The organism is Ruegeria sp. CDSB022 (assembly GCF_059611145.1).
Window position 1 is genome coordinate 1 of the sequence record NZ_JBXWOZ010000016.1, and the last position, 57671, is coordinate 57671.

A 57671-nucleotide genomic window follows, 5' to 3' on the forward strand; every position below is an offset into this window, starting at 1 on the left:
AAACCATCATCTCAATGGATCACAGGCCAATGATGCACTAACAATCAAATTGAACCAGTCAGATGAGGCTGCTCAACGGGATCACTCAAATTCTTTGCGGAGTTGCACTACCGTTTTTTGGGTATTCCCAAGTTAGCAACTGAACATTTTGGTGAATCGAACTGTGACAATTATAAGTTTCGACTTTGCACCCCGTACTGCGCCTTCAGTTGCTGAACCGATCCGCAATACACGTCCAAATCAACCTCTGGGGCAATACCGGACACTCGCTCGTTCGTAGAATGCTGCCAAAACTCCCATTGCGGCGCATTGGGTGCGGGTCTGGCTGCGTATTCTGCCAGCCAGACCGGGTAGTTCCCGAAACCCGAGGTCAGCTCGGTCTCCCAGGTGTTCAGATTGGCATATACCATCGGCACCGTTCCGAAAGCCCTCTGAACGCTGGTAAGCCATTCCAGCGCGAGGCTTCGATAGGCGGCCCCCTGTGCCGTCGGGACGCCTTCAAGATCGAGTGTAAATGGCAGGTGCAGAAGGCCGGATTTTCCAACCGGGCCTTTCGAATGAACAGCCTGCACTGCATCGACAAAATTCGTGACCTGTGGCTTGGCCGGGTGGCTGACGTGAAGCAGGTGATAGGCGCCGCACAGGATACCCACCTCATTCGCGCCCAGTACATTTGGCTGAAAATAGGTATCCTTGATGCTGACGCTTTCGGTCGCCTTTATCAGCGCAAAAGAAACACCCGAGGCTGCGACTTGCGGCCAGTTGATATCCCGCTGATGATCACTGACATCTATTCCTTTTGCCTGCGCCTTATCTGGCGCCGCCTTGAGAATCTGTCCTGATGGTTTGCGAAACGACCTTACAATTTTGCCCAGCCTACATGCCATCAGATCGGCCTTTTCTATCTGTCATAACACCGCATCCGACCGACATTTGATAAGCCAATAGACCGAGATGTTGATTGCGCGGGTCTCGGTCTCGCTGGTCAGGGCCGACCCTTTAACGACGTTGCCCGAATTGGATTGGGGTGTGGGGGCGATAACCGGTTCCGGGCCTAACACTCCGTTTGATACCGTGCTGTCGCTTTGTTCCAGCACATGTTGGTGTTGCTGGAGCGCAGACAGTTGCAGCGACCCTACCCTGTCATATTTCTGGTTCTTTTTGTCGGTTCGGTACCTCTGGTCCTGATCCTTATCGACTTTCCCGCCGGGGTCGACGCCGCGCAGAAAATAGCCCTGGTAATCAGGCAGTCGAAACTCTCCGTCCTTGCCTTTACCAAACAGATATCCGATGGCGGCAAACAATTCCGGATAAGCGGAAATCAACAGAGGTGAGCCGTCGCAAACCTTCCAGCCATAATGTTGCAGATCAGTGGTCCCGCCCGCCAGCTTTTTGGATTGTCCCAGAAGCTCCCCGGAAAAAGCGATCACCGCGCCAACCGGCATTCCCAATACCCGGCCCGGAGACGGGCCCCAGCCTTGTTGTGGTTCAAGCGGTCCGCCGGGGGCGTTTGGTCGGGGCGGGGTCGGAAAGCCTGGCGGTCTCATTCTGAATCCGTCTGACCTGGCAGATCACTATCCGCACTCAGCATGCACATATGCGTGGGCACCTGAACCGTCCAGGATTGCGCATTGCCTTCATCGTCTTGTGTATGTTCCGATTTAATCCGGGCCACAATTTCGGCGTCTTCGGGCAGGCAAGGGGCAAGATGATCTGCATCCGGCCAGATCCGGCCGGTGCGCAGGAAATACAGGAAACTGCGCGCGTGCTTTCTGTCGACCGGCGCCAGAATGCGCACACGGTCAGCGCGCAGAAAATCCCGGAACCGCAGGTCGGGTACGGTCTCGCGCAGGGCAAGATCCGCGGGGTCGCCTGTCAGATCGCTGACTTCGTCCTCGATATCCATGAATGTGGCGATGTCGGACCACCCGACCGTTTGTTGCAAATAGTGCCTGATACGCGGCTTGGCATAATCCGGGGCCACGGCATCCTTCTCGGACCCGCTGAGGGTCAAGATTTGCTCCTGGGCCGCGGACAGGATTTCCGTCGTCATCGCCTTGTTCAGGAACGCAGGGTTCTGAGCCTCAATCGCAGCCACCTGTTGTTCCAGTTTGCGACGGTAACCCTCTAGCTGCCGCGCATACGCTTCCTTGATCAGCCTATAGGTTTCGAATTGCCAATCGGAATAAGTCTGCGCCGACCGTTGGCACGTCACTTCAAGAGTTGCCGCAAAGAAACCGGTCAATTCGGTTTGCAAATGCATTGGTGCAGGATCGGGAACCGGCATATCCGGCGGAGAGTTGGGCTCGGACGATTGTGTGGCTGCGGTTTGCTTGAGGCTGCACAGAATGGTGAACCCAAGCGGATGGCCTTCATCCGCCGGAGAGGTTCCGGTTCCGAACCCTTTATCCAGCTGGGCGCTCAGCACCTGCGCGCCCGAGGCTTGGCTGACAGGCAGGCGCAGTGGCTGCGGTGACTTGTCCGCATGGCCGTTTGAACCGGGCGGGGCGGATTTGTCCCCCGCTTGCTGCGGTTGCAGGGCGACCGAGCCCACGATGACATGGGTTTCTGCGGGAGTTCCGACACTCATCACCGTTGCTGTTGCTTTGATGGGCTCAAAGCCTCTGGGGATCAGGACGGCGCCTTCGGCCACTGGCGTATGGCTTTGCACCGTTTGGCTGACCACAAGCTTGAATGGCGGGGCCATACGGGTCTCTTCCACGCCAAATTCCTGAAACGCATCGAGATAAAATATCTTGCCATCGTCTGTCTTGCCAGTCTCATCGGTCAAATCCTGAAATCCGCTTATCCCAAACTCGCCTGGAGATTTCGGTGGGCGCAGATCAAGCTGCCAGGACCGGCGAATATGCCGGACAAGGTTCTCACCCGGGCTGGGGACCATGATCTCAAAAATCAAAACCTCGCCCAGACTTTTCGTGCGCAAGCGAAAGCTTCTGTTCACCCAACGATAGATGCCGCGGATATCCGTGCCGTTCCGCCGATTGTCAAAGCGCGTCACATCCGAGTATTCGGTTTCTTCAACTTCGGATAACTCGCGCGTATGGCGCATTTCGCGTGACAGGTTTCGCACCGTTTTCTCGACGATGTCGCGGGCAAATTTCAGGTCGTTTTTCGCGAAGCCTCCGGCTGGCTGCTCTTGCACCCACCAATTCCCAGTAACACTCATCTTATTGCCATCTGTCGGCATTCCGTACTGGGTGTCGTAAGAGTTGACATGCGTGGTCGAGACATGGTCGGCCAACGTCTTTTGCACCTGATTGATCAGGTCCGAAACCGAGGTATCCTCGTCCCGCCGGGCAATTTTGGTGGTCACATCGGAATGTGCCTCATGGCTTTCGCGGCGCTGCAATCTCCGGTTTCGCGTCTCGCGCATTTCACCGCGCAGGACATTTTCGATACGCTGCACGTCGCCCAATTCATACCCAAGCGGCTGATACCGGATCGAACGGGCAAGCCCGTATGAATAGGCGCGCACCCAGCCGGGCTTTGTCAATTTCAGAGGGATCTGATGATCTGTATCCTTTGCTGCAACCGGCGCAGGTTTTTTCGGCTCGAATATGGAGCCAGGCAAAACCAGCGTCGCATGCATCCAAGCTTTGATCTGTCGTCCGGTGACCGGATCGGTCATCAAGCTGGCCTGCCCTCCTTCGGTTGCAGCCAGCGCACGGGTCAGAACGTGATGGGTAGTCAACACCTGAATCAGAACTGCAAGTTCGTCTTTTTGCCAGCCAGCCAAAAGGTTCAGCGCAACGATGCTTTCCCAGATGCGGGCCAGTTCCTTTTGCGCATCCGGTGCATTTGCCAGAACCTTGAATGCTGCCCATCCGCCCAGACGGGCCTTGATCAGATCTGTGATCTGGGCCAGCGAAAATTCCGGCAGCTCTCTCAGAGCCGGCCACAGTTCAGGGTAAGAACTGAATGGCGGGCCAAGCGTTTCAATCGAGGAGATGAACCCTTTGGGTTTGCCCGGTTCGGCCGCAGGCTGAGCCTTGCCGGATTGCCCCGCAACCGATGCCGGATGGGGCGAACTATTCCCACCTGGTGTATTGTCGGTGTTCGAGCTTGGATCCACGTAAGTAACCGCCAAAGCCTCCTGCCCTGACCTGTCCCCGGATTTTGAAACAAGGCTTTGCAGGAACACGCTGTTCGCCAGGATCTTTTGCGGAACCTCCATGAAACCCGCATCCAGCGCGCCCGGCGCTATCGACGGCCAATGTTTCATATAGATGAAGGGGAACAGCTCATCCCAGCGCAGGTTAGCGCCCTGAGTGACCGGGCTCAGCCCGTCAGAATCCGGGTCATCGCTAAATGGATTATCACCATCACCGCCGTGAGTGTGGTTTGGCTGATCTGGGTCATGCCCGTCATGTCCACCTGAACCGTTTTGCCCGGTGCCAGAGTTCCCACCATCATCGGCCCCGCCCCCTGCTCCGGAATCGGGCGATGGAATATGGCTTGGCTTGCCAAATTCAGACATAAAACCCTGAAAGCGCCAGACACGACCGGTCTCGGGTTCTTGCAGAGCCAAAGCCCCAAGGACCTGCTGAGACAACGGCGTACTCAATCCGCTTTGCCAGGTCAGGGTACCGGTCAACCGCTCACCGGTTTCGAACAGCACATTCAGCGGCGTTCTTTCCTTATACCTCAGAACAGGGCCGCGCACTGCCTTGCCCGGTGTCTTGGTGAAAAAGAACTGGACGGTCACGAATTCCGGGGGATCGGCACCATGCGGATGGGTTTCGAAATTGGCCACCAACTGGTTACGCAGATCCTCGAACGGCGCATCCATCCAAATGAGTTTGGGGTCCTGGCTGGTCATGCCCGTTAAGCGTCTTCCACCGCCAACACGACCTCAAGCTCGCTGATCGCCTGCAGTGAACCCTTAGTCAGCTTGCTGGATTTCAGGCCACTGATTTCCAGACGCTCGATATCCAGTTGCCAGACATCAACACCGGTATGGATATTGTCAAAAGGCGCGTGCGGAAAGAATGCCTCGATCTCGGTGTATTCATACAGGTTGTCCTGAATCACGGCCAACATCGCCGCGCGAGCCTCGGCCAACACCTCAACCATATAGTCGCGAATGCGGTCCAGATCCGCGTCGGACACTTCGGCGAAATAAACTGCGGATCGCGTGCCATCTTCATCGAAACGGGTCACGACTTCGGTCGCCGGGGCGAGCAATATCTCATGCTCGCCCTCGATTGACACAGGCCCCTTGTCTGCCGCTTCTGGGGGAAGGAACTCGATCAGCGCACCGCAACAATCAATCAGAATTTGCTGGCCGGCTTCGGCAATGAAATTATCATCCTCCCAAAGCTCAATCGCGATTTCAGGATCAACCTGAGCGTATGGCAGAGCATAGCGCCCGCCGCCATGCAGTTTCTGACCTTCGGGGAAAATTTGCCCCCCATTTCCGCGCTGGAAAAAGGTCAGGATAGGTCGACGAAACATCAGAAACCGACCAGAGCGGGTATGTACGAGTGCATAAACCTGAAAGGCCATGTGTCTTCTCCTCCGATATGTTAATTCGGGCTGTTGGTGACTTAGTCCAAACCCAATACGCGACGGACGCGGCTCAGCTCGCGGTCATGAACAGTCAGGGCATCCAGAAACAGAGAGACCGCAACCCGGTTATCCGCAGAATAATGCCCGCCCAGAACATGCTCCAGCGCAGCCGGGCAGTGGTCATAGGCATCCGCGATATTGTCGACGCTCAGCGCGCGCATCCCAGTACGCAGAACCTTGTCGCAATAGGCAGCAAAGCTGGCGTTCAGGTCGTTGATCACGATCCGCTCGGCTTTAGGTGAGGTCGACGGCTTGTAGGGCTCGTAAAGTGGCACCCAGCTTTCGGCGCGCCCCAGATGGGTCGAGGTGGGCGGATAGCCATTGGCGGTCATGAACATCGTACAGCCAAAACACGAGGCCAGCTTGGTGGTACAGTCACCAACCGTAATTTCATAAGGCGTGCAATGCGGGCCCAGATGATAGGCCTTGTAGATCGCCTGGATCATACCGTGGGTATAGCCCTTAACGCCTTCGTCCCCGCTTTCATCGACGAAATTCATACCCTGATCAAAGCGCATAATATTGGTGATCTGGTCCGACCGGTTTGTCGCCCCGTGATCGGGTTCCCCTTCCTTCGGAGCATCCTGCGCCAGATCGCCGCCAATGATGCCCCAACCAACGCAGTCATGGTCATGGGTATCGCGACGAACGCGCGGGTTCCACAGGGCAGAATCCTCGGGCGGCAACCACCGAGGGTACCATCCCTCGAAAATATTGTCGTCATGATCGCCCGCATCCAGATCAGGGATATGGAACCGCGCGCTTGGCATCGGACCGACCGGATCGGTGTCGCCTTCGACATTTCCGTTATCGACAAACCCGGTATAGGCCCCCAGCCCGATATACTGATAAGCGGGGTCGCGATCCCTTTGCTTGATCTCATCATATAGCACCTGCCCCTTGTCACTGAGGTGGTGTTCGGGGTGGCGGATATCGCCCTCGGTCGGAGGCTCATGCCCGGCCAAACCATAAACCCCAACGATCACAGCGCCGGTTTTATGATCGACGGCCGTCCCTGCCCTAACAGAATGACCCTGCATGTCGATTTCCAAAGCGGCCAGCTGTCCGATTTTCTGGGCGGCTTGCTGAAGCTGATCCCATTCGCGGGACCATTTGTCGGACCTGGGCATCTCGTCAGAAGGTTCCATTGAAAACTGCACATCGACATTGGCTCGGATCTGTTCGATCGAATGACCTACGATGGCGGCGGCAACGATATAGTCCGCTTCAAGCTTGGGATCAGCACCGCCGTTGGTCAGGATTCCGGATGTACGTCTGTAAGCCATCAATTCACTCCTCCAAAGTTTCGCCCGCTTGGGGCGTCATGAATATTGAATGTCGTAACCAACAAAATTGATCGGATCGGAATTCGGACCCGGCGTGCCGCCGTACATGGCGACGCGCATTGCCTGGACCTGGTGCAGATCAAAACTGGCCACACCCGGACCAATTTCCCGGCGGTCGATCCGAAAACCCTGCCGCGTTGTCATATCGGCCGCAAAGTTCAGCCGGTCCGGAGCCCGGAGCACGCATTCTCCCTGCAAAGGCAGGCGGGTTTCGGTCAGGGGAAAGCCGCAGCGCACGACCTGCACCTTGTGCAACCGATGCCCTTTTGGAACCGTGATGGTCAGGTCAATCCCGTCGCCTTTGCGCCGGGGTTCGATCGTTGCCTCGCCACAGACAACTTTGCGATCCACCAGAACATCGGGCGAGATATTGCCCTCGCAGGTGACGAACCTGACCGACAGGGTCAGATCAATCTGAAAGCTTCGGTACCAGCGATACGGGCATTGCAGAACAACCTGCCAGGTTAATGGCCTGATGTGCTGGTCGTGATCCAAACAGTCCCAGAACAGGCCAACCCTGCGCACATTGGGGTTTAATGATCGGTTCTCAAATACGAGTTGGGTTGTCATCGCGCCACCCTGACGAATCTGTGTTATGAACTCGACGGCGGCGGCGACAGCCTCATGATAAAACCAAGCTGTTGAAACCCCGGCTCCAGGCCGGATTTCAGACGCAACCTCAAGAACTTTCCATCCGGCTCGCCACTGATTTTGACGTGGCCGACCACTGTGAAATCTGTTTTTCCCTTATCGCCCTTGGACGTTGACGCTTTGGTATCACTGCTGGACTTGGGTTTGGCCGGTTTGGGAACTTCAACCCAGCCATCACTGACCGCAAGAGCCTGAATTTTGGATGAAACCCCGTCCTTAGAATATGTGTAGTCAGTGAAGGTGACGGTTACGTCCTCAAATTTCCCGGCATCGTCCACCTTGTACTGGACCGAAATCTGAAGCCCGTTATAGGGGGGCTTGTTGCGCCCGGTCTTATGGAAATCGCCAGATTGCCAAACCTGTTTAATGGGCTTCAAACTGTCTTTCTTGTCCGCGTCATCCTTGGGTTTCGAATCCGGCTTTTTGGGATTCGCGGGCTTTACCGGCGTCGGGGTATCAGCGGCAGCCTTCTGATCGCTGTCTTCGTCGCCCTCAGACCGTTTTCGTTTTAGGGCGATTGTTGTGTCGGCAGTTTTGGTCATGACACACCTCCTCTTTCCATAGCTCCGTCAAGCGGTGTGCATCCTGCGGCTAGTAATCCGCCGCAGGGCGCGTTTACGCATTGATGTTTGCCAGCTGGAAATCAAAGGGGGTAGAGTTTTTGCCAGGCCCGCCGCCCGACATCACGATATCAGCGCTTTGGATGCCGAACAGATTGATCTCGGTGTTGATCTGACTGATGATCGCCGAGTCCATGACCTGGCCCTCTTCGATCTGCGACACCACGCCGATATAGATGGTCGGGTGGAACTGAAAGACGCCCTTCTGCCCCGGCGCAAGGTTGGTCTTGGCGGCCAGAAGTTTGCCTTCGCGATAGATATTCGCGTTGATCGATCCCATGGTCAGGTTGTTGCGCAGCTCGACCTCATTCGGCGACGTTGCCGGGGTCTTGGCCAGGCGCAAGATATCCCCGCTGGTGTCTTTGACCATTTCGTAGGCCTGACCGTCATAGGCCGTCATCTGCGGCGTATAGTTCCCATAGCTGTCCGAGGCCGAAACCTGAAACTTCAGCGGGTATTTGAAGGGGTGATAATCCAGACGCCCCAGGTTTTTGATGACTTTCCACGCGATAGCGAGTTCGCCGAAATCTTCGGCCACGTTTTGCTGGAAAATAACGATCGATGAATTATTGGCATCATCCGAGTGATTGACCAATCTGAGTTGAATATTTTCGGTAACCAATTTCAGATTCCTTCCATTAGCGGTTCTTGTCGAGAACGACGAAATCGTGAATCAATGCTAGCTGAGAACTCTGTAATTCGATCTTTGCAGGAATCATCATTTCCTTTGATCTTTGCACTGTTAGACCCCTGCCCGCGGTAACCGGTGCACACTTTGGCCAGCCTCGCGCGCGCAGGAGCATGCTCATCCAGGACGTGTTTTGGGTGATGCTTAGTTCATCGAATTGCGATAGCGCCGATACTCTGACGGCGAGACGTCGAATTCCCGTTTGAACGCGGTCGAAAAGTTATTCGCATCCTCGTAGCCAACCTTGAAGGCGATGTCCTGAATGCTGTGCTGCCCCTCAAGAACCAGGGCCGCTGCATAGTTCAACCTGTAGCGCCGAAACCAAGCCATGGGGCCAACGCCGAACTCTTCCTTGAACCGCTTGGACAAGGTGTTCCGGTTTGACCCGACCACTTGCGCCAAGGCGTCAATGCCGCCTGTAAATTCGGGCTCGGTAGAAAGGAAATTACAAGCAGCATTGACCAACGTATCTTTTGAAAAGTACTCGGCAGAGACATTCTGTTTCATCAATGCTCGCGCCGCACTGAATCTGTGCTGGATTTCGCTGGTGACAAATGGATAGGCAATATAGTCGCTGTATCCTTGCGAATATACTTCGGCACGCGCCGTCGACAAACCCAGGTTGATCAGTGCAAAACTGTGCTGGCGCTTATGCGACCCGGCAGGTTTTGGGGCATTGGCCGGCACAAAACGCTTCAGGCACTGACGTACAACGATTGCTTTTTCATGGCGAGAAATGCCTGTGCTTTCTGCATCGTTCGACACGCGGTATCCCATAGACCTTTCAACTATGCTGCGAAATTCGGACAAAAGGCGCGGTGTAAACTCCAAGCAGATCACTCGGTCACGATCATAAGGACTATGCATAAAATTCCCCATCCAAAAAACTTCTGAAAATTTTGTAGGGCGCCACGCAGAGTGCGACCTCTGCTGATCTGAAAAATCAACTTGAGTCGCTGAGCCGCCACCACAACTTTCGATTGAGTACAAAAGGTCTGGGAACTTCTGTTAACTTATTCACATATTGCATTATTAGACCAATCCAATACGGCATTAACCATAAATGAGTGGCAAATTGCAAAGGGTTCTCCTTGCCAGCCAGACCAAGCTATGCCTTCTTCTGCCAACGCAATGGGAGACATGGCAGATGAGCGAAGCGGTCAAGCTGACACTGGATGAGATACGAAACCTAAGCCTGACCATTCTGTCCGGATCCGGATACGGGCCGGACCATGCAGCGGCCATCGCGGATATGCTGGTCACCTGTCAAATTGATGATTGCCAGTCGCACGGCCTGTTCCGACTGTTCATGTGCAATGACACCATGAAGGCAGGCAAGATTGACGGAAATGTCGCGCCAGCCATTACCCAATCGGATAACGCCATCGTTCGGGTCGATGCTCGCGGAGGTATGTCCCTGCTGGCATTTCATGAGGCACTTCCAATTCTGATCGAGAAAACCCGAACCCTTGGTATTGCAGCCATGGCCATCAATCGCTGTTTTCATTTCTCTGCGCTCTGGCCCGAAGTGGAGCGGCTATCTGCTGCCGGCCTTGCGGCGATGGCGATGGTACCAAGCCATTCCTGGGTTGCCCCAGCCGGCGGCACCCGCGGTTCGTTGGGCACCAACCCGCTGGCATTCAGCTGGCCGCGACAGGGCAAGGATCCCTTCACCTTTGACTTCGCAACAAGCGCCTTTGCCCGTGGCGAAATCGAACTCTATCGCCGCGCAGGCAAGCCCCTACCCGATGGCGTAGCAATCGATAAGGACGGCAACCCAACCAACGACCCGCAGGCTGCGATGGAGGGTGCGATGTTGACCTTCGGCAGCTACAAGGGTTCGGCCCTGTCCATCATGATCGAACTCTTGGCCGGTCCGCTGATCGACGACCTGACCAGCCTGGAAAGCATGGAGTTTGCCGGCAACTCAGGCGGCGCCCCCTATCATGGTGAAATCCTTCTGGCCTTCGATCCGGGGCATTTCAGCGGTGGCCGAATAGACCCGAACGATGCAAGGGCAGAACGCCTGTTCGCTGACATCACCGATCAGGGCGCGCGCCTACCATCACAACGCCGGTTTGCCGCCCGGGCCCGTAACACGGAACGCGGATATGTAGAGATTGCCAAAACCCTCTATGACGATCTGCAAGAGTTGGCCCAACAGATTTAGCCCCCTTCCCCTCAGCAAAGCAGCTGGCTAAGAAGTCTCTCCGAACGACTGTCAGGAGGCCCCATTGGACCGCATCGCCCGCACCATCGCCACCGAGATCAACGCCCGACCCGATCAGGTAGGGGCCGCAGTAAAATTGCTGGACGAAGGCGCGACTGTGCCCTTTGTTGCGCGCTACCGCAAAGAAGCGACAGGCGGTTTGGACGATACCCAACTGCGCACCCTGTCAGAACGCCTGACCTATCTGCGCGAATTGGACGCCCGGCGCACAACCATCCTGAATTCGATCAAGGATCAAGGCAAGCTGACAGATGATCTTGCAAAATCCATTGCGCTGGCTGACACCAAAGCACAGCTGGAAGACATCTACCTTCCCTACAAACCCAAGCGGCGCACCAAGGCAATGATCGCACGCGAGAACGGGTTGGAACCTCTGGCTGACGCAATTCTTGCAGACCGGTCTGTCGATCCCGATACCCTTGCCCAATCCTACCTGTCCGAGGCTGTTCCGACCAGCAAGGATGCCCTGAACGGTGCCCGCGACATTGTCACCGAACGACTAACCGAAAACGCCACCCTGTTAGGCGAACTGCGCAGCTTCATGCAGCGCGAGGCGCTGCTGACCTCGAAGGTGATTGATGGCAAACAACAGGATGGCGCGAAATTCAGCGACTATTTCGACCATTCCGAGCTGTGGGCCAAAACGCCGTCTCATCGGGCTTTGGCGATGCTTCGCGCGTCAAAAGAGGGCATCGTGACATTGGACATCGCGCCGGACCCCGAGACCGGCGCTGCTCGGGCGGAAGCGATCGTCGCATCACATCTGCTAACCCGCACGGATTCAACTGCCGATACTTGGTTACGCAAGGTGGCCGGTTGGACCTGGAGGGTAAAGCTCTCGCTGACGATGATGGTTGACCTGATGGCCGACCTCCGCAGCCGTGCCCAGGACGAGGCGATTTCTGTTTTCTCTCGCAATCTCAAAGATTTACTTTTCTCTGCGCCAGCTGGCGCCCGCCCAACCTTGGGGCTGGACCCTGGAATACGAACAGGTGTCAAAGCAGCGGTTGTCGATGCAACTGGCAAAGTGGTTGCAACTGAAACAATTTACCCGTTCCAACCCAAGAATGACCTTCGAGGCGCACAGGCCACAATCCTGCGCCTGATCGCCCAGCACGGCATTGAGCTTGTTGCAATCGGCAACGGAACAGCCAGCCGCGAAACCGAAAAGCTGGTCGGCGACACGCTCAGAGATTTGCCCAAAACCGTCACTCCTCCCACCAAAGTCGTGGTCTCGGAAGCCGGAGCATCGGTCTATTCCGCATCCGAACTGGCCGCCCGAGAGTTCCCGGATCTGGACGTTTCCCTTCGCGGAGCGGTTTCAATCGCCCGTCGCTTGCAAGACCCTCTGGCCGAGCTGGTGAAGATCGAACCAAAATCCATTGGGGTCGGGCAATATCAGCACGATGTCGATCAATTTAAGCTTTCGCAATCACTGGCATCTGTCATCGAAGACGTTGTGAACGCCGTTGGGGTTGATCTGAATACTGCTTCTGCCCCATTGCTGTCGCATGTGTCCGGGTTAGGCCCGGGGCTGGCAGAATCCATCGTGTTGCACCGCGACATGAATGGTGCCTTTCAATCTCGTGCAGAGCTACTGAAGGTTGCGCGCCTTGGCCCCCGCGCATTCGAACAATGCGCAGGCTTTCTGCGGATACGCGATGGGGCCGAGCCCCTTGATGCGTCCTCGGTCCACCCCGAAGCTTATTCCGTGGCCCGGCGCGTTGTTGCCGCATGTGGGCGGGACATTCGGCAAATCATGGGGAATGAAGGGGCCCTGAACGGCCTGCGCGCCGAACAGTTTGTTAACGACAGTTTTGGCCTGCCCACGGTTCAGGACATATTCTCCGAGCTTGAAAAACCCGGTCGTGATCCCCGGCCAGATTTCAAAACAGCCTCGTTCGCTGATGGCGTGGAAGAGATCAGTGATTTGAAACCTGGAATGACCCTGGAGGGCACAGTAACCAATGTCGCGGCATTCGGCGCTTTTGTTGATATCGGTGTTCATCAGGACGGGTTGGTGCATATCAGCCAACTGGCAGATCGGTTTGTCAAAGATCCCCATGATGTCGTCAAAACCGGCCAGGTAGTTAAGGTACGGGTCGTCGAGGTGGATGCGCCGCGAAAACGCATCGGTCTGACGATGCGCAAGGATGGTGGCATTGAAACCCGGCAAAAGCGCGTTCAAAGCAGCGACCAATCGCGGCAAAGCCATACAAAACAAAAAGAAACACAACGCGCAAAAAACGGCAATAATGCGCAGCAGGGGGCACTTGCAGATGCGCTGAAATCTGCGTTCAAGAAACAATAATCTGCTAAAGGGTATGCACCCCCCTGCCCTTACCGCGATCAGTCGAAAGCGTCTGGCTCTAGCTCTTGCCAGAATTCGAAGATTGCGGTTGCGTTCAGCCCCGAGCGCCACGCATGCGCTCGGAAATGCTCGCGGTCCAGGTCGTTGTCTAGACCGGCAAGAAACAGTCTTTTATCTGCGTCCCTCTGTGTCGGGTTTCGCCGCGAAACCAGCTCTTCTACGATCGAGAGTTTCCGCGCCCGCTCCTCCCGCTCGGCTACCCGTTCGGCATAGGCTTTGTCTTCAACCGCCACTTGGGCCTGCCTCGCCTGCGCTTCTTCCAGTGCTTCGGGGCTGGGCTTCGCTGGCTGTTCCGGTTCAGGTGGCTGATAGTCATCGCGCAATGCAGCCGACAGATAGCCCAATGTGGATTTCACTCCGCCCTTTTGCCTTACGTAATCAAGTTTCTGCGCGACGTAGTCTTCACCATGTTCGGAAATCCACTGTCGGGCCAAACGATCCGAGACCCCTTGATCACGTAGCTTCGTGTACACCTGCATATTCCGAGCACCGTCACTGTCATCAATTTCGAACATCGCCTTTTGCGGGTTTCCCTTAATCCGAAAGCGAATATCGGTGACCGTCCGGCCTTTCTTTTGGAACTCGGGTTCGATCAGAATGTCCGAGCTTTTGTTCACCTCGGCAACCGCCGGTTTGATGATCTTGGCGTTGAGATGTTTGAAGCTGGTATAATAGTCGCTGCCATCTACCCCCATGAGCTTTCGAAAAACGTCCAAGGCCAACCAACCTGTCGACCCGATGCGCACAAAGCGATAGCAGTTTTCATACAGTGCCAATCCGTGCCCAGAACTAAAGTTGCGCTGAATCTGAACGTTGATCAGCGCATAGATTTTGGGATCATACAGCTTCTGCGCCAGCGCCGGTGAGTAGGCGTATTCACAAACACCATTCTTGAGCTTGGCAAAACTCAGCAGAGAGGAAACACCCCATTCCTGACGCCCCTGCTCATCCAACATGTCCCATTCAGCGACAGTCTCGGCCAGGGCGCGCAGGCTTGCACGCAAGGTATCAAAATCGTTCGAGTTATAGCCAACCATCATCGCCAGAGTTCGTGCATCGATGGTATGGGTCTGTGCAGATGTCAGCGCATCATAGGCATTGAGAAGCAGGACATTCGACAGCTTTCGCTGAAGCAATGTCAACTTACCGCTGATGTGAATCGCGGCGACGTTCTTTTTCACCGTTTCCCTTCGCAAGGCTCCGGATAGGTGATCCATGTCTATTTGTGTTTCCGGCATGATTCTGCCTGACTGCTCTTTTTTGTATTTCTGCCATGAAAGGTACCTATCAATCAACTTCTATTAGGTGCCCAAATACAGGATCAGGCTCATCCCGAAAACGGGTACCCTAAACAGATATACCTAAACTTATCCCCAGACCTATCATCGCGAGCCCGTCATAAGAACGACTCAGACAGGATCGAACGTACTGGAAACGGCTTTGTAAGTGTCTAATAGCGTCGAAGATCCACGTCCCTGCGAATCGGTGCCCTTGTTCCTGTCGAATGGTTCCTTTGGTCCCGTATCTGGGCACCTTTGATCCCGGAATCGGATACCCCAGGAACTGTAAATGGGTCCCTAATGTGGTCTAACTTGTTGTTATAATTATCATATTCTTAATCTAAATCTCTTAAAGACTCTATAAAAAATAAACTCTTTGTTGGCGTGTTCTATCATTTTTCTAGAGTTTCGTGGCGAAACCCAGCCTTGCGCGCAAAAACTGTGGAAAACTTCCGATAGCAGGATAGCTTTAGAAGATAATGTTCGCTACATTCCTAAATATACGCCGCTAAGGCGAACATCCTCTGAGGCAACGACAGTGAACAAATCAAACCAACCTCCGCTACCGCCATATCTGAATCTTGATCCCGCAACAGCGGCCGGGAAGTTACCTGATCCTATAGGCACCTCTCGATTCGCAAAAGCAGCGGCATTCTGCGCCAAAGGCCGTGAGGATCTTGCCCGCCGAGGTTATGCCCCTGATGGGGAAAAGCGGCTACGTAGGTTTTCAATCTGGGAAATAACTAAGTACCTAATTCCGGTTGCACCTGCGCATCTCCGCCGTGTCCTCAAAGCAAATCCTGATCTTCCTCAAGGCGAAGGAGAAGCTGGTTCAAAATGGTTCACTTTGGAAGAGGTCCTGAGCTTGCGCCAGCATTTTGCGGCTGAAGGCGTCAGCACGAAGGAGTATCTTCCCTACCGGCCTGAAGGGCTTCCGGCAAAGGTTGTTTCCGTTGCAAATTTCAAAGGCGGTGTTGGAAAAACCTCGACCGCCGCCCATCTGGCCATGTCCGCCGCCTTGGACGGGTACAAAGTTCTGGTAATCGACCTCGACAGCCAAGGATCCATGACGTCGATCCTTGGCGGGTCCGTCGCAGATGAATGGCAAACTGTGTTCCCCTTGATCGCAAAGGACTATGCTAGGGCGGTACACGAGGAAAACCGCGTGCGCAATGCGGCAGGTCAACCTGAAATTCCATTGGATGAGACCTTGCAAGAAGCGCTTAAAACGACCCCTGGCGATGTAATTCAGAACACCCATTGGCCAAATATTGATCTGATAGGCGCGCAGTTGAACCTTTACTGGGCCGAGTTCCAGATCCCAGTGTGGAGGATGGGGCTGAGAAGTTGGCCTTTGTGGGACGGCCTGACCAATTTCCTCGAGGATGAAGGTATCCTCAACGATTATGACATCGTCTTTCTCGATACGCCTCCTGCACTTGGGTACCTTACGATCAATGCACTGGCTGCTGCAGATATCCTTCTGGTTCCGCTTGGAGCTTCGTTTCTGGAGTTTGATTCAACGGGTCGGTTCTTTGACATGCTCTATACGACCTTCGCCAGTATCGAGGATGGTGAAAACACGGCACAACGCGCAGCTGGCTTGCCTGAGCTCAAGTTCGAATGGGATGTTGTACGCGCAATCATCACCCGGTTTGATGCCAGTCAGCAAACAGACATGGCGAACGTAATTCAGGCCTATTTCGGGGATTTCATGAATGCCTACCGGCAGGACTATACTGCTTTGGTCGGGCAGGCTGGTGAGCAGGTGAATGGGATCTACGAAGCCGACTACCGTGATTTTAACCGCGACACATATGTTCGGGGTCGGGAAACATTTGACCGGACTTACGCAGAATTCAAAGAGGTTCTGATCGGTTGCTGGTGGCGCGACGCTCAGATGGGAGGAGAAGCAGATGGCTAAACGCAGAAGACTGACCGCACCGGATACAACAGAGCTCGAACAGCTTGAAGCGGGTTTCGCCGCGAAACCGTCGATCAGCCCGTTTGAAGTAAGCTCGTCAGCACCTCCAATAGCTCAGGTTGCGGCGGAGGCCGCCACTTTGGGTGGCATGGCGTCCGTGACAGACAGGGTCGCTTTGGCCCAGGACCAAGGTGATGCAGCTCGATGGCGCGATGCACAGACCGCCGGTTTGATTGCGGAAAAAATACCGCTGGATCAGATTGATCCTGATTTTATCCGCCGTGACCGGATGGTTGAAGACGAAGAAGCCATGGCGGAACTGTTGGAATCGTTGCGCGTTCACGGCTTGAGAACGCCAATCGAGGTGAGCCGGGTCGGTGACAGTTTTGGCCTGATCTCGGGCTATCGGCGCCTGGAGGCCTTCAAGCGGCTGTCCCAAAGTGATGCTCGGTTCACCAAGATTCCTGCATTTGTTCGTGAGGCTGGAACAGGGCAGGGCGCTTACGTCTCGATGGTGGAAGAGAATGAGTTGCGCTCAAACCTCAGCCCTTATGAACGCGGGCGCGTCGCGGTTCTGGCGGCAGGGCAGGGGGTTTTTGCTTCAACCGAGGCCGCTGTCGATGTGCTTTTTGCCGCAGCGTCCAAAGCCAAACGGTCCAAGGTCCGTAGCTTTGCTATGGTGCATGAAGCGTTGGGGGATTTGCTGCAGCATCCCGTGTCGTTGTCAGAAAAGGCCGGGCTCAAGCTTGCATCGGCATTGCGGGACGGGGCACAAACCAGATTGCGTCAGGCATTGGCTGGCGCCGGCCCGTTGGATTGCAAATCCGAATGGGGTCTGCTTGAAGCTGCGATCAAGGGCGTGCCGGACGCGGAAAAAGCTAAATCGCGCGGCGGGCGCCCGCAGCAGGTGCAACGATTGACACCGGTTGTCCTTCCCACAGGCGGCACAATTCAGGCCGAGGTGACATCTGGGGAACTCCGCCTCAGGATACGCGGGCGGGAAATTTCAGTTGATGAGGCTCAAAAACTGATCGACCAGATTGGCAACCATCTGGGCTAGCCCTTTGACGAGACCGGGATAGATCGATCTCGTCGCCAAACAAATCAAAGAGCTGACTGGATTGGTTCGCAGAGGCGAGTTCTACTACTGTCAAGGTAATGATCAAAATGTGGAATAAATGATCATTGTGAATTCAAGATCCTTTGGAGGTGCTCGCTAGGGATGTGTCGCAAACTTTTGCAACGACCATAGGCAGTCAACTACCGGAGGTTCTGCCGCAAACTTTTTAGATGGCAAAGCATCAGTGGATTTGGCGAGCAGTTTATCCCGCCAGTTGGATGAACTGCTGAAACGGACGGAGTCCGGGCGTGAATTGACCTTTGCGGATCATGTTGACCAGTTCTATGCCTGGCAGGACAGATGCGGCTGAAGCGAAGGATTTGAATCCCAGCATGGGTCTGATCCTTCGTTTGATAAATCGGTGATCCTGTTCAATGATGTTGTTGAGGTATTTCCGCCTGACCATATCGATTGGGATCGGACAACCAAAGCTCTTGAGCATCTTGTTGATCGCTTTGATGCCAGCTGTATTGGCACCACTTTTGTCGATGACGATCTTGCGTGGCAATCCGTTCACCTCAAGCGCGGGGGCGAAGAACTTCGTCGCAGCGGCTTTATTCCGGCGCTCAGACAACATGAAATCCAGTGTCTTGCCGTGTTTGTCGATCGCTCGGTAAAGATAAACCCATTCGCCTTTCACTTTCACATAGGTTTCATCCATGCGCCACGAACGGTCTGTGGGACGCTTTCTGTACCGCGCTGCTTCAGCAATGAGGCCTGCGTATCGACTAACCCAGCGGTTCAGCGTTGCGTGATCCAGATCAACGCCACGTTCCGCCATGATTTCTTCCAAATCCCGGTATGAAACAACGTAGCGCAGGTAGAAGAAGACCGCGTGCAAGATGACGTCTTTCGAAAATGTGCGCCCTTAAATGAGATCGTCACGGCCTGCTCCTGTCATGTTCTAGTGCGCGCTACCAGAAATGCACTCGACCTGACAGGTAAGGACAAAGTTTGCGACGGAACCATTGCCGCCTGTAAGAACGCAGGCGCCGCTTGAGTGCTGGTGCGCGCGTGAACTTACTCCGAGGGCATTGGACGGCATCGAGGAATCCACATCCAGTGTGACTGGCCCATATGCTGCGCCTCTCATGTGGGGGCATCCGAACGAACAAGTGTAGAGCCAGGCTTTCAATAGACCAGACAACGCAAATTTGCTTCGCGAACCTGAAACAGAGCCTCCCGTGTTGCGGGGGAGATGGGTGCGCGAAAAAACCAAAGATTGGAAAGAACCAAGAAACACGCAGAAAGCGATGCCATCCTGGAAGTTCACAGACTGGCGTTTGGAGAAACAAAGGGCGAAGTAACCGCTCAACTCGCCAAGGACTTCCTCAGCCACCCGGACACGATCTCGATCAGTGTCAAACGGGACGGGCAGATTGCAGGCAACTTGCTGTTTACGCCGTTCGTCTTCCAGGACCATCCGGACACAAAATGCTACCTGCTCGCACCTTGCGGCGTGTCGCCGGTGTATCAAGGCCATGGAGTCGGCAAGGAGCTGATGGAAACCAGTATCGAACACCTGAAGTCCATTGGAACGGATGCTGTGTTCGTGCTGGGCGTCCCCGACTTCTACCCCCGGTATGGTCTTGCCCCAACTGACAAACAGACGCCTTATCCTGATCTGTTGACGGCGCATGAAGCAAGGATGGCCCTTGAGCTGACAGCCGGAACGGTCGAGTGCTTGAACGGCACGACGATGGCGATCCCTCAGTTCATGCAAGCGCATTGGTGGGACACCTCAGGGCGCGAGTGACGCAAATACCGAGAACCAGACATTGGGCATTGATTGTTTAATGTCTGGTTTGTCCCGTATAGCAGACATCGGCGCTCCTCATTGTGAACTCTCGAATGTCTGCTGAGAGCCCATAGCGTGAATACGATTTTCACGCTGCGCGTGCTCGCAACGCCAATTTCACTCCGTCGTCTTTGTGTCCCATGCTGGGCATCCAGCATTCGACTTGGACACCTGCCTCAAAACGACTCAGCGGATCACGTGGACAGAACAATTGGCGTGGTGAACGACCCGGTTCGCAGTCGACCCAATAAAAATGTTCTCGATCCCCGGCTTGTGTGAGGCCAGCACGATGCAATCGATGCCATTTTCATTTGCGAAATCAACGATCGCTCGGCCAGCGCTCCCCGAGATAAGCCGCGGTTTCGCCCCCGGTAGCTCTGCAGCGTTCCGATGTAAGCCCTCCTGAAGCTCTTTTCGCGTGTTTGCCAGAACTTCCTCAGGTATCTGGGATGCCACATATGCAGGGATCGGCTCCTGCACATGGAGCACTGTGAATTCCGCATCGGCACTCGCCAGCAAACGAGCAGCTTCAAATGAGGCCTGTGTATCGTGATCGTTGTCCAGCGCGACTGGAATCAGAATGTTCTTATACATGTTAGTCACCTTCGATTGCTCCAGCTACGATCATTCCGGCCTCCGCGGTGATACGGCACTCTAAACCGGTTCGGATTTCGAAGACTTACCCGCTTTCTTTGCTGTGCTTGCAACATCATCTATTGTTTTTTCCACAGCTTCGGCTTCGGTTTCCGCTGCAAATGCTGCACATCGGGCAACTGTTTCGAACCATTCCTGAGCGTCAGCCACGAGGCGTTCGGCTGAATGCTTCTGCCACTCTGCTATGGATTGCAGTGCTTTCGCCGGATCAGTCGGGTCTGCAGCAGACGCCGAGCGCGCAGCTTCTAGCGCGGTTCGAACAGCCTCGTGGCGCCTCTCAAACCAATGTTGAGCAAAGGCCTCTGCCTCTTTCAGTGATTTCTCCTGCGTGTCCCAGAATTGCTCAAGCTGTGCGCCTAAAAACGGATTGGCCGTAGTAGTCGGCTGCATCTGCTTGAAAACATCAACAAGTGGGTTGGAGTAACTTGATTTTGGCTTCTCTTCAGGCATCGGAGATTCCTCCTCATCTTCCCAATGCTGAATGTTACCAAATCCCGTAGAAAATAACCTTAATGTAGATCAACCGGCGTCAACAAACGTGGGCAGTGGTCCTCTACAATCTAATGGCAGCATTTGTACCAACCTACTCGATTTGTATGGACTCAAGATAATAAATCACATTTGCCAACGGCACACCTGCGAACATTGGCTGGCCGTCAGGCATGGTCAGCGCAACTTTTTGGTCCGAATCCAAAGCTGGTCCAAAAATGGGCATTTCTCCGCCATGCGCGAGCAATGGTGCGCGACCATCAATTTGACGCGCCACCTCCTCAATCGGAAAAACACCGTCGTTTTGGGCCGCAAGCCTGGTCAGATCAGGCGTCCTTATTGCCAGCATCTCCGCCATTGGACCATCTCCAGTGGCCTCGAAACCATGGCATTGCCAGCAATAGGTTCTGTAGAGATTGTGCCCGTTTTGAAGGTCAATATCCTGCGCCAGTGCAGCACTTGCAGCAAATATTGACAAAAGAAGTCCGCGATAAACTGGCATTTGTTCCTCCTCGAACGTCAGCATTTCGCGTTTAGACTACGCGGTATTGAGCGAACGCTTCATTGATCTCGCTCATATTCAGCCTTTGAGTACCAGCTGGGAAAAACTGCGACGAAAGTAAGTACACTGCAGTCGGTTCCGCTTGGCTGGTCGGTTCTTGGCGACCAATGACATAGATCAATTCAAAAAGGTACATTACATAGTAAAGCATGAATGTTTCAGCGGGATTGCCGTTCATCGGCTGCATCCAAATCAAACATGGTGATAAGCGGAATTGCAAAAGCGTGGAAATTCCACCGCAGGGGCTCGGAATGAATGGTGGCGAGCCCCTCGTTAGTGACTGGTGTACTTAACCGCGCTGTAGCTCGGTACACAGGCGTTTGTTCATTGAGGAGTGAAGCCAATGCATACGGCCGATCCACCGACACCTAAACTCCGACGCGCGCTTACTGCCCCGTTGCTTACGCTTTACGGACTAGGTGTCACCGTTGGTGCGGGAATCTATGTGCTTGTCGGTGCCACCGCCGAGGTCGCTGGTCCTTACGCCGCTGTTTCGTTTCTCATTGCAGCGCTCGTCGTTTCGCTGACGGCTTTGTCGTACGCCGAACTCGCAACCCGTTATCCCGTAAGCGCGGGAGAAGCGGCATACGTCGAAGCTGGGTTTCAAAGAAACTGGATTGCCGTGTTGGTGGGTCTCGCCGTCGCTGCTTCGGGAGTGATATCGGCTTCGGCCGTTGCGATTGGAGCGGCCTCCTATCTTCACACCCTGACCAACCTTGGCACCACGTTGCTTACGATCGGCATCGTGTCGGTTATGGGACTGATTGCACTCTGGGGCATCGCGCAATCAGTATTTGTGGCGGCAGTGATCACGATCATCGAGATTTCGGGGCTTCTGTTTGTGATTGGCTGGGGCATGTCCGTGCAGGATCCGCAAGGCTATGCGTTCAGCGAGACGATTCCAGGTTTTGAGATCAACGCTTGGCGGGGCATTTTTGCGGCGTCGCTTCTGGCTTTCTTTGCCTTTGTTGGATTCGAGGACATGGCAAACGTCGCCGAAGAAGTAAAAGACCCAGTTCGCACAATTCCTAAGGCAATTCTGCTGACGCTCGTTCTGGCGACGGGTCTGTATCTGGCGACCTCAATTACGGTCCTGCTTGTTGTTCCTATCGATACCTTGTCGACGTCGACTGCCCCGCTTGCTTTGGTTTTTTCAAATGCACCCGAAGTAATCAAACAGGGGTTTGCCGCAGTCGCAGTCGTTGCAACAGTCAATGGCGTCCTGATCCAGATGATAATGGCGTCGCGGGTAATCTACGGTCTTGCCGACCGGGATCATCTGCCGAAAATACTGGCGAGTGTCCCGCAGGTAACCCAGACACCAGTCGTCGCAACCCTGCTGGTTGTGGCGCTAATCCTTCTACTGACCCAAACACTGCCGATCGGCACCCTAGCAGAACGCACATCTCAGATCGTCTTGGGGGTGTTTGTGCTAGTCAATTTCTCGCTGATCTTTTTGAAGTTGAAACCGGATTCAACCCGACAACATTTCCACGTACCTCTTGTCGTGCCAATCCTTGGTGTTCTGACCAGCACCCTGCTTTTTGGCGCCGGGTTTCTTTGAGAGAAAATCCGACGGCGTTAGGTCGCCAGAACGGGATCCGAATGACATATGAACACTGATCGACCTACACTTGGAAGGCGGCTCTCTGACTGGTGGCACCGGACATTCGTTGATCTGGTCGCGCAATTACAATGGTCCTACATGCCACCGTTAATGGTGTACTTCGCGGCCGGAGTTTCGGGACTGACATCCGTCGTTGGCGCGTTTTTCCTCAAGGACTATCTGAATCTATCTGCTGCTTTCGTGGCGGGCTTGGCATTTTGGGCCGGATTGCCCTGGATTTTGAAAATGCCGCTTGGGCATCTGGTGGATCTGTTCTGGCGTTGGAAATCGCTGCTGATATTGGTTGGCGCGTCTCTTATCACGGCCTCGTTGCTTATCATGTATGGACTTGTGTCCGCGCCTGCCCAGATGGCCGGGGTCATGCTGCCTGAGCATTGGTATGTCGTTGCCTTGATCCTGGCACCTTCTGGTTATGCCATTCAGGACGTCGTGGCAGATGCCATGACGGTCGAAGCGGTACCACAAACCAACCAAGATGGGTTCGCGTTTACGCATGAAGAAGTTCGTGCCCGCCACACTACCATGCAGACCCTGGGCAGGATTGCGATCATTTCCGGGTTTGCGGGAGTCGCAGCGGTTAACATCTGGATTTTTTCGGGTGCGGAGGATCTGGAGAAAAGCGATCGTTTGGTTCTCTACGGTCAGGTCTATCTCGTCGCTCTGGTTGTCCCCTTACTGTCGATCAGCGGAGTGGTTCTTCATGCTCTGATACAGCGTCGCCTCGTTAGTCTTGGGCACCTTCCACACAAACCGGATCAAGCCACCGAAGTAAGGTGGCCAATACTGCTGGGAGGTCTCGCGTTTGTTGTACTCAGCGTTGTGTTGGGAACCGCAAATTTCGCCTTTGCGCAAGAGACTGTTTTTGCGGTTTCGCTCACGGTCATTCTCTATCTCATGTCACGGCTGCTAAGGGAACTGGAGTCGAAACAGGCCAAGGTTCTGATCGGGACGGCGACAATCATTTTCGTTTTTCGCGCGGTCCCGTTGCCTGGTCCGGGATTGACCTGGTTCGAAATCGACGAGCTTGGGTTCGACGAACAGTTTCTGGCAATTCTGGCGCTCCTGACCTCACTACTAGCGCTGCTTGGCCTGATCATCCTCAGACCGTTTATGGCCAGTCGTTCCATCGCGCAGGTGGTGGTACTGCTCACCATTGCCGCCGGAGTGCTGGCCCTGCCTAACCTTGCTTTGTACTACGGAGTGCATGAATGGACGGCCGCGCACACAGGCGGGGTTGTGGATGCAAGATTCATCGCCATACTCGACACAGCCGTCGAGTCACCGCTGGGTCAGATCGCGATGGTCCCGATGCTGGCCTGGATCGCACGTAACGCCCCGACACATCTCAAAGCGACCTTTTTTGCTGTCATGGCGTCTTTCACCAACATGGCATTGTCGGCAAGTAGCTTGGGCACGAAATACCTAAACCAGGTATTTGTCGTGACTCGTGTCGTGACCGAACCCAGAACCGGTTCAGTTGCATCCATCGCTGACTATAGCCACTTGGGGAATTTGCTGATTACCGTGGGCCTGATCTCTGTCATAGTCCCACTGATTATGGTTTTTCTTGTGCAAAATTCACCATATCGGACAGGCGAATGAATACGCGGATCAATCGCTTTCATTGAGAAGTGTCTTGAGGTGCGACACCGGAACGCCAATATTCGAACCACCAAACTCGGGTAAGATCGCGGCGTTGATCGCAACCACCTTACCGTTTCGGTTCAACGCAGGTCCCCCGCTTCCTCCAGTTGTGGTCTCTGCATCATAAACAATGGCGCCAGGACTGGTCTGGGCTACGATTCCCCGGCTGGCCAGGGGGCGGATTTTATTTTGTTCCGAAAGATGGGTGGCAATTGTCCAGAAATCCACGGCGCCTTTATTCTCTAGTGTTTTCAGAAAGCCCGGACCGGCCTGCGCGATAAGAGCCTTCAGGCCGGTTGGATATCCAAGCAGGAAAACTTCCTCTCCCGCTCGCGGTGGCTCATCTGCAAGTAACAGTCCAAGACCCCGAACGCGTGTGGCGTCGATAGAGAGAAGCGCCAGATCTGCGGTTTCGCTTGCTTTATGCAAGACAGCCTTAATTGGTACAGTTTGATCAGGCAAATAGACCAGCAAACTCAGCATCTCGGCCTCCAGCGCTGCGGCCTGAAGGGCTTGCGCACGGTCGCCAGTGGTCCAGGGCAAGGCGACATGACGGTTGGTCACCAACAGAGGCGGGTCCTGTAGAAGAAACCCGGTTCCGGTAAACTGAAACTCAGCAGGCTCGCCCATCGCATCTGGTTCGAGCCACGGTTGTCCAAATGGCGTTTGCAGTTTCTCTCCATCGGGGCCAACCACATGCCGCAGCAATTTCCCGCTTTTGATCTGCCGCAATCCATAGGCGCCCTGGACGAACGCGACGGAACGCGTAGAGGCTGTGATAATCCGCGTTGATGCGCCTGCGCGTTCCTCCAGCGTGCCAAGACGCTGCTCAGTGGACAGCACCTGACTCTCGAAAGCGTCTTTGAGTGCACCCAAATCCTCTGGCGTCAACGAGTCTTCCCGGGTCTGTGCCAGCATAACGGCAACTGCTTCGATCTTACGGGATTCTCGTTCCAGGCTGTCCGCCAGCTTCCTGTCGTTCTGAAACAGTAAATACCCAAATACGGCGATCAGAAGGATTGCGCCAATAACGGTGATCCTGAAGAGAATTGTGGTTTGTGATGTTAGCCGACGCCCACTTTCGCGCAGTGCACCGGAAATTTTTCTTGGAAAGGGTTGACGGCTTGTTCTCGCATATGCGTACGCGTCGCTTAGGATATCCTCGACCGTGCGATGTGCAGGGAATGAGTGGTCGCACACCCTGTAGCGGGACATCGGGCCTTTTTCGCCGAATTCGATCATGTCGCCGTGCCTGAGGTCAGCCGAAGCGACCTTGTGACCGTTGACCCAGATATTCCGATCAGACAACGCGTTTAACGTGTAACCGTCATTTGACCACTGAAGAGTCGCAATGTCTTCGTCATAAGCTGGCACATCTTCTTTCGGTCTCAGCCTCAAGGTACGGTCCGGACTGACCGAGGCCGACACAGCGTTGTCGGCAAGCCAGACTACGGTCCCGCGGGACGGGCCGGTCAAGCTCTCCAGGAATGCACGGACATTACCTGTATCAACTCCTGTGTCGCCTTGGTCCGGTGTCCGCATGGCCCATCTCTGTTTAATAGCGCTATACCCACTCTATCATGGGCAACCTCGAAACTTCCACGTTTGGCAATAAAGCACACATTCAGAGTATGCCCGGGAGCGGTTCTCCGGCGGTTAATTGTTACCGTCGAGTTAATTGCAAATAGGTGATGCTATCAGGAGAGGTCCAATCACCGACCGACCGGCCTTCTGTACATGTTGACCCGATCATGGTGAACGTGCGTGCGCTTCAAATTTGCTTACTTGGATGTGACCTTGATCTTACGCAAGCGGGTGTTCTGTCAGCCGCCTAGTTTGGCTCAGGTGCAAAAACTTATTTATGTCTCTTGTGCAACCGAGCGTCTAAAAAGCAGCAGACTTGTTGCCAGAAGGATCGCGCCCAAGCACGCCATCCATACAAACTCTGCCCAGACCGTCTCGATCCCGGCACCTTTGAAAATGATGGACTGACTGGCTGACATGTAGTGGCGGGATGGGAGGATAGATGTTCCAATCTGAAGCCAGCCGGGCTGCCCTTCGATTGGCGTCTCTCCTCCTGACAGCATCAACATTGGAAGCACCGTCAGCATAACCAAAAGTGCGAATTGAGCCATTGAGCGCGCAATCGTCGCAAGAAACACCCCAAGCGCCGTCGCCGTGAAGAGAAAGAGAGCTGTGCCAATCAAAAACAACACCTTCGATCCCGCGATGCTGATCCCCAGGAAGTCTTGCATAACAAAGGTCAGCGATAGGGCGGTCGCTACCAGAACCACCGCCGCGTTTGCCCAGATCTTGGCGACCGCAATGTCAAATGGGGTAAGCGGCATCGCCAGCAGGTGTTCGATTGTTCCATGCTCGCGCTCACGGATCATGGCAGCACCGGTAAGGATTGTGGTCAGCCACATGATCTGGCCGATCAACGCGACGATACCGGCGAAACGAACAGTGTCGCGATTTGGATTAAATGCGCTGCGCACAATGATATCGATGGGCGGCGGGTATAACAATTCTGCACCGATGGCAAAGCGCCGGATCTCGGCACTCAAGATATTGATGATGTAGTTCGCTCCAATTCCGGCCTGCTCCATCGCTGTCGCATCGATCAAAACCTGAATTTCTGGCGCGCGCCCGGCTCGAACATCTTTCTCGAACCCTGGTGGCACTGCGACTACAAACAGGAAACGCCCTGCATCCATCTTTTCGGCCCCGGTGCCCGGTGCGATCTGGACAACGGGTTGGAATTCAGGCGGAAAAAACGCTGAGGCAAGCGAGCGTGAAAGAGGCGAGCCATCCTCGTCGGCAAATGCAATGGATGCATTGTTGACCGAGTTTGAAACGCCCGTAGCCTCCATTACGGGCGCCAGCGTGAATGACCAGACAAGCAGCGCCATCATCACCCAGTCGCGCCGAAGGCTCATCATTTCTTTCAAACCAAGCCAGAATATGCGGGACAATCGTTGCATTCACTTCTCCTGCGCTCGGAGTAACAGTGCAGCGATCAAGGTTAGCGCGGGCCCGAAACAGGCTAGGGCCAGAAGGTCGGGGGCAAGTGCATCCCAGCTAAGACCTTTGGTGAACGCGCCGACGTTTAGATGCAGGAAATAGGATGAAGGCCAAAGCGATCCAATCGTCTGGGCGCCGCCTTCCAACGTCGAGATCGGTTGTAGCAGCCCGGAGAATTGAATGGTCGGCACCACCGACGCGATAGCGGTGGCAAAAGTTGCGGCCACCTGGCTCGACGTTATGGTCGCAATAAGCAGTCCATAAGATGTGGTTGCCCAAACATATAGGAAAGCACCAATTGCGAGAGGCACCGGATTTCCTTTTAGGGGCACGCCAAAAATAAAGATCGTCATCGCTGCCAAAAGTAGGAAATTGACGAACGCTATCGCGATGTAGGGGATCTGTTTGCCAACCAGAAATTCGAGCCGCGTCGTTGGCGTTGCGTAGAAATTGGTGATCGTGCCCAACTCTTTCTCCCGCGCGACACTAACTGCCATCAAAACGGCCGGCAGCATTATCAACAGGATCGCAGGCATGGCAGGGGCCATTGCAGCGATACTTTCAAAGCTTTGATTGTATCGGAAGCGCGGTTCGATGCGGGCGATTTCGACCGACTGCTCGCCACTTTGGCGGGCCATTACTTCCAGAAACGTACTGTGAAGCCCGGCCACATAGCCCTCTATTGTCTCACCCTTGAACGGTATCGCACCGTCCACAATTGCCAAGACTTCAGTTGGCTCGCCGGCGCGCAGATTGCGACCAAAATCGGGTGGGAGTTCGACAACCAGCGAGATGTCTCCTTTGGCCAACAGCTCGCGGCCGTCTTCAAAACTGGCCAGTGGCGCCGTGGGGTTGAAATAGCGCGAACCAGAAATCTCGGCGATATAGGTACGACTCTCAGGCGTTTGAGACAGGTCGAGTACCGCGAAATCCAGGTCTTCTATGTCCAGAGTGATCCCATAGCAAAAGACCAACATCAGGATCACCGAGCCAAGGAAAGCAAAAGCCAAACGGACGCGATCGCGCAGAACCTCGGTTGTCTCGCGCCGTGCATAGGCCAGTATGCGCCCGATACTTCCGGCAGCGCCCGGGTTGACAGCATCAACCGAAACATTGGGTGCTGCTACCGGCGCGGGCGGCTCGACCGCCTCCAGGACAGCGATGAACGCACTTTCCAGACTGTCCGACTGCGCCGTTGCGATCAACTCATCTGGTGTACCTTCAGCTAATACCCGGCCTGCATGCATGAAAGAAACGCGATCACAGCGCTCCGCTTCGGTCATGAAATGTGTCGAGACGAAAATCGTTACATCATCGTCTCGCGACAGCTCGATTAACAGCGCCCAAAACGAGTCGCGCGCCTCGGGGTCCACGCCCGAGGTTGGTTCATCCAGGATCAACACCCGAGGCCGGTGGATCACGGCGACGGCAAGGGAAAGACGCTGCTTGATACCCAGCGGAAGCGCCGACGCCAGCGTGCCCATATGTGCCTTCAGGCCGAAACGTTCGGCCAATTCATCGATGCGTTCCACACGATCCTTGATCGCAAAGATGCGGGCGTGCAACTGGAGGTTTTGTTGAACGGTCAGCTCGCCATAAAGCGAGAATGCCTGGCTCATATACCCGATCTCGCGGCGCATCCTTAGATCGCGCGCATCCACCGGTCTGCCGAACAGCAGCGCCTCTCCCTCACTTGCTGGCAGAAGACCTGTCAGCATTTTCATGGTGGTTGACTTGCCGCAGCCGTTTGATCCGAGGAAGCCAAAGATTTCGCCTCGGTGGATCGAGAATTCGACGTTGTCGACGGCAGTAAAATCGCCAAAGCGCCGGGTCAACCCACGCGCCGTGATCACCGGGTCTGCACCTTGATGATGCATAGGTACCTTGTTCGACACAAACCGGGGTTCCCCTCGTGCCTGTAGTTGCCTGTAAGATGTTTCAAGATCCCGGGCTTTACCCTTCAGCTTGGCAGGGGGGCCGTGAAATATCACCCGACCGGCATCCATCGCTACGATAAAATCGAATTGTTCGGCTTCCTCCATATAGGCCGTTGAAACCAGAATGGAGAGACCGGGCGTTTCTTCTCGGACCGCGTCTATCAGCGCCCAGAATTGGCGCCGCGACAGGGGATCAATTCCGGTCGTCGGTTCGTCCAGTACCAGAAACTTAGGGTCGTGGATCAGCGCACAACACAGTCCAAGTTTCTGCTTCATTCCGCCCGAAAGTTTGCCCATAAGCCGGTCCGAAAAGGGCGCAAGTCCGGTCGCTGACAGCAAGGCCGCGATCCTGATTTCACGTTCCTGTTGCCCCTGTCCGAAAAGACGTGAAAAGAACTCGAGATTCTCACGCACAGACAGTTCCGCGTATAAGTTGCGGCCCAACCCCTGCGGCATAAATGCGATCGCCGGGCACACGCGGTGACGGTGCGCGCGGTCACCTATCGATCCCCCGAGAACATCAATTTCCCCGGACTGAAGTTGCTTTGCGCCGGTAATCAATCCCAGCAGCGTTGACTTGCCAACCCCGTCCGGCCCGATCAATCCGATAAGCTGGCCAGTTGGCAGAACCAGCGAAAGGTTATCCAACGCAACATGCTGTCGGTACGTGTGTGTGACACCGTTGATGCAGAAACCAGATGAGCCCCCCTCGGCGCTCATTCGAACAGCTCGGGTGGAATTCGTCTATCCAGATCGTCTGGCCACGCGCCATCGGAAGTAAGTCGGATCGCTGCAATGCCGCGAAGGCCGGTCTTCACATGCTCAATCCGCGCCGTAACCAAATCCCTGGGAATGCGAACCCGAACGCGAAAAACCAGCTGCTCCCGTTCGCTCAAAGTTTCTACCTGCTTGGGAGTGAATTGAGCTTCGGGAGAGACGAAGGTTACGGTTGCTGGGATGGCAAATTCCGGCAACGCATCAAGCACGATGCGCGCCTCGGCACCGATGGGCAATAGTCCCGCTTCGCGTGCAGGCAGGAAGACCTCCATATAGACGTTTTCCAAACTGAGTAACGTCAAGATCGGTTCGCCCGCTCCAACGACCTCGCCGGGCTCGGCCAGTCGATACAGAATACGCCCCGGCATGGGAGCGATGAGAGAACCATCCTCTATTTGTGCCGCAATCCGGCGCACCTCGGCCTCTGCGGCGGCAATCTGGCTATCCGCCGTTGCAACCCGGGCCTTGGCCGCGCCCAGCACGGCATCCGCAACCTGAAACGCGGTTTCACGATCCTCAAAGACAGTCATCGAGATATTCTGACCGGCCAGCAACGCCTTGGCCCGGTCAAGCTCCTGCGAAGCGCGACGCTGCTGGCTTTCTCGCTGGATGACCACGGCTTCGGCTTCGGCCTTGGTTTGGCGCGCCAGCGCAACCTCGGCACTGGCACGGTCAAGGGCTGCAGATAATTCATCTGTATCCATTTCAACCAGCAGTTCACCCGAAGCAACCAGGCTGCCCTCTGCTGCCATGACCCGAGCAACGCGCCCGGCAAAGGTTGGAGCGATTTCTACTTGTTCAGCCTCGATCCGCCCATTGCCCTGTACAAACCCAGCCGGCAATTCATCACTGTCTTCTGCGACGAAAAAATAAACAGCTGCACCTGCAAGTAGGAGCGCTATGGCGATCAGAATTGCGCGTACGTTCTTTCTCATGGCCCCGCGCACATTAGTTAATTTTCTATTCTAATTTAGCTCGCTCTCGACGTGATGCCTTGAGTTGGATCAAACAGGTTCTATCTGATGAAAGTCCAAGTGCTTTTCGGGTACGAAATTGAGGCACAGGTCTGGTGGTTGGCCCACATCCATGGCCCAATGAGGCTTTCGGGGTGTGACTCTCTATGACAGCTGCGCCGAATTGGTCGCAATGATGCGCAAGGGCAAGCATCCCGTAGTCGAAATAAATGCCCAGTTGTCCATCTGTCGTGTCAAAGCTTTTACGAGTCACGCTTCCAACGTGTAGATAAGACCAACACTGCGTCAGCGTTGCTGGCTGTCGTTCCTACTTCGGCAACATGAAGAACTCTTCAAGTACAATTTTCCCATCTGCTACCGAATAAACTGCGATCTCGCTCAAGGTCATGTGTTGCCCTGTAGCCTTCTGCGTTACGTTGACCTTATATCGTACACCGAAGCGGTTTGGGGGATGAACATAGGGGCCATCCACGTCGAATTCGACGATTTCATGAGCTGCCAGCCAGTCCTCTCTTTTTCCCTTTATAGCATCCCGGCCCTTGGTGATGCGAAACTGTCGAACCGGAGGTACAACCGCCTCAATAGATTGAGCGTTTTCGGCATACATTTCACCAACGTTTGCAAGACCTCTGCGATCACGCATTGCCTGAACGAATGTTCGTCCAATCTCGACTAATTCTTCCATGATAGCCCCCCAATTTCAGCCTCAACTGTATCACATCGTACCTTTGCCAATCTTGACAGGGATCAATAAAATTAGATGTTCGCGAAGGATTCAGATCAGGATCGAGAGGACGACTTGCACAGTGGAAATGAGCGGCCCAATTTCCGGCGTCGTCTTCAGCCAGTGCGCTATTAGACAACGCCTTCAGAACCAACTGTTTCCGATCATTTCTCTCCGGCGGGTGCTGAAATCGAAGAAACAGATCTTACCGTTTGGGTCCGCCAAGATAAGCAAACCAATAGGCCAAGGCAACTCCTCCCGCCCCGCCGACAATGTTACCCAGAGTGACCCATAGCAGATTGGCCGCCGCTGCGAAAACCGGCACGGTTGCTCCCGCTGCCCAGCCCTGCGGGAAGAAATACATGTTCGCAATCGAATGCTCGAGCCCCAGCAGCACAAATGCAGAGACGGGCCACAAGACCGCTAGAATTTTTCCAGCGACGCTGCGGGCGGCGAAGGACAGCCATACGGCAAGGCAGACCAGCCCGTTGCACAATGCGCCGCGGGCGAAAGCCTCCATCGGTTCCAACCCCGCTTTGGCATCGGCTACCCTTATGGCAGTGCTACCCATCGGCCCCTCAAGCAAGCCGGTCAGGGCGAAGGCCAATGCAAGCCCAACGGCACCCACGAAGTTACCAACGTAGACGATGCCCCAGCTTCGGAACAGCAGCCGCAACGGTATCTTGCGATCGACCGCTGCTATCACCATCAGAACATTGCCGGTGAATAATTCTGCACCACCTGCGATCACCAGGATAAGGCCCAGGGAAAACACTGCTCCTCCCAGAACGCGGATCGGCCCCGAAGCGCTGTCTGCCCCTGTGACCGCCATCGTATAGGCCGCTGCGCCAAACCCTATGAATGCTCCAGCCAGCATCGCAAGAACGAACATGGGTGCTAGTGGCAGCTTTGCCTTTGCGACCCCGGCAGTCTCAACTAACGTTGCAATTTCAGCGGGTTTATGAGCATCGAACAGGGCCGGGGGGTTCATGTGGCGCTCCAGAGTTTGCACGAGTTTACGTAGCAGGTAGTTTAAGCCTGTCTTCTGACCTTGAACTAACGCGCAAATAAAACCGGAAGCCTACCTGTTCCCTCTGAGTTCGGATAGTTCCACCTAACACAGTTTGGCGCGCGGTCATGGCCATAGGTACCCATGAGGTCCACTTCAGCTTCCGCTTTTGCGAGATCTCAACGCAGAACTTTTCGATCCTCATCGTTTAGCGCCGATTGGGGCCAAGTTTGAAATTCAGGCAACGGTTAAAACAGCACAAGTGGCATTCCGACTGATGCCTAGAGAGGTGCTCCCTTGAATTAGGCTACCAATGCTTCCCAATCCACGGCGACCCGTCACAATCAGGTCAGCTTTGCATTGCTCGGCACATGCGATGATCTGGTCGACGGGGTCTCCGCGTTGGGTATGCGTTTGCGAAACCGTCTGATTGTACTCTTCGACAATCTCTCTACCAGCGGAAATAATCTTGTTTGCTGCCTGCTGCACCTCTTCGTCTGAAGGCATTGTCGTGACGGCGTGATAGCCAGCCAATGCGCCCATTGCGAACGCCACGGTTTGGGGCTGAGGTGTATGAACAAGGTGAATTTGGGAGCCATATTTGCTTGAAATATCACAGGCAACGCGCAGAGCTGCTTCTGACGCCTCAGATCCATCCAAGCCAACTACGATCTTTTTGAACATGTTGCACTCCCTCCTTAGTGAGGGGTTAGTATGGGCGAGCTTGAAGTAGTTAACTTTGACTCAAATCAACACTTTTCACTGCAGGTTCGAGCGTAGTCGTCCGTCTATTTCTAGAAGATACACGGTAACTGAACCAATTTTAAAGAATGTTAGGAGCTGCAAACGGGTCATCCCAAAGGGGCAACAGCGCATAATTATTGCGAAAAACCTCGCGCAGACGCTGCATTTTTTCAAAGGGTATCAAGTTAAGACCAATGATAAAGATCAAGGGAAATGGCGAGAAGAATTGCTATTAGGGACGTGCGTTTCAGTTCGTTTGGTAGATTGCCCACGACACGAGATTCAATCTTATTTCTGAGGAAAACAACGATGCCTTCCTCTCCGCCTTGGGTTCGCCCAGTTACGATAGCCGCAATACTCTTTGGTCTCCTTACCATTTTCTCGGGAGGAACAGCCCTGTTTGGGGGTGCTGCTGCCAGAGCTGCAGTCGGAGCTGCAGTTCCATTCGTGCTTTGGTTCAATTTTCTGGCTGGATTTATCTATTTGCTAGGCGCTTTCGCGATCTATAAATCCACAATCTGGGCACAACGAATTGCCTGGTTGCTTGGCTTATCTACACTATTGGTGTTCGTTGTTCTGATACTAGCGGCACTTAGTGGAACGCCTTTTGAATGGCGAACGGTCGGCGCAATGACCATACGTAGTGCGTTCTGGTTAACTGTAGCTTTCGCGCTTTCCAAAACCGCATAAGCCGGCCAATGGGTGCCTCACCCGCGCCCAAATAACTGGCAAGACAGGCACTTTTGATTGGGATCAAGGGCCGAAGCGAGCTGTTTCGACATAGTTGGTGCGTTTTTCGAACCGATTTGCAGGAGGATCGGAATGACTGTGCTGATTGCCTACGGTACCCTAGAAGGCCAAACGGCTAAGATTGCGCATTTTATCAACGATGTGGTCAGAGAAACTAGCTACGAAACGAAGCTGATCAACGCCAGCGGTCACCCCCGCTGTCTGTCTCAGTGGCAGCTTGAATAGCACCTTGGTCGACAGGCAGAATTGGATCGCCGCATTCGAAAAGACCGGCTGTGACAAGGCCGACCTTCGTGCGCCGCGAGCCAGGTCATGTCCTTGTCCAGCCAGACAAGAAGTGACCCGCGCTCCTTAGGCGCAGCATTGTAGTCGGACCAATTCGTGACGCGTTAACGGGCGGAAGATGGCTTACTCATCCACACCGTTTAACCTTATGGATTCGCGTTGTGAATCCCTCGCTGCGAGAGATATGCAACAACGCCCGTGTTCGTGAGAACATAGCGGTCTAACTATCAGAAGGTCATTTAAGATGAGATTGATACTCGCGAGTTTGCTTCCGTTTGTGGTGTTCTTCACGATCCAACGCCCTTTTCAGGGCTTTTTCTGCCTGCTCTGCGTATTCCCAGTGAATTGCCGCGTGAATCCCAATAAAGCTGCCGCCCAATCTTGTTGACAACGTTCATCCAGAACGATGGCCTCCAATCGACGTGCCACAGGCTACTTGGCAGTAAGGCCACACGGCAGACCTTCGCCGCGCTTGCATCAACAAGCCCTACAAACGGCGGCAATAGCACCGGAAGCGGACTTTTAATCCAAGATGCAGTGGTGTGGAGCTTTGGACAGTGGCCATGCGGGACAAAGCCGCCATCGGGAAATAAAATCAAAATGGAAGCATTTCCTTATACGGCGGTCAATGCCCCCTCCCAATTTGTCCACTCATACGCAACAACATTAACCGAACGTGAACAATGTATTCTCAGAGTGTTCAACCGTTATCGTTCATACTTCCTTACTCAGGGCCGATCAATGCGTGCCCGGATGCACTGAAGGGGAACAGCATGATCAATACTGCCAATGAGGGTGCGCCTAGCATTCCTACAGCAATGCAATCCTCGCGCACCGTCTCAGGCGGTGAATTGTCAAGCATCACGAATTCGAGCAACGGTCGCTTCCCTCCTATCGAAAATGCACTGTCTGAACTATTCAACAAAGAGCGGCTAAAAGAGGCGAAACGAGGCGTCTGATCTCTCAACAGAACGTCTGCGTATATCCCAAGTCACGTGGTGTTGTCTGGGATGTAGTGAAACCCGCTCCGGATCGGAGCGGGTTTTTTTATTTGTGATGTTGTTATGCCTGCTGGCTCGGGTCTATTTGACCTGGTGATTGATTGGACAATCAGCAATCAGCTATCAAGACCAAGCAGAGTTTTTACGGCAGCTTCGACCTCATCCGTCACAGGCTTGTTGGCGGCAGCCTCCAACGCTTCACGCTCGGTCTGCGGTTGATTTTCTACAGCCTCAGTCAGCGCATCGACTTCTGCCACAGTATCGTTGTAGTCGACCGCAGCCTGCCGTTCAGCGCCTAGGTCTTCGGCCGTATCGAGGGCTCCCTGAAGTTCGTCATTGGCGTCCTTAAGCTCTGCTTCTATATCCGGATCTGTGCCCCCGGCATCGGCAAGAGCGTCCTCAAGCTCGTTCACGCGATCCTGCTTCTCCTGAACATCTGTCAGAGCCGCATCAAGGTCCTCTTCGATCTCAGAGACCGGGCGGTCCGGCGGGGTCATGCCATCCAGCTGTGCCTGTGTTTCCGCAAGCTCCTCACGCAATTCATCTCCGGCCAGAACCGCGTCACGAAATGCGGCGATGCGGCCTACACGGGAATTAGGAGAGGCGTTCTTGAGAGCATTCTCATTAGCGTTGGCGGCGTTCAGAGCGCCTAGTTCAGATGGGTGCACGCCCAGCAGATCCGCCATCTTGTACCCTTTCGGTTTCGGGGCGGGGCGAATTGCTTTGGTCACCTGATCCACTGGTTGACTTTTGCGTACGGTCTTTACGGCTGCGGTTTTGGCTTTGGTCTTTTTGCCCCCAAACAGGTCTTTCAAGGAAAACTTGTTTTTTCCCGATGACTTAGACTTACCAGCGTTGGAAGATTTCCGGTTAGATTTTCCGGCCGCTTTATCACTATCGCTAATGGACGCACCAGATCCGCCATTACCGTTTCCACCACCATTGCCGTTTCCACCGCCATTGCCATTGCCGCCGCCGTTTCCGTTACCGCCGCCGTTGCCCCCTTTGGCATAAGCAGCATCAGGAAACGCGACAGCTCCGACAATCGCGGTCGAGCCCAGCAGGGCGATGGCAATAGCAGAGGCTTTTAGCAGGTTGATCGGTTTGGTGTTCATAATGGTCCTCGTTCGTCAGGTGCGATTCTCGTCTGTCACGGTAATCAGCGGCGAGCAGACGCAAAAACTGGGTGTCGAAAACAGAGTCCGACACCCCTGATCTAAACCCATCATCGTTGAACCCACGCGTAACTGGCTGTTCACCGTAGGTTCACATAGAAATCGGTAGATTGAGCCGGCGTTTTCGCAGTAATGAGTGACAAGGATGAAAAAGCTTATTGCCATTGCCTGTCTACTTGCCTTTCTCCACCCCGGAGAGGGACAGGCTTCTGCACGTGAGTTGACGCAATCCGAGTTGCGCAAGGCGACAACCTCAGGCAGTGCCATTCGTTTGAAAAAAGTAATCAAAGGCGTTGAAAAGGCTTTTGGTGGAACGCCAGTTGACGCGCGCGCCTTTCAGGCTGACAGGCTATATTACCGTATTCTCGTCAAGAAACCGGATGGTAGAATCGTCAGTGTCATCGTCAACGCTCAGACGGGTGTTGTTGTCTCCAACCGATCCGTCGTTGGCCGCCAGATTTCTGAAGCTGCCCGCGCTGCGCCGGGTAATTCCGGCAAGGGCACTTCGCAGGGGAAATCTGCAAACAAAGGCAATAGCGGCGGTAACTCCGGTGGCAATGGTGGCGGTAATTCCGGTGGTAACGGTGGTGGTAATTCCGGTGGCAACGGCGGCGGTAACGGCGGTGGTAACTCCGGTGGTAATGGCGGAGGTAACGGCGGGGGCAAAAAGTAATGGTTATACTTCCATTCGCTCGCCTATAGTCCCTAAGTATGAGAGTATTGCTGGCAGAAGACGAACCGCACCTCTGCGAACAGATCAAAAAACTCCTGAACGCAGAAGGCCGCGTTGTGGATGTCGCCAATAGTGGGCTCGACGCCCTGCATCTGGGTGCGACCGAACCATATGACATGATCATCCTTGACCTCGGCCTTCCAGAGCGCGACGGCATTTCGATTCTGCGCGAATGGCGCAACGAGGGTGTCAAAACACCGGTGCTGATTCTGACTGCCCGCGATGGCTGGAGCGAAAGGGTCGACGGCCTGGATGCGGGCGCAGATGACTATATGACCAAACCGTTCCACATGCCCGAACTGGCCGCGCGTGTTCGCGCCATCCTGCGACGGCAAAGTGGACAGCTGAATCCCGTGATTGAAATGGGAAACGTCATTCTGGATACCCGTAACGGCCGGGTGACAGCCGATGGCGTGCCGGTTGACCTGACTGCTCAAGAAATCGCGGTGCTGACTTATCTGGCGCATAATTCTGGTCGGATGATTTCACGATCAGAACTTTCAGAGCATATTTATGAATACGATGGAGACCGGGATTCGAACACCATCGCCGTATTTGTTACCCGTCTGCGCAAGAAGCTTGGCACTGACCTGATCACAACGGTTCGGGGTCGTGGATATATGATCGATTCGGCCTGATGTTATCGCTGCGACAACGGGCATTGCTGGGGGGAATTGCATCTGGGGCAGTGTCTGTTGGCGTAGGTACACTGGCGGTTTTCTCATACATTGATGCACGGGTGTCCAACCGGTTCGACTCTGCGCTGCTGGATCGCCACACACAGCTGGTTGTCGGGCTGAATGTCACAACCGAAAACCCGGATGCCCTACGGGATCTGATATTTGACCCGGCTTATGGCACCCCCTATTCCGGACGGTACTGGCAGGTCAGCAGCGCCGACGGTGTGGTCTTCACCTCTCGCTCTCTGTTTGATGAGGTCATCGCGGAACCCCCCGGTATTCCTGACATCCCCACACTCTGGGACACAAGCGGTCCGGAGAATGAAGTGCTGCGCAGCGCTTTTCAGAAGATCACTTATGAAGATGGCACGGTATGGGGCGTCAGCGTCGCCGAAAGTCAGGCTCAGCTCGTGGCCGAGCGGCGCGCGGCGCAGAAAAGCCTGCTGCCGGTGTTTGGCCTAGTTGGCCTGATCGGTTTAGCCGGCTCGTTGTTTCTAATTTCAGTTGTTCTGGGGCCATTGCGAAAGCTGCGTACGGATGTGGCCCATCGCTGGGATCAGGACGAAGACCTTAGGCCCACAGATTACCCCGAAGAGGTCTCGCCATTGGTCGAGGACCTGAACCAGTTGTTGCGTCGGAACCGCGAGATCGTCTCGGGTTCGCGCCGCCAGGCCGCAGATCTGGCACACGCATTGAAAACTCCTACAGCCATATTGCGCAATGAACTTGTGACATTGTCCGACGCCGGAGCGGTGACAGATACCGCACAAGAGGCGCTGGACAGGATCGATGCTCAACTTGGTCGATCTTTGGCCAGGCTGCGGGCTTTGAACGCTGCCGACCTGACCCATTCGCGGACGAATCTGTCTAACTCCATCGAGCGGCTGGCGCGGTTGTTCTCGGCCATGGCGGACCGCGAAGGCAAATCGCTGCAGATCGATGGCGATCCGGGTCTTTGGGTGCGCATGGATACGCAGGACATAGAAGAGATTTTGGGCAACCTTCTGGACAACGCAGTCAAATGGTGTCGAAGCGCGGTACGGCTGACCGCGAAACGTAAGCAGAAATGTATCGAAATCAGTATCGAGGATGACGGTCCCGGAATTCCAGAAGACGCCCACCGCGAAGCCTTGCGATCCGGCGGACGACTGGACACCTCGGTCGTTGGCAGCGGGCTTGGGCTGGCGATCGCGGTCGACTTACTGAAAGCCTACGATGCCAGACTAGATCTGGACCGCTCTGAATCGCTGGGTGGGTTGGTGTGTCGGATTGTGATCCCGACCTGAAGTCGCCCGGAATCTGATCTGCAAAGTGTCGTTTGAACAATTCGCAACTTTAACTACCAATGGGCCCAAACCTGTCGTCTGACGATCTCAGTAGGTCATCGGGTTGGTTCAGACCGCACAAAGTCGGCCTAATGGACAAATCAGGCGTTCGGCTAGGTTCACATTTTCAGAAAAATGAAGGCGCATTTTTTTGCGCATTGGATCGGGCGATCAAAAGTTACAGCCAAAATACTTCTGTGAAGGTAAACCGATAGGAAGAACTGCCGAAGACAATGTATTCGGTCAAAAAGCCAAATTGCTTAAGTGAGGGACTCTGTGACTTCTGAGAACGCCTTAATTTACCTGTCTGACGACGACCTCGGGGGTTTAGGCATCCAACCTTCGGAAGTTGCCGATGCCATCGAGGCTGCTTTAATAGCCAAGGCAGACGAAAAGCTTCACACTTCTCCCAAGACAGTCATCTTGCCCGGCGATGGACGCTACGCAATGTCTACATTGGCAATGGGAGATGATGGATTCATCGTGACCAAGCAGGTTACAGTGTGTCCGGAAAACCCAGCGAGGGGTCTTCCCGCGATAAACGGTGCCATCATGGTTATGGATGCGCAAACCGGACTACTTCGCGCGGTCTTGGGAGCGAATTGGATTACGGCAATCAGAACTGCGGCTCTGTCAGTGGTGGCAGCGCGACGGCTTGCTGACCCTCATGCCGAGACGGTGGCTTTTGTGGGCGCGGGCGTGCAAGCTCACTCCCATCTAGCTGCGTTTTCAGAACTGTTTCCCTTGAAACGAATCCGCGTGTTCGGGCGTGGTAAAGAGAATGCCGACAAGCTTTGTCGTTATGCTAGGGGCATGGGTCTCGAAGCTGAAACATGCGCCAATGCCAAGGAGGCTTTGAGTGATGCTGATCTGATAGTGACATCGATAACGTTGGACTATTCCATTGAACCCTTCTTGGATGCCCGATGGCTGAAGCCGACTGCCTTCGCAACCATAACTGATGCGTGCATCCCGTGGGTGCCGGCGCACATGACTGGTATTAAAACGGTAATTGTCGACGACCGTTTGCAGGAGCTGGAAAGCGACAAGCCGATGTTGCCATACGAGCAAATTGCTGGCGACTTGACGGAATTGGTCGCTGGCAAAGTCGACGTCCGAGCACGCAATAAACCGGCGGCTTTTGCTTTCAGAGGGATTTCACTGGGGGATTATGCTGCTTCGGTCCTCGCAGTTCGCCGGTTCACCGAAAAACCCGTGAAGTGAGGCCAAAGACATGAACACCCACTTTGTAATTAGATACCGGAATGGTCGCTTTGGGCTCAGATACGCCATTCTCTGCGATCAGTTCAATTAGTTGGTCGCAGCCCAAAGCGGGCATTCGCCATTGAGCTTTGGAATTTCAACTGCGCGGGACGGGAGTTACTATTGGTGCTGAAGGTTTGAACGCACGCTCCGAGCGCTTCGCCACGGCAAGAATGTAAGAAAGAAATTGACCGTGAAAAGCACGGCGGCTGAAACAGCACTCTTTAAGAAAGCAGGCGCCACCGCACACTTTCGGGCAAAACAGGTTTAGCCCAAGGTGTTTCCGGTGATGAAGGTGTACGAACTTTCGACCAGATCGATGACTACATCCAACTCTTCTGGTGTGGTCGGAGTATAGATCATGACAAAGCCACTCCATCCGGGGCGTTGATTGGCCCAAGGGTGTCCTACGGCCCAGCCAGCCTCAATTGCTTTTCGCGCCAATGCTGGGTCGAGCGAAGCGTGCAAACTGCCGTCAGGATGCAAATGCGCAAACTCAAACCCACCGACGATAGAGCTCGGTCGAGACAACAACATGTCGGGATCAAGCTGAAAGCCAAGCGCGCCAGGTAATGATATGCGTGTTGGGCCAAGTGTGACCCCTGGGAATTGCGCAACTCGCTCCAGCAATAACTGGGCCAAATCGGCATTAATTTCGACACCAATCTGAGTATGCGGTACGCCGCTTGTCGTTTCGGGACGGGGCGAGGTGCGCTCCGGCAAGGAGCGCTCTTGCGCGGACGCCATTGAGCACATCAATACCACTACCGTCACAGCAACCGCCAATGTTCTCAGGTGCACATTCATCGTGTTGACCATCTGCCAATCAAAAAGATTGAGTGCTGAACGCAGTATCGGCGCCCTTGCACACATCATTCAGCCTTTAACGCTTCGATATTGATCAAGAGCTCTATTTCGTCGCTCACCGCTGGCGCAAATGCCCCAAGTCCGAATTCAGACCGCACGATAGTCGCCGTGGCAGCCAGCCCCAAGGTCGGCGTGCCCTCTTTTGGGCCAAACGGGTATGGCGCCGACTTGTTAAGCGTTGTTTCCAGAACAACAGGTTTGGTGACGCCATTCATGGTCAGGTCGCCAGAAATATTCGCGGAATTGTCCCCGGTCACTTCAATGCTGGTTGAGGCGAATGTGACCACGTCACCGTCACTCGCGCTAAAAAAGTCATCGGACATGAAGTGTTGCAAACGGGCATCCCAGCCCGTGATCATAGATTTTACAGGCATAGACACTGTGACAGATGACGCAGACGGATCATCTTCGTCGAACTCAATCTCACCGCTAAAACCTGAGAACATTCCATATGTTTCTGAGAACCCGATGTGGTTGTAGCTGAACAATACCTGGCTGTGTCCAGGATCCAACTCGTAGGTGCCACTCTCGGACAATGCGGTTGTCGCGCCCATCGATAAGAGTACCACCAGCGGGGTTGCTGCCACTTTGAACATTGATACGCTCCCGTTTTGACAAGACGTGTTTGTGGGATTTAGGTTTTGACCGACCATACTTTTAGAACAAAATGTTCTACTATGCAACAAGATGTTCTATAGGAGGGACGATTGAAAGAAGATCCTAGGCTGATCGCCACACGACAGACCGCGCTTGATGCCGCGCAAAAGATACTAATGGATGAGGGCGTGCTGCACGTAACTCATGGCGCAGTTTCGAAGGCAACGGGCATTTCGCGCAGCACACTTTACAGGCACTGGCCAGATGCGCGCAGTCTGCGTGATGCAGCATTCAGGCGCATCGCAACACCGCCGAACATACCACCCAAAACCGATGGCCCGCTGCGATCTGATCTGCGCTGGTTACTCGGAGTACTGATGGGAGCTTTGAATGACACACCATGGGGTCAAATCGCGCCTCAAGTTGTCGCTGCTGCGTCCGCTGATGCAGAAGCGCGGTTGGTGATCACTGAATTTATGAAAGACAGGTTCGCAAGTGTTGAAGCAGTATTTGCAGCCGCAATAGGCCGCGGTGAGATCACCGCCGACGTCCCGGTTGACCAACTCATAGAACTAGCAGTCGCTGCACCTTATTTCCGCAAACTCATACGTCACGAGGCACTGGACGAAGATTGGTTGGATCAACATGTTGATCTGCTTTGCAATATAGCGAAAACCAATTCCGGGCAGTGACCATCGCCTTTCTTCGCAATCAAAGCGACCAGCAACGGACGCGAGATTACGGCAGTAGCACCAAATCATGATCAATAGCATGTCCAGCCAGTTCCTAATAGCGGCTGCTCCAAATGGTCTTAGCAAACGTTTGCTATGATCTTCCGCCGAGGTTTGCAAAGTCTGCTTTCTGCGCATTTCTGTCATTGGGGCATCGATCAGCATCGGTCAAAGTGGGCTCGATGCGGCCATTCTCCGCAACAAGCACGATAGGCCGCTAGCAGCCCAAAGCGGACCTTCAAGACAGGAATTTGCAGTTTCGTTGATGCGAGCCTACCCGCCGTTCGCTACTCTCGCATAAAAAGCATTCACAGTCTCGGTTAGCGGCCATTCAACAACGCTTGCCATGAATTGACTTTTGGTGCGAAGAAAGCTTTCGCTTGGATCTATGTTAGGCTCAGGATGCATTGATTTTCGCTGCGCTGCGTAATTCACAGCTCCAAATATGGAGCGATGACATGAGCGACCTTTATTGGCTGACAGACGAGCATATGGCCAAGCTTTCCCCTTTCTTCCCGAAGTCGCACGGTAGGCCACGGGTCGATGATAGAAGGGTGCTAAGCGGGATTATCTTCATCAATCGCAATGGGTTGCGTTGGCGAGATGCCCCCAGGGAATACGGACCTCACAAGACGCTCTACAGCCGGTGGAAGCGTTGGAGCGAGAAACGCATCTTCGCACGAATGATGGCTGGTCTGGCCGTCGAGCACGGTGAAAAGAAGACGGTCATGATCGACGCCACATATCTAAAAGCCCATCGCACGGCGTCCAGCTTGGGCTCAAAAAGGGGGGGGCGTGGCCGCCTGATTGGCAGAACCAAAGGCGGCATGGATACCAAGCTGCATGCTATTTGTGATAGCTAAGGTCGCCCGCTCAACCTGTTCGTTACCGCCGGGCAGGTCAGCGATTACATCGGTGCTCGGGCTCTGCTCAGCAGCATACCAAACGTGGATTGGCTGCTCGGGGATCGCGGCTATGACGCCGACTGGTTCCGTGAAGCGCTAAAAGACAAAAGGATACGCGCCTGCATCCCAGGCCGTATGCAACGCAAGACACCGGTCAAATACGATAAGCGAAAGTACAACGTCGCAACCGGATCGAGATCATGTTCGGCAGACTCAAGGATTGGAGGCGCGTGGCGACACGCTATGACCGTAGTCCCAAGGTCTTCCTCTCAGCCTTCGCACTCGAGGCAACCGTTATGTACTGGTTATGAATCCTGACCCTAAGTAGAATTGGTCAAGTTGAGAACACTGTCGGTTTCAGCGCCAAGCCTTGTTGCAACTAACTTCATTGAGCCGCCTGGCGCTCTTTTTCCGGCCAGAATTCATCTACCACGACATATGCGATGATTACAAAAAATGCGGCGCTGGCAACTTGTAAAACTCGAATGATGCTCTTGACGTCAGCCTCGTCTGAAAACGGCGCAACCGACCCGCCATATACTATGAGAGCCGTTGTAATAGCAGAGCCGGCAGCGGTGGCGAGCGGGGCTTGAGATTTACCGAGTGCTCCGAGTGTCAGGCAAAAGAAAAAACACAGCAAAATGGGGGTGAGAATAACCGGAGCTATTACGTTTATTTCATAACAAATGATGGATACTGCCGCCCCAAGAAGGTTTGCCGTCAGCATTGCTTTTGCAACTGTTTTGCCTGCAGCGGGCATTGCCGCAAGTTGCTGGCTCAGCAGCGCGACAAAGAACAGAACCAGCATTGCAGACGCGCCGGAAACAAAAAATGCCATAGCAAACGGGACTGTGACAAGCGACATCCTGACTATGCGACGATGTGGGTCGAAGCTTGGCGGCGCTGCAGCTTTTTTTTGAGCCGCCGTTTGAGGTTCAGCGGGTATCAATACGAACATCAGTGTCGATATGAAGCCTGCGAACAGCAGGTTCAACGGTATCCAATACACGAGCACCAAAGCCAGGTCCTGTGATTGCAGAACCAAGTTTGGGATCATCAATGCCCCCATGAGAGCTATGACACCGGGTAATACTCCGGCGCCGGAAACTGACCACATGAAAGACAGGATTATTCCAATCGCCACCAGCATCAGAAATACAAGCGGATATGGTGAGAAGATCGACGACACCAGGAACGAAATGAACATCAACCCAATAGAGAAGACAAAGAGCTTCGCAAATGCTGTCAAAGGCAATGCGGCAGGTGCTTGCAGAAAAAGGGCGGCGAACACCGCCCCGACGACGGCAAGCGGCCACCCAAGAAATAGGCCCAATGAAAAGACGCCGGTAACACCCAGCGCAAGCCGGGTGACAGAGCGTTGGTCCTCAGTACGCATAGGACAGAATTGAAACCACGCGGATGTAGGTGCGACCTACGAGGTTCAGCAACGAGTTGTCGCTTAGGTACATGATCACATCGGCTTGCCCATTCAGTTGAAAGCGAAGGTCATCTTCGGCGCTTCCGGCTTCATAGCCAGGTAAAACGATCCTGACTGGGAATCTCTCAGGCTCGCGCAAAAAACCTTTAGTGCTTGGCGGGCTCGCCAATTGCCCGGGCACATCACCGCCACTTAGGGAAACAGCCGCACTAAAGCTCTCAATGACGCCCGGAATAACCTGACCTGGATGCATGTCCAACACTACATCAACCGGAGACCCTATCGAGGCTCTTCCTAGGTTGTTCTCGGAAAAATACGCCTCAATCCAGACGTCAGTTGCGTCCAGAAACGTCAACAGATCCTGGCCGGATCGCGCATATGTTCCGGGGGCTATCAGCAAATTCGAGATGACACCTGTCGCCGGAGCGCGCAACTCAGTCCACTCAAGGTTAAGCTCTGCATCCGCCAAGGCGGCCAACGCGCGCTGGATTTTCGGGTTTTCGATTCCGTCGTCACCAAGTCTCTGTTTTGCTTTTTCCAGATCTGCTTTTGCGTTCTCATAGTTTGCCTCGGACTCTGCCAGTTGCCCTCGCGCATCATCGGCCTTTGAGACGGCAATCAACCCTTTCTTTTCGAGCGCAAATACGCGTTCTGTTTGAATGCGCATCGTATCCAGATCGCTCTGCGCCCTTGCTAGTTTGGCCTGTGCCGCTCTTACTTCTGCCGAAGATGCACCGACTTCTTGAGTGGCTGCTTCGAGATCAGCTTCCGCCTTGTCGCGCTGAATTTCGTAGGGTCGCGCGTCGATCCGGACGAGGACATCTCCGGCCGAGACGATTTGACCATTTTCGACCAAGACTTCAGTCACAGTTCCAGTCACCTGCGGGACGATCTGGGTCGCCACGGCTTTTACTCTGGCGTTCCCGGTAAATGGCGTTTTCCGATCAGCGACCAGGTACCAGACAAGAAAAATCAGAATGACCGCCAGGGTTGTCCAAATTGTCTTCCTCATTTCGCCGCGCCTTCAGCAGTGCCCTCGGCTTCGGGCGAGGTATCAATCCAAACTTTGAATAGCTCATAGAAAACAGCGAAGAGAACCGGCCCCATAAAGACGCCGATCAAACCGTACGCCATCATACCTCCGAGAACACCGATGAGGATGACCAACATGGGAGTCTCAAGGCCTTTTGAAATGAACACGGGTCTTAGAAAACTGTCCATTATCATGACGGGAACGGCCAATATGGTGAAGATCAAAGCAGTCCCGCCGGACATGGAACTCCAAGCGTAGATAATTACCGGTATTAGAACCAATCCGGGCCCGATTTGGATAATCGAGAGTATCAGGCAGATGAATGCCAACGTGGCGGCCGAAGAAATCCCAAACAAAGCCAACAGTATCCAAACGCAGACCGCTTGAATGGCAGCTACGCCAATCACGCCTTTTGTAACGTTCCGAATTGTTGCGCCTGCCAGTGTTACGAATTCTCCACCGCGCGGAGCGAAAACACGGTTGGCAAAGCGCTGAAGACCTTGGACCATATTTGGCCCGGGGCTGAACAACGCCCCCATTATCAATACGGACAGAGCTAAGCCAAGAAGCCCGATGCCGATGCCCAACACCTTTCCAAACAGCGACTTGGTGATCTCAAGGATTTGCGCGCCATATTTCGTAAGCGCGCCGTCAAGATTGCGCTCAAACATCCCCCAAACATCGGCTATTTTGTCTCCCACCAAGGGCAATTCCTTGAGACCCTCGGGCGCAGGTGGGACTTTCAACTCACCTTTGTCTGCTTGTTCCGCGAATTCAGACCCAAGTTCTGCGGCACCAGACACCGCGGTAGCGACTGGCCCGAGGGTCAGAACAAGGCCCAACAAAACCAAGATCGTCGTGGCAAGTTTTTTCCGACCTCCAAGCTTGGACTGAAGCCAATCAAATGCCGGGTAAAGCGCCACACAAAGGATCGTTGCCCAGATAACCACGCTCGCAAGCGGGGCCACCATGACTAAAGCGCTGTAGAGAAATAGTCCGAGAAAGAGCAATCGTATCGCTAGATCGACAATCTTTGCGTCCTGTGTCTTTTCCATTCCATCCCTCCATATGTTTTTTGAATGTTATACTCAAAAAACATAATATGTATATTTTTTTAGTTTTAGTGTTCATCTATCAGCTTGAAGACGCAAATGAATCCAGGCCGCAGCTTGAGATGCACAGACGGGCCAATGCCTGTGCAGGAACTCGGTTTGGCTCATTTGAGTGCAGTCTATTAGTCCGCTTTTTTGTCGTCTTGGGATAAGATTGTATCCGCCACTGTGGTCGCCGCGGTCACGAAGACACCGAGGCCCACGATGATGTAAATCATTGTGAAGATCTTCCCTGCCGCGGTTTCAGGTGAGAAGTCACCAAACCCTACGGTCGAAATTGTCACTACAGAAAAGTAGATTGAGTCGAGCCAACTCCAACCCTCGACAAAGTGGTAAAAGACCGAGGCCCATAAAATCATTCCAACCGTGAAGGCAAGAATGCCTTTCACTCTACCGTCTTTGAAAGCGACGCCTATCCCACGTGTTATTCTAGTTAGTGAGTTCATCCTGTCCTCGTCGTTTGAAGAATTCACATATAACAGTAATTAGATAAATGTGGGAAATCGAGGAAATCTGGCTGCCAATAGCTTGGGGATGCGTCGAGCCGCTGAAATCGCAACCCCTGCAACGTGTCCAGTTCTGGTCGGTCAAACTCGCTTCAAGCCAGCTGATTGGAAGCTGGGTCAGCGGTACAAAAGTTATTTTGTCATCTACCCGTGATTTAGCTGTCCGACCAAATCAGCGAGAGTTATCAGCTGTACGGTCAAGATCATTCAGAGGTCGGGAAATCTTTCGACCATATAATCCATTAACCTAACAAATAAATGGTTTAGGTTGCCCAAGGTATGAATCGGAACATTAGGAGAAAAGCGTGCGATACGTTGCAAAAGGTGTATTGGTTTGTTGCGCTGTCGCGTTTGTGGCTGTGTTAGCAGCTTGGCTTTTCCTGTCTTCTACGTTGTTTTCTTCTGTAAGGACCACCTTCGTCGAAAACCTGATCTCCAAGAAACTTGGTCAGGACGTCATCATAGAGGATGAAGTGCGTCTGGGCCTTGGCCGGCACTTGCAGGTGTCAGCGGCGGGGCTGGTACTACCCGGTTCGCGGAGAGCGAACGAGAATCTGGCAGCAATCGACGAACTTGAGTTCGAAATGTCCACGCGCGACCTCTGGAACAGTAATCTATCGCTGAGCAACCTTTTTCTCTCGGGCGTTCACCTGAACCTGATCACAGGCAAAGACGGCGTCGGAAACTGGCAGTCCCTTTCCCAATCAGATGTAGAAGCCGGGCAAGCTGCTAAGTCTCCGAAAATGCCGTTGGCTGGAGTTCTAACGGACCATAAAATTGAACTGACCGATATCACCGTTTTTTACCAAAACGATCTAAACGGGCTTGAGCTGGATCTGCAGCTTTCTGAGCTGCTTCTAAAACGCGATACGGAAACCGACGTTGCGACCGCAGTTGGGGCCGGTTCGCTAAACGGAGAGAGGTTTGATCTGTACGCGACATTCCCTGTGGAAGACCCGTTTCAGGTAGCGGTGAACTTCGAACAGATTTCGATTACCGCAGAGGAATCCCCCATAGAAGACGGGCTGCAAGTGAAGACGACCCTAGAGGTTGTAGAACTTGGCCAGCTTCTCGATATCCTGAAGCTTGACCGTGTCCTGGAAGGTTCAGGAAGTATTGGTGCAACATTCAAATCGGTCGACGGCGTTGCTCGGATTGATGATCTAAGTGTTTTGACGGAGTTGGATGGCGGGCAAAGCCTCTCGCTGACAGGACAAATCGGAGAATTGGGAAATCCGGAAGACGTATCGTTGACAACCCGCATTCGGTTGTATCCTGAAGATGCTGAACCAGCCCCCGCCGCATCGCGGTATGATCTTAAACTTATCGCGGTCGACATGGTTATCGACAGCGTCCCCGGACAGATTCCGCAGCGGCAAATGGTCATTAAGACCAACGGATTCACATTGGACACGTCTGGCGAGGGCCCGCCTCCGATCAAGTTCTCCGAACTTTCCAGAACACCAGAAGGCAGCTTAAGGGTCGGAAGCATCAACTTGAGAATTGGGGACCCGGCTGATCCGTTTATCATTTTGGACGGTTCGGTCGATGACGCGCTGCAGTTACAAGGAATATCAGCAGAAGGTCTAATGGATATTCCGGCAAGCAGTTTGATCTCGCCAGAACTGTTAGGACCGGACGACCAACTCGGCAGATTTTCCGGCGACTTTCATTTGAATGGCGACATCAATCAGCTATCGCTGGCGAATTTAGATGGAAAGACAAGTGAAACAGAAGTCTGGAACCTCGAAGTACATGGCACTGTGAAGAATGTACTCAAATTCGAGGACCTGGATTTAGCAATTGATGTCGAAGTCCCGTCAGGAGCGGACCTTTTGGAGGCACTATCGCTTGAACGTGTGGAAACCGGACAGGCTCGCCTTGAGATTGACCTCGCTAGCGAAGGCACCGATTGGAACGCGAGTGCCAATGTCGAGATTTCTGAATCTGTCCTGGAAATTGTCGCCGATCTTGATGATGCAACAAGTGATCCTGTGCTGAAGGGTTCCATAGAGAGTGACCTGATAAAGATAGATCATATTCGAACGATCATTCAGGCCGCTGCACAGTTGCGGAAGCTAGGCGGTTCGGAGCCCGACGAGGAAGACGCCAATCAAGAAGCAGATGACACTGGCCCTTTGAGAGATGTGACGCTTAAACCAATTGGGCGTTCAGTTCTCTTGTCCGGTATGGATATGGATGTCGACATTGACCTTCGGCACATAGAGGGCGCCAAAGGCATTAGCAGTTTGCAGAGCGAACTGACGCTTAACAAAAATGAGCTTAAGGCCGGACCCTTGAAATTTGAATACGGTGGCGCTCATTTCGACGTCAGCGGGCAAATGGATCTATCGAACGATGCGCACCTGCTCACGTTGACCGGCAAGGCAGGCGGCTGGCAGCTGGATGACATTCTTCACGGACTGGACTTCAAAAAAGGTGCAAGCGGTACGATTTATGCAGATTTTTCGGTGTCAGGAGGAACCGATTCACCCAAGCACTTTGCCAACAGCATGAACGGCAACGCCACAGTTTCATTACGTGATGGCTCGATCGAGACCCAGCTTTTGGATTTGGCGGGGCTGGGTGTGCTACCTTGGGTGTTTACCAAAGAAAAACAAAAGGTTGCTCCGATCGTGTGCTTGCGCGCGCCGATTAGTATCTCCAATGGAAGTATTTCGACGAAACAAACCACCTTGGAAACGGATCATGTCCAAGTTGTCGTTTTTGGCGGGGTCGATGTGGCTGGCAAGGTCTTGGATTTAGATCTACAGCCCCGCAAGATTGGCGAACCTCTTTCGAAAAGCCCCTGGCCAGTGACTCTAAAAGGCCCGCTAGCTAAGCCGAAAATCAAGGTCAAGGACGGCCCGAAGCGACTGAAACGATCAGATGGTGCAGACAAAATGCCTGCCAAAAGAAAACTCTGCGTCCCGGATATTTTGCAACTGCAGTAGTAGTAGTGGAGGCAGTTGGTTCAGGAATAAATCTAGAATTAAAGAAAGATGGCAGTGCTCCCGAAAATGGATTTCCGCTTTGAGACCAAAGCGGACACCAAAGAAAATGCCAGGCGACGCCAACAATTAGCGTCGCCCGATAGTCGTGGCCGTCGCTTTATTCTACCAATTTCAGATCACCAGGACGCCAGGTTTTGTCGAACCAAGGCTCGAGCGGTCCGTTGAGGCGCATCATCACGTTGAAGCTTTGCCCTGGCATGGTTTGCGCCCAGTTGTTCTCCCAACCTTCTGGGGCTTTTGGTCCCATATGCGCTGACTTCAGACAGCTTTTTCAAGAGACCAACTCAGGCTCTTGGTAATATTGCTTACACAATGCGACCACAGACAGCCGGATGGGTCACTTGGTTAACCGATCTTCTGAGTATACGTGAGGGTCAATGATCGCGACTATGTCGTTTCCACTGTCCTCCAAGCCAAGTCTTTCGCAAAGCCGTGCAGAGGGAATGTTACCCGGAGCGATGCCTGTCTTGAACCCTGTGGCGCCAAGCTTTTCATGCGAGTGTATTAGAGCTATCGCCCCCAAGACTTTTGCAATGCCCTCGCCCATGCGTTCAGGTTTGGTCGAGAGTTGCCCCCATTGTGCGCGACTATGCAGCCGACTGCTGGAGGGATGACACAGAACTGAACCCGCAGTTGCAATTGGAGCACCTGATCGATCAACGACGACCATAGCAAACCCGGGACGAGACAATCCGCGCATCACCGGCCCTATTGGCGGTAGAACACCATGGCTCAACGCGACTTCCGCGAAAGCTTCAAGCCATTCTGGTGGAGAGCTGCGATCAATCACTCGTATCGTTAAATCCTCGGGCAAAGCATGAGTTGCGACCACTTGGCGAGCGGCTTCGACACAGTTCAGACCGCCAAGATAGCAAGCAATCGTGTCGGTTTTTAAACCCTCGCTTTCAATTCGTTCTCGCGCCGTCGCCACCTCCTCACGCGGTATGCTTTCTATCGCCGTGATGCCAAGAATTCGGGCCATTGCGACGGCATCATCCAACGCCCCGCTATACTCGTTGGCAATCTGTATACCACGCCCATGGCTACAAAACCGAGGGTCATCACCCAACAGCTGCATAAGATGCTCGCCCATGGTTGACATGCGTCGCTGTGCTTCACTTCCGAATACTTCCATGAGATCTCCCTTGAAGTACCACATGACAGTTCTGAGATGATCGTTTGATAGGGGTCGTGTCGTCAAGCGGACGTCACGCGCAAGACTGCGACACAAAGAGGATTTTGGGAAAGGGCGAATTGCAGCTATGTCCGCAGGGCCGCCGTTCGTTCCTCATTGTGAACTGGATGTGTCGCAAACTTTTGCAACGACCATAGGCAGTCAACTACCGGACACACCTATTCTGCGATCTCGGCAAACAGCCGAAAGCCCGACGTGGTAGTGCTGGGGAATTGCCGCTTCCGGATCATTTTGGCGACCTCGATGCCGTCCAAAGTAGCTGATGCGGATCTGAACGATTTGAACCCACACATATGCCGTACACGACGCTTGATAAACCGATGACCCTGTTCGATTAGGTTATTCAAATACTTGGACCTGACCGTTTGGATTTTGGCTGGGCAGCCAAACCGATTAAGGATTTTGTTCACCACTCGAATGCCAGCCGCGTTGGCGCCGCTTTTGTCGATGACGATCTTGCTCGGGATTCCATTTGAAGACAGCGCTTTGGCAAAGAACCTTGCTGCTGCTGGACGGTTCCTGCGCTCAGACAACATGAAATCAAGAGTATTCCCAGCTTTGTCGACGGCCCGATAGAGGTACATCCAGTTGCCGCGAACACGAATATAGGTTTCGTCCATGCGCCATGAACTCGGCGTTGGACGCTTCTTTGACAGCGCACGAGCTGCGACGATAGGCGAGTATTTCACCACCCACCTATTCAAAGTGGCATGGTCAACTCGGACACCGCGCTCAGCCATGATCTCTTCCAAGTCACGATAGGACACCGTGTACCGCAGATAGAAGAAAACAGCGTACAAAACTGCATCCTTGGGGAAATGACAGCCCTTTAACGAGATCATGCTCAAATAACCTGTTCGAAAATTATTCGACCAGTAAAAACCTCAGATCATGCATGCTCGTCAACTAGACACCAGAGTTTGCGACACATCCTGTTTTTTTCAGTCATGTCCGTATCTCCTGTTCGAGCGAAAGAACAAAACCAGACCCTATTTGGGAACTTGCTGATAAAAGAAAAATGATAAATAAACCGAGCTAACGCGAATTTTTCTTGGTGGTAAATGCCGTCCAACCAGATAAGTCTAACCTGGCTGCGTAGCTTTGAAGCCGCGGCCCGACATCTGAATTTTACCAGTGCAAGCGTCGAATTGGGGCTGACGCAGGCTGCCGTCAGCCTGCACATCCGATCATTGGAACAGCAGTTGCAGCACAAGTTATTTGTGAGGCGCGCAAGACATCTGTCTCTCACAGAGCTTGGTCAGGCTTATTGCTCAACTGTCCAGCAGGCGCTTGCTGATATCGATATGGCCTCGGCAAACCTTTTCGGGTCGATGGCGACGAAGACAGTTACGATCAAGGCGCCGATATCGACCGCTTCACTTTGGCTTGCGCCCCGTCTTCCGTCGTTCAAGAAAGACCACCCGACGATAAATCTTCGCCTTGTGACAAATATCTGGACAGAGACCACCAATTTAGAAGAGATCGACGTAGAGCTACGCTTGGGTCGTGGCAACTGGACCGACGCACTCTCCGATAAGCTCTCTGATGAAACGATCGTCCCGATATGCGCCAAAGGCCGGAAGAACAGTGCAAAGCAAGTGCAGGATCTGCTGTCTGGTCCATTTGTTCACATATTGGGCCATGAAGGCCATTGGGAACGATACTTGAGTGCATATGACTGCACCAAGCCGCAAGACGCCCCGCAATACCTGGTAGACACAACCATTTCGGCGCTGCAACTTGTCGCGAGTGGCGGTGGCTATGCCCTAGTGTTCTCGCGACTGGTCAATACCGAAAATGGGCTCGCCTCGGGCGTTCGATTTGCCGGCAAACCGCTGCCACATCCGGATGCACATTTCCTAATGCAACCTGTTTCCAAAAAATCTGTACGACCAGAGGTCGAGATCTTTGTGGACTGGTTGCGTAAGCAGTTTAAAGAAGATGTTTGATCTTGGGATGAAAACAGATTTGCAGCGAGAGGGACGGTTTTGTCGACCACGATCTGCAACGGAATGCCTTTGTTGGCCAATGCCTCCGCGAAGAATTGCTTGGCCGCCGCGGTGTCGCGGCTTTCAAACGGCATAAAATCAAGGGTTTCGCCGTCGCGATCAACCGCTCGATACCGATACATCCAATGGCCGCGCACTTTGAGATGGGTTTTGTCCATGCGCCATGAAACTGCACTAGGGCGCTTGCATTTGTGCATCTCAATCTTGACCTGGGGCGAGAATTTCACCACCCAATCTTCTGATTGTCACATGATCAACCGCAACGCCCCGCTCTGCCAATATCTGCTCCAGATCGCGTTAAGACACTGAGTATCGTGAGTAAAAGTAGATTGCGTGAACAACGATGTGCTTTGGAAAATGACATTCTTTGAACGAGCGTGTTGAGCGTCCGCTTTGCAGATTGTCTCACGCATCATGCCGGTCGGGGTTATTCCAGGTAATCAAGTTGAAAAGTTTGCGGCAGAGCCTGCAGGAGAAACTCCACCTGACTAAATCGGCAACGCGGTGCTTCAGGTGCCACTAGATGCGTTGAAAGATTAACTGCCGGGATTGCTGGTTTCTGCCAGCTCGTGAACAGGTGCCATTTGGTCGGGTACCCGATTTCAATGGCCAAAAAGTGCTGCATAGAGTCCGAATGCTCCGACGGCGATGAGGCTGAGTGCCCAGACGACATCAAGATTGAACCATGTCTTTGAGAGGAACCTGAGCCCCAGCCAAAGGTAGATCACAACTGCGATGGTGCCGCCAGCAATTGTCATCGACAACGTGTGTACTGCTGCAACAAGAAACGCAGTCGTCACGTTGCTGCTCATAAGTGTTTGTGCTGCGGCATGACCGGTTTCGTCCGCTCCAATCGCACAGATGCCCAGAAAAATCGGTACCAGCATCAAACCAGCCCCATGCGCCATCGCAGCGAGGAATGACCAGAGCGCCAACCGTGCAGGGTGCACGCGCGCCAGAATTTTCGGATGTCTTCGGTTGATCAGCAGATAGAGGCCCATGGCGATGACCAAAAGCCCGGCGACCACGCGGATTTGAACTTCCCACTGAACAAGGAACATCATCAGTGAGAGCGGCAATAAGATGCCAATCATCGCGAGGAAATGCCCCGTGGCCAGCATTGCCAGCGCTTTTGGCAGGGCGCTGTGCTTTCGCTCCATCAACGCCGCCGAAACGGCCAGCGGCCAACCCATGCCGGGGTTGATACCGTGGTAGAGTCCAGAAAAAATGACAGCCCACCAAAGGGCTGTCATTGTTGTTATGTCGCCCATTTCTTAGACGGACGGATAGCAGAAGCTGTCGGTCGAACAGTCACCGCCTTCCAGGCGAATTTGGTGACTGCGCAGACCTTTGGGGAAGTCGACATAAAAGTCATTGTTCAGCGTCAGCCCCCCGTTTTCGCCCACATCGGCCATCACCATTTGTCCGCCTTCGTCGTCGGGATAGAACTGGTTGTCCCAGGTGGAGTAAAGCGAGTTGGTCCAGTAGACGCGCTTGCCGTCGCGGCTGATTTCTACCATTTGCGGGCCATAGGCAAAATCCTTGCCGTTGGAGTGCTTGGTGCCGCGGGCGATGCCGCCCAGCTCGACTTTTCCGGTCAGCTTCGGGTTCATCGGGTCGCTGACATCGTATTGATGCATCTCGCCCAGCCCCCAGCACGCAACATAGAGGTATTTGTCGTCTAGGCTCAGGTCGATATCGGTGACCAGCGGCGGCACGGCCTCGAACCCTTGCAACAGTGGCGGCAGGTTCTCGGGCTTTTCGGGGCGCGGATCGATGGTGATCGTTTTCTTGGACTGCCATTTGCCGTCGTCACCGCGCCACCATGTGAAAATTGCGCCTTGCAGGTTGGTGGTGTCCACCACGACACCACAGAAACCATAAGATTTTGTCGGGTCATGCGCAGGGCGAATTTCCAGTGCCATCTGGTAATTGTCGCCGAAATCCATCGTCTGGATATTCTTGCGCGCGCGCAAGTCCCAGAAGTGGATCGAATGACCATACTTGTTCGACAACAGGTCCTCGGGCACCACGCCGTTTTCAAACTGCGGCGGCAAACCCCATTCGGAACTAACCATGTAGTCCTGCGGCAGATTCCACCAGAAATCATAGTGCTTGTCCTGCTTGCCGCGATCCATCTCGTATTGCCCGATAATTTCGAACGTCTCGCAATCCATAATGAAGATGCCCGGAGGTCCGTCTGTACCGTCTTCGCCGCCACCTCCAAGGCAGGAAACATAGATCCCTTCGGGACCGCAGTGGATGGTGTGCGGGCGCGAATACCCGGTTTTTGCAAATAGTTCTTCGGGTTCGATCGTCTTGTGGATCTTGGCCTTCAACGGGTCTTTCACGTCGATGATGTAAATACGTGAGGATCGGATTCCAGGTACGATCAGATAACGTCGTTCCAGAAAGGCGTGTCCGGTCAGAGGAGACAGAGATGACGAACAGGCGTTCCAGCCGAAATGGTGAAATTCGTCGCCTTTGTTGGGGACAATGACCTGATGTACGATCTGGCCATAGGTGTCGGAGTCCGGTTTGAGGTCAATGACCGCGATGCCATCAGATTGCGATCCGTCCGGGCTGAGCATAACAGTGAAGGCGTAGTTTTCCACCGGTGCCTGCATGGCAAGCTTAGGCGAGGCGTGAAACGTTGGATCTGGTCTCAGGTTCATTTGGTTTCCTCCGGTTTGTTGAATTTTTCCTATTCTCAGTGTCATCCTTTTGGCCAAAAGGGCCGGTAGTTGTTCGTTTCGTTATGTATCCGTCACGTTGCACAGCTGGATTGCGCCACTGACCTTCTTGGACAAACCTTTCAATTTCTCGCCGATCTTCATGCGGTATTCGGTGCGGAACCGGCGAATGGGGCCAACCGCACCAATACTGAAAGTAGCTCCGATGTTGCCGATCGATACCGGTGCCGCAACGCTGGCAATTCCGATGTCGATTTCCTGATCACAATCGGCAAAGCCGCGTTCGCTAATTATCTCGAATTCGCGGCGTAGCTCATCTTCGGTCGTCTTGGTGTGTTCAGTATACGCCTTCAGGCTCCCTGACATGATGCTTTCGCGAAATTCCGGTTCCGCAAAGGCGGCAATGGCTTTCGAGCACGAGCAGGCATGCATGGGACGTACGCCTAAGCCCGGATGAATGAAGGCACGAGCGGGATCATCGGGTGTTTCTACGTGGATGATTTCAACTTTGTTGTCGCGAAAGCGCGCAAGAAAAACCGTTTCATTAAAATTTGTCGCTGCGAGGCGCATGAGGGGG

50 protein-coding genes and 4 pseudogenes (1 of these 54 running past the window's edge) are annotated in these 57671 nt (G+C 53.9%); 16 read left to right on the forward strand and 38 right to left on the reverse strand.

Annotated features, from left to right (window positions below; all coding sequences use genetic code 11):
* Nucleotides 1-170 precede the first annotated feature (170 nt).
* The 9 genes from AC2FIZ_RS17585 to AC2FIZ_RS17625 form a co-directional block, all read right to left on the reverse strand.
* Entirely contained in the window at nt 171-887 is a 717-nt protein-coding gene (locus AC2FIZ_RS17585; protein ID WP_496791412.1) for a glycoside hydrolase family 25 protein, read from the reverse strand.
* Nucleotides 888-908: 21 nt separating this feature from the next.
* Complete coding sequence (locus AC2FIZ_RS17590; protein ID WP_281973909.1) at nt 909-1547, reverse strand: tail fiber protein; 639 nt, start codon at nt 1545-1547, stop codon at nt 909-911.
* Nucleotides 1544-4840 carry a hypothetical protein gene (locus AC2FIZ_RS17595; RefSeq protein WP_496791413.1) on the reverse strand — a complete coding sequence of 1099 codons (3297 nt, stop codon included), beginning with the start codon at nt 4838-4840 and terminating at the stop codon, nt 1544-1546. Before AC2FIZ_RS17595 ends, AC2FIZ_RS17590 begins: the two co-directional genes overlap by 4 nt.
* Nucleotides 4841-4845: 5 nt before the next feature.
* Nucleotides 4846-5526, reverse strand: a complete 681-nt coding sequence (locus AC2FIZ_RS17600; RefSeq protein WP_271952474.1) for a hypothetical protein — start codon at nt 5524-5526, stop codon at nt 4846-4848.
* A gap of 41 nt (nt 5527-5567) precedes the next feature.
* On the reverse strand, nt 5568-6875 hold the full coding sequence (locus AC2FIZ_RS17605; protein WP_271952476.1) for a hypothetical protein: 1308 nt from the start codon (nt 6873-6875) through the stop codon (nt 5568-5570).
* A gap of 36 nt (nt 6876-6911) precedes the next feature.
* Entirely contained in the window at nt 6912-7505 is a 594-nt protein-coding gene (locus AC2FIZ_RS17610; RefSeq protein ID WP_281973906.1) for a hypothetical protein, read from the reverse strand.
* A 23-nt stretch (nt 7506-7528) separates the two neighbouring features.
* Nucleotides 7529-8128, reverse strand: a complete 600-nt coding sequence (locus tag AC2FIZ_RS17615; protein ID WP_271952480.1) for a hypothetical protein — start codon at nt 8126-8128, stop codon at nt 7529-7531.
* A 73-nt stretch (nt 8129-8201) separates the two neighbouring features.
* A complete protein-coding gene (locus AC2FIZ_RS17620; protein ID WP_142640307.1) occupies nt 8202-8828 on the reverse strand; it encodes a hypothetical protein in 627 nt (208 codons plus the stop codon).
* 210 nt (nt 8829-9038) lie between these two features.
* Entirely contained in the window at nt 9039-9659 is a 621-nt protein-coding gene (locus AC2FIZ_RS17625) for a helix-turn-helix transcriptional regulator (RefSeq protein WP_282027158.1), read from the reverse strand.
* A 382-nt stretch (nt 9660-10041) separates the two neighbouring features.
* On the opposite strand from AC2FIZ_RS17625, the gene AC2FIZ_RS17630 reads away from it, so the two are divergent.
* Together AC2FIZ_RS17630 and AC2FIZ_RS17635 are read left to right on the forward strand one after the other, a co-directional pair.
* Nucleotides 10042-11064: an Ldh family oxidoreductase gene (locus AC2FIZ_RS17630; protein WP_271952485.1), complete on the forward strand. Its 1023-nt coding sequence runs from the start codon at nt 10042-10044 to the stop codon at nt 11062-11064.
* Nucleotides 11065-11128: 64 nt separating this feature from the next.
* Nucleotides 11129-13435 (forward strand): Tex family protein, encoded by a 2307-nt coding sequence (locus AC2FIZ_RS17635; protein ID WP_281995018.1) that lies wholly within the window; start codon nt 11129-11131, stop codon nt 13433-13435.
* A gap of 38 nt (nt 13436-13473) precedes the next feature.
* Here the strand turns inward: AC2FIZ_RS17635 and AC2FIZ_RS17640 are convergent, their stop codons facing one another.
* Entirely contained in the window at nt 13474-14733 is a 1260-nt protein-coding gene (locus AC2FIZ_RS17640) for a replication initiation protein (protein ID WP_281995019.1), read from the reverse strand.
* Nucleotides 14734-15313: 580 nt separating this feature from the next.
* Here AC2FIZ_RS17640 and AC2FIZ_RS17645 point away from each other — a divergent pair.
* Nucleotides 15314-16699 carry an AAA family ATPase gene (locus AC2FIZ_RS17645; RefSeq protein WP_281995020.1) on the forward strand — a complete coding sequence of 462 codons (1386 nt, stop codon included), beginning with the start codon at nt 15314-15316 and terminating at the stop codon, nt 16697-16699.
* The gene (locus AC2FIZ_RS17650; protein ID WP_281995022.1) at nt 16692-17759 is read left to right on the forward strand and encodes a ParB/RepB/Spo0J family partition protein; all 1068 of its coding nucleotides are present in this window, start codon (nt 16692-16694) and stop codon (nt 17757-17759) included. The genes AC2FIZ_RS17645 and AC2FIZ_RS17650 overlap by 8 nt, the downstream gene beginning before the upstream one ends.
* A 262-nt stretch (nt 17760-18021) precedes the next feature.
* On the opposite strand, the pseudogene AC2FIZ_RS17655 reads toward AC2FIZ_RS17650, so the two are convergent.
* Nucleotides 18022-18704, reverse strand: a pseudogene (locus tag AC2FIZ_RS17655) (IS6 family transposase).
* 337 nt (nt 18705-19041) lie between these two features.
* On the opposite strand from AC2FIZ_RS17655, the gene AC2FIZ_RS17660 reads away from it, so the two are divergent.
* Nucleotides 19042-19575 (forward strand): GNAT family N-acetyltransferase, encoded by a 534-nt coding sequence (locus tag AC2FIZ_RS17660; RefSeq protein WP_496791415.1) that lies wholly within the window; start codon nt 19042-19044, stop codon nt 19573-19575.
* A gap of 228 nt (nt 19576-19803) precedes the next feature.
* Here the strand turns inward: AC2FIZ_RS17660 and AC2FIZ_RS17665 are convergent, their stop codons facing one another.
* The 4 genes from AC2FIZ_RS17665 to AC2FIZ_RS17680 form a co-directional block, all read right to left on the reverse strand.
* Nucleotides 19804-20211 (reverse strand): universal stress protein, encoded by a 408-nt coding sequence (locus AC2FIZ_RS17665; RefSeq protein WP_271952494.1) that lies wholly within the window; start codon nt 20209-20211, stop codon nt 19804-19806.
* A 60-nt stretch (nt 20212-20271) separates the two neighbouring features.
* Nucleotides 20272-20721 carry a phasin family protein gene (locus AC2FIZ_RS17670; RefSeq protein ID WP_271952496.1) on the reverse strand — a complete coding sequence of 150 codons (450 nt, stop codon included), beginning with the start codon at nt 20719-20721 and terminating at the stop codon, nt 20272-20274.
* 133 nt (nt 20722-20854) lie between these two features.
* The gene (locus tag AC2FIZ_RS17675; protein ID WP_142636019.1) at nt 20855-21262 is read right to left on the reverse strand and encodes a c-type cytochrome; all 408 of its coding nucleotides are present in this window, start codon (nt 21260-21262) and stop codon (nt 20855-20857) included.
* A gap of 31 nt (nt 21263-21293) precedes the next feature.
* Nucleotides 21294-21500 carry a hypothetical protein gene (locus AC2FIZ_RS17680; RefSeq protein WP_282021709.1) on the reverse strand — a complete coding sequence of 69 codons (207 nt, stop codon included), beginning with the start codon at nt 21498-21500 and terminating at the stop codon, nt 21294-21296.
* Nucleotides 21501-21665: 165 nt separating this feature from the next.
* Between AC2FIZ_RS17680 and AC2FIZ_RS17685 the strand changes: the two genes are divergently transcribed.
* Both AC2FIZ_RS17685 and AC2FIZ_RS17690 read left to right on the forward strand, forming a co-directional pair.
* Complete coding sequence (locus tag AC2FIZ_RS17685) at nt 21666-22886, forward strand: APC family permease (RefSeq protein WP_281973017.1); 1221 nt, start codon at nt 21666-21668, stop codon at nt 22884-22886.
* Between the two features lie 48 nt (nt 22887-22934).
* Nucleotides 22935-24551, forward strand: a complete 1617-nt coding sequence (locus tag AC2FIZ_RS17690) for an MFS transporter (protein WP_281995024.1) — start codon at nt 22935-22937, stop codon at nt 24549-24551.
* A gap of 9 nt (nt 24552-24560) precedes the next feature.
* Here the strand turns inward: AC2FIZ_RS17690 and AC2FIZ_RS17695 are convergent, their stop codons facing one another.
* From AC2FIZ_RS17695 to AC2FIZ_RS17725, 7 genes are all read right to left on the reverse strand, one after another.
* Complete coding sequence (locus AC2FIZ_RS17695) at nt 24561-26135, reverse strand: trypsin-like peptidase domain-containing protein (RefSeq protein ID WP_281995025.1); 1575 nt, start codon at nt 26133-26135, stop codon at nt 24561-24563.
* Nucleotides 26136-26452: 317 nt separating this feature from the next.
* Nucleotides 26453-27577, reverse strand: coding sequence for an ABC transporter permease (locus tag AC2FIZ_RS17700; RefSeq protein WP_281973014.1), 1125 nt, complete (start codon nt 27575-27577; stop codon nt 26453-26455).
* A complete protein-coding gene (gene rbbA, locus AC2FIZ_RS17705; RefSeq protein ID WP_282021710.1) occupies nt 27578-30274 on the reverse strand; it encodes a ribosome-associated ATPase/putative transporter RbbA in 2697 nt (898 codons plus the stop codon).
* Nucleotides 30271-31266, reverse strand: a complete 996-nt coding sequence (locus AC2FIZ_RS17710) for an HlyD family secretion protein (protein ID WP_282027162.1) — start codon at nt 31264-31266, stop codon at nt 30271-30273. The genes rbbA and AC2FIZ_RS17710 overlap by 4 nt, the downstream gene beginning before the upstream one ends.
* Nucleotides 31267-31612: 346 nt before the next feature.
* Entirely contained in the window at nt 31613-31990 is a 378-nt protein-coding gene (locus AC2FIZ_RS17715) for a nuclear transport factor 2 family protein (protein ID WP_142636034.1), read from the reverse strand.
* A gap of 244 nt (nt 31991-32234) precedes the next feature.
* Complete coding sequence (locus AC2FIZ_RS17720) at nt 32235-33020, reverse strand: formate/nitrite transporter family protein (protein ID WP_281973011.1); 786 nt, start codon at nt 33018-33020, stop codon at nt 32235-32237.
* Between the two features lie 255 nt (nt 33021-33275).
* Nucleotides 33276-33722 (reverse strand): universal stress protein, encoded by a 447-nt coding sequence (locus tag AC2FIZ_RS17725; protein ID WP_281973010.1) that lies wholly within the window; start codon nt 33720-33722, stop codon nt 33276-33278.
* Nucleotides 33723-34604: 882 nt separating this feature from the next.
* Between AC2FIZ_RS17725 and AC2FIZ_RS17730 the strand changes: the two genes are divergently transcribed.
* Nucleotides 34605-34757 carry a hypothetical protein gene (locus AC2FIZ_RS17730; RefSeq protein WP_185956674.1) on the forward strand — a complete coding sequence of 51 codons (153 nt, stop codon included), beginning with the start codon at nt 34605-34607 and terminating at the stop codon, nt 34755-34757.
* On the opposite strand, the pseudogene AC2FIZ_RS17735 reads toward AC2FIZ_RS17730, so the two are convergent.
* The 3 genes and pseudogenes from AC2FIZ_RS17735 to AC2FIZ_RS17745 form a co-directional block, all read right to left on the reverse strand.
* A pseudogene (locus AC2FIZ_RS17735) lies at nt 34710-34948 on the reverse strand (transposase); the annotation flags it as partial. The gene AC2FIZ_RS17730 and the pseudogene AC2FIZ_RS17735 sit on opposite strands and share 48 nt — an antisense overlap.
* A 593-nt stretch (nt 34949-35541) precedes the next feature.
* Entirely contained in the window at nt 35542-35679 is a 138-nt protein-coding gene (locus AC2FIZ_RS17740) for a hypothetical protein (RefSeq protein WP_496691982.1), read from the reverse strand.
* Nucleotides 35680-35934: 255 nt separating this feature from the next.
* On the reverse strand, nt 35935-36933 hold the full coding sequence (locus AC2FIZ_RS17745; protein WP_496791417.1) for a hypothetical protein: 999 nt from the start codon (nt 36931-36933) through the stop codon (nt 35935-35937).
* A 205-nt stretch (nt 36934-37138) separates the two neighbouring features.
* Between AC2FIZ_RS17745 and AC2FIZ_RS17750 the strand changes: the two genes are divergently transcribed.
* From AC2FIZ_RS17750 to AC2FIZ_RS17765, 4 genes are all read left to right on the forward strand, one after another.
* Nucleotides 37139-37666, forward strand: a complete 528-nt coding sequence (locus AC2FIZ_RS17750; protein ID WP_281973007.1) for a PepSY domain-containing protein — start codon at nt 37139-37141, stop codon at nt 37664-37666.
* Nucleotides 37667-37704: 38 nt separating this feature from the next.
* A complete protein-coding gene (locus AC2FIZ_RS17755; RefSeq protein WP_142636050.1) occupies nt 37705-38364 on the forward strand; it encodes a response regulator transcription factor in 660 nt (219 codons plus the stop codon).
* 50 nt (nt 38365-38414) lie between these two features.
* Nucleotides 38415-39692 (forward strand): sensor histidine kinase, encoded by a 1278-nt coding sequence (locus tag AC2FIZ_RS17760; protein ID WP_281973006.1) that lies wholly within the window; start codon nt 38415-38417, stop codon nt 39690-39692.
* 315 nt (nt 39693-40007) lie between these two features.
* Entirely contained in the window at nt 40008-40955 is a 948-nt protein-coding gene (locus tag AC2FIZ_RS17765; protein ID WP_185956659.1) for an ornithine cyclodeaminase family protein, read from the forward strand.
* 306 nt (nt 40956-41261) lie between these two features.
* On the opposite strand, the gene AC2FIZ_RS17770 is transcribed toward AC2FIZ_RS17765, so the two are convergent.
* Together AC2FIZ_RS17770 and AC2FIZ_RS17775 are read right to left on the reverse strand one after the other, a co-directional pair.
* Complete coding sequence (locus tag AC2FIZ_RS17770) at nt 41262-41801, reverse strand: luciferase domain-containing protein (RefSeq protein WP_281973005.1); 540 nt, start codon at nt 41799-41801, stop codon at nt 41262-41264.
* Between the two features lie 65 nt (nt 41802-41866).
* Nucleotides 41867-42457 carry a YceI family protein gene (locus AC2FIZ_RS17775; RefSeq protein WP_281973004.1) on the reverse strand — a complete coding sequence of 197 codons (591 nt, stop codon included), beginning with the start codon at nt 42455-42457 and terminating at the stop codon, nt 41867-41869.
* A 111-nt stretch (nt 42458-42568) separates the two neighbouring features.
* Between AC2FIZ_RS17775 and AC2FIZ_RS17780 the strand changes: the two genes are divergently transcribed.
* A complete protein-coding gene (locus tag AC2FIZ_RS17780) occupies nt 42569-43150 on the forward strand; it encodes a TetR/AcrR family transcriptional regulator (protein ID WP_281973003.1) in 582 nt (193 codons plus the stop codon).
* 497 nt (nt 43151-43647) lie between these two features.
* Nucleotides 43648-44405: pseudogene (locus tag AC2FIZ_RS17785) on the forward strand (IS5 family transposase).
* 74 nt (nt 44406-44479) lie between these two features.
* On the opposite strand, the gene AC2FIZ_RS17790 reads toward AC2FIZ_RS17785, so the two are convergent.
* From AC2FIZ_RS17790 to AC2FIZ_RS17805, 4 genes are all read right to left on the reverse strand, one after another.
* The gene (locus AC2FIZ_RS17790) at nt 44480-45490 is read right to left on the reverse strand and encodes a DUF2955 domain-containing protein (protein ID WP_281973002.1); all 1011 of its coding nucleotides are present in this window, start codon (nt 45488-45490) and stop codon (nt 44480-44482) included.
* Nucleotides 45480-46544, reverse strand: coding sequence for an HlyD family secretion protein (locus tag AC2FIZ_RS17795; protein WP_281973001.1), 1065 nt, complete (start codon nt 46542-46544; stop codon nt 45480-45482). Before AC2FIZ_RS17795 ends, AC2FIZ_RS17790 begins: the two co-directional genes overlap by 11 nt.
* The gene (locus AC2FIZ_RS17800; protein WP_282021714.1) at nt 46541-47620 is read right to left on the reverse strand and encodes an AI-2E family transporter; all 1080 of its coding nucleotides are present in this window, start codon (nt 47618-47620) and stop codon (nt 46541-46543) included. Before AC2FIZ_RS17800 ends, AC2FIZ_RS17795 begins: the two co-directional genes overlap by 4 nt.
* 179 nt (nt 47621-47799) lie before the next feature.
* Nucleotides 47800-48066, reverse strand: coding sequence for a potassium channel family protein (locus AC2FIZ_RS17805; protein ID WP_246097203.1), 267 nt, complete (start codon nt 48064-48066; stop codon nt 47800-47802).
* A gap of 422 nt (nt 48067-48488) precedes the next feature.
* Between AC2FIZ_RS17805 and AC2FIZ_RS17810 the strand changes: the two genes are divergently transcribed.
* Nucleotides 48489-51137 carry an AsmA family protein gene (locus AC2FIZ_RS17810; RefSeq protein ID WP_496791418.1) on the forward strand — a complete coding sequence of 883 codons (2649 nt, stop codon included), beginning with the start codon at nt 48489-48491 and terminating at the stop codon, nt 51135-51137.
* A 157-nt stretch (nt 51138-51294) separates the two neighbouring features.
* Here AC2FIZ_RS17810 and AC2FIZ_RS17815 read toward each other — a convergent pair whose 3' ends face one another.
* The 3 genes from AC2FIZ_RS17815 to AC2FIZ_RS17825 all read right to left on the reverse strand — a co-directional run bounded on the left by AC2FIZ_RS17815 (nt 51295) and on the right by AC2FIZ_RS17825 (nt 53234).
* Entirely contained in the window at nt 51295-51444 is a 150-nt protein-coding gene (locus AC2FIZ_RS17815) for a hypothetical protein (protein WP_271948684.1), read from the reverse strand.
* Nucleotides 51445-51534: 90 nt separating this feature from the next.
* Nucleotides 51535-52332: a GNAT family N-acetyltransferase gene (locus tag AC2FIZ_RS17820; protein WP_281972997.1), complete on the reverse strand. Its 798-nt coding sequence runs from the start codon at nt 52330-52332 to the stop codon at nt 51535-51537.
* A 218-nt stretch (nt 52333-52550) separates the two neighbouring features.
* A complete protein-coding gene (locus tag AC2FIZ_RS17825) occupies nt 52551-53234 on the reverse strand; it encodes an IS6 family transposase (protein WP_281973025.1) in 684 nt (227 codons plus the stop codon).
* Nucleotides 53235-53453: 219 nt separating this feature from the next.
* Here AC2FIZ_RS17825 and AC2FIZ_RS17830 point away from each other — a divergent pair, with 219 nt between their 5' ends.
* The gene (locus tag AC2FIZ_RS17830; protein ID WP_281972996.1) at nt 53454-54341 is read left to right on the forward strand and encodes a LysR family transcriptional regulator; all 888 of its coding nucleotides are present in this window, start codon (nt 53454-53456) and stop codon (nt 54339-54341) included.
* A 41-nt stretch (nt 54342-54382) separates the two neighbouring features.
* Here AC2FIZ_RS17830 and AC2FIZ_RS17835 read toward each other — a convergent pair.
* The 4 genes and pseudogenes from AC2FIZ_RS17835 to AC2FIZ_RS17850 form a co-directional block, all read right to left on the reverse strand.
* Nucleotides 54383-54598: pseudogene (locus tag AC2FIZ_RS17835) on the reverse strand (DDE-type integrase/transposase/recombinase); the annotation flags it as partial.
* Between the two features lie 405 nt (nt 54599-55003).
* Entirely contained in the window at nt 55004-55654 is a 651-nt protein-coding gene (locus AC2FIZ_RS17840) for a hypothetical protein (protein WP_496791419.1), read from the reverse strand.
* A 21-nt stretch (nt 55655-55675) separates the two neighbouring features.
* Nucleotides 55676-57076 (reverse strand): selenium-binding protein SBP56-related protein, encoded by a 1401-nt coding sequence (locus AC2FIZ_RS17845; protein ID WP_281995033.1) that lies wholly within the window; start codon nt 57074-57076, stop codon nt 55676-55678.
* 81 nt (nt 57077-57157) lie between these two features.
* On the reverse strand, nt 57158-57671 hold the 3' portion of the coding sequence (locus tag AC2FIZ_RS17850) for an IclR family transcriptional regulator (protein WP_281995034.1). It continues 245 nt past the right edge of the window; only the last 514 of its 759 coding nucleotides appear in the window; its start codon lies beyond the right edge, outside the window; its stop codon occupies nt 57158-57160.

Coding starts and splice junctions, on each gene's coding strand:
- AC2FIZ_RS17585 (WP_496791412.1), bottom strand. CDS start 887: ATGGCATGTAGGCTGGGCAAAATTGTAAGGTCGTTTCGCAAACCATCA.
- AC2FIZ_RS17590 (WP_281973909.1), bottom strand. CDS start 1,547: ATGAGACCGCCAGGCTTTCCGACCCCGCCCCGACCAAACGCCCCCGGC.
- AC2FIZ_RS17595 (WP_496791413.1), bottom strand. CDS start 4,840: ATGACCAGCCAGGACCCCAAACTCATTTGGATGGATGCGCCGTTCGAG.
- AC2FIZ_RS17600 (WP_271952474.1), bottom strand. CDS start 5,526: ATGGCCTTTCAGGTTTATGCACTCGTACATACCCGCTCTGGTCGGTTT.
- AC2FIZ_RS17605 (WP_271952476.1), bottom strand. CDS start 6,875: ATGGCTTACAGACGTACATCCGGAATCCTGACCAACGGCGGTGCTGAT.
- AC2FIZ_RS17610 (WP_281973906.1), bottom strand. CDS start 7,505: ATGACAACCCAACTCGTATTTGAGAACCGATCATTAAACCCCAATGTG.
- AC2FIZ_RS17615 (WP_271952480.1), bottom strand. CDS start 8,128: ATGACCAAAACTGCCGACACAACAATCGCCCTAAAACGAAAACGGTCT.
- AC2FIZ_RS17630 (WP_271952485.1), top strand. CDS start 10,042: ATGAGCGAAGCGGTCAAGCTGACACTGGATGAGATACGAAACCTAAGC.
- AC2FIZ_RS17640 (WP_281995019.1), bottom strand. CDS start 14,733: ATGCCGGAAACACAAATAGACATGGATCACCTATCCGGAGCCTTGCGA.
- AC2FIZ_RS17650 (WP_281995022.1), top strand. CDS start 16,692: ATGGCTAAACGCAGAAGACTGACCGCACCGGATACAACAGAGCTCGAA.
- AC2FIZ_RS17665 (WP_271952494.1), bottom strand. CDS start 20,211: ATGTATAAGAACATTCTGATTCCAGTCGCGCTGGACAACGATCACGAT.
- AC2FIZ_RS17670 (WP_271952496.1), bottom strand. CDS start 20,721: ATGCCTGAAGAGAAGCCAAAATCAAGTTACTCCAACCCACTTGTTGAT.
- AC2FIZ_RS17675 (WP_142636019.1), bottom strand. CDS start 21,262: ATGCCAGTTTATCGCGGACTTCTTTTGTCAATATTTGCTGCAAGTGCT.
- AC2FIZ_RS17680 (WP_282021709.1), bottom strand. CDS start 21,500: ATGAACGGCAATCCCGCTGAAACATTCATGCTTTACTATGTAATGTAC.
- AC2FIZ_RS17685 (WP_281973017.1), top strand. CDS start 21,666: ATGCATACGGCCGATCCACCGACACCTAAACTCCGACGCGCGCTTACT.
- AC2FIZ_RS17690 (WP_281995024.1), top strand. CDS start 22,935: ATGAACACTGATCGACCTACACTTGGAAGGCGGCTCTCTGACTGGTGG.
- AC2FIZ_RS17695 (WP_281995025.1), bottom strand. CDS start 26,135: ATGCGGACACCGGACCAAGGCGACACAGGAGTTGATACAGGTAATGTC.
- AC2FIZ_RS17700 (WP_281973014.1), bottom strand. CDS start 27,577: ATGCAACGATTGTCCCGCATATTCTGGCTTGGTTTGAAAGAAATGATG.
- rbbA (WP_282021710.1), bottom strand. CDS start 30,274: ATGAGCGCCGAGGGGGGCTCATCTGGTTTCTGCATCAACGGTGTCACA.
- AC2FIZ_RS17710 (WP_282027162.1), bottom strand. CDS start 31,266: ATGAGAAAGAACGTACGCGCAATTCTGATCGCCATAGCGCTCCTACTT.
- AC2FIZ_RS17715 (WP_142636034.1), bottom strand. CDS start 31,990: ATGGAAGAATTAGTCGAGATTGGACGAACATTCGTTCAGGCAATGCGT.
- AC2FIZ_RS17720 (WP_281973011.1), bottom strand. CDS start 33,020: ATGAACCCCCCGGCCCTGTTCGATGCTCATAAACCCGCTGAAATTGCA.
- AC2FIZ_RS17725 (WP_281973010.1), bottom strand. CDS start 33,722: ATGTTCAAAAAGATCGTAGTTGGCTTGGATGGATCTGAGGCGTCAGAA.
- AC2FIZ_RS17730 (WP_185956674.1), top strand. CDS start 34,605: ATGACTGTGCTGATTGCCTACGGTACCCTAGAAGGCCAAACGGCTAAG.
- AC2FIZ_RS17740 (WP_496691982.1), bottom strand. CDS start 35,679: ATGCTTGACAATTCACCGCCTGAGACGGTGCGCGAGGATTGCATTGCT.
- AC2FIZ_RS17745 (WP_496791417.1), bottom strand. CDS start 36,933: ATGAACACCAAACCGATCAACCTGCTAAAAGCCTCTGCTATTGCCATC.
- AC2FIZ_RS17750 (WP_281973007.1), top strand. CDS start 37,139: ATGAAAAAGCTTATTGCCATTGCCTGTCTACTTGCCTTTCTCCACCCC.
- AC2FIZ_RS17755 (WP_142636050.1), top strand. CDS start 37,705: ATGAGAGTATTGCTGGCAGAAGACGAACCGCACCTCTGCGAACAGATC.
- AC2FIZ_RS17770 (WP_281973005.1), bottom strand. CDS start 41,801: ATGAATGTGCACCTGAGAACATTGGCGGTTGCTGTGACGGTAGTGGTA.
- AC2FIZ_RS17775 (WP_281973004.1), bottom strand. CDS start 42,457: ATGTTCAAAGTGGCAGCAACCCCGCTGGTGGTACTCTTATCGATGGGC.
- AC2FIZ_RS17790 (WP_281973002.1), bottom strand. CDS start 45,490: ATGCGTACTGAGGACCAACGCTCTGTCACCCGGCTTGCGCTGGGTGTT.
- AC2FIZ_RS17795 (WP_281973001.1), bottom strand. CDS start 46,544: ATGAGGAAGACAATTTGGACAACCCTGGCGGTCATTCTGATTTTTCTT.
- AC2FIZ_RS17800 (WP_282021714.1), bottom strand. CDS start 47,620: ATGGAAAAGACACAGGACGCAAAGATTGTCGATCTAGCGATACGATTG.
- AC2FIZ_RS17815 (WP_271948684.1), bottom strand. CDS start 51,444: ATGGGACCAAAAGCCCCAGAAGGTTGGGAGAACAACTGGGCGCAAACC.
- AC2FIZ_RS17820 (WP_281972997.1), bottom strand. CDS start 52,332: ATGGAAGTATTCGGAAGTGAAGCACAGCGACGCATGTCAACCATGGGC.
- AC2FIZ_RS17825 (WP_281973025.1), bottom strand. CDS start 53,234: ATGATCTCGTTAAAGGGCTGTCATTTCCCCAAGGATGCAGTTTTGTAC.
- AC2FIZ_RS17830 (WP_281972996.1), top strand. CDS start 53,454: ATGCCGTCCAACCAGATAAGTCTAACCTGGCTGCGTAGCTTTGAAGCC.
- AC2FIZ_RS17840 (WP_496791419.1), bottom strand. CDS start 55,654: ATGACAGCCCTTTGGTGGGCTGTCATTTTTTCTGGACTCTACCACGGT.
- AC2FIZ_RS17845 (WP_281995033.1), bottom strand. CDS start 57,076: ATGAACCTGAGACCAGATCCAACGTTTCACGCCTCGCCTAAGCTTGCC.